This is a genomic window from Nostoc sp. UCD121, assembly GCF_014222285.1.
GTDB lineage: Bacteria > Cyanobacteriota > Cyanobacteriia > Cyanobacteriales > Nostocaceae > Nostoc.
In genome coordinates, this window is sequence record NZ_JACKZS010000025.1 from 1 (window position 1) to 57,671 (window position 57,671).

Sequence of the window (57,671 nt, forward strand, 5' to 3'; positions counted from 1 at the left end):
CCGTATTACTGCTTTCTTTCTATCTGTAGGTTATTTATCAAGTTCTGATGCAGATTGTATATCTGTGAGACTAACCAATAAAAAGCCTGCCGTTTTTCTTAGGTTAAGAACAAACTGCGGTAGGTTTAGTTGGTCTAGAACTGTTTCAGTAGACTAACAGCTGATACTATAGGACTCATATTTGATTATTGAAAAAAATCAGTATAGCTTCAAAGAACCTTCTTGACTATTGCCTGCCTATCGCGCTTCGTTTCTCTGCGAGACGCTTCTCTAAGAGAGGCTTGCCTGCGACACGCTCCGCGAACGCGCACCACGCAAATAATTATAGCTACGCCACGCTGCGCGAACAGAAATCAAATTGGATTGCTATATTTCTTTTTGAAGATGCACCTATAAAACTTACACAAAATTAAATATAGAGGTAATTCATGAATTACCCCTATATGTAGTTTTTCCTATTTTTGAATTTTGTTGTCAACGATGGTTTGTCAAAATAAGTATTTTTGAATTAACTATTTTTACCCGCTTTTAATAGCACACCCAGTATGATGAACCGGGTATTTCGGCTGCGATAATAATAATGAACACAAACGCTACTTTATTTTTTGTTTAATAAAGGTAACAACTTGAGTTAGCTGTTTCTTCAAGCCATCGATTTCAGCTTGCATTTTGACAATTTTCTCGTTCAACGCATTAATTTCTGCCTCAGAGACTCCTCGGTCAGTAGGGGTTGCGTTGCTTGCCGCCGTAGGCATCGTAATATTGGCAGCAGTAGGAGTTGCTACGGTAGCAGTATTTGCAACGCTAGGGGCTGCTACCGTAGTAGTAGCAACACTAGAAGTAGCAACTGTGCTATTTTTAACAGCAACCCCTGCTCCTACTGCGACTAATTCTGGGCGCGGCTGTTTCGCCTTACTCATGGCTAACTTAATTGCGTTAATTAGTTGCTTCTGATCAAAAGGCTTGCCCAGAAATTCAAAGTATTCAAAGGGTTCTGTGATTTTCTCGGTTACTTCTTCCTTGCGACCAGACATGATCACCAAAGGAATTTTTCTTAATTCCGGATCGGCTTGAACTTTCTGGAAAACCTCCCAGCCACTCATTTTAGGCAACAGAAAATCCAGCATAATCAAGCTGAGTTTTTCCTGAAGAATGAAATTTAGTCCTTCCAAACCGTCTTTTGCTTCCAGTACCTCAAAATTGCCCGGAGGCAACATTTCTCGTACTTTTACCCTGACAACTGTAGTGTCATCGATAACTAAAATCTTGTTGCTTGCCACGACTGTTTGCTCTAACAGAAACTTTAAGTGTAAATAGCGGCTTTGCCGATTGTCCTTGAGAATCCTCCCACTATATACAAAATTTCTAGCAATTGGGGGATAGTATATTTCGGTATAAATGACATTGCTAGAGGTGTTTTGTAAAACTTTTGCTGGCGCTCTTTTCAATTTATGTCATGGTGATATTTAAGGCTTTAGCTTTGTTCTAAGGCATAAAGCATATAAGGACACGGAGACACGGAGATATTAAGACCGTCTTCTACGTCTATTCTTGTCCATTGAAAGACCACTACTTTATATCCGTATCTTGCTTGGATGTCTATGATTTCGTCACAACAAGCCGAACTAAAGTCTGAAATTGCGGCAATGCCTAGCTGGTTACGTCGCCCTATCGGTAAAGCCAGTGAAATCTCTACCGTACAACGCATTATTAAGCAGCGCCAAATTCACACAATTTGCGAAGAAGGCCGCTGTCCCAACCGGGGAGAGTGCTATGCCCAAAAAACTGCAACTTTCTTGCTAATGGGGCCTACCTGCACACGCTCTTGTGCTTTTTGCCAAGTAGATAAAGGTCATGCACCGATGCCTCTTGATTTAGAGGAACCCCAAAAGGTTGCACAGGCAGTACAGCTTTTGGGATTGCGTTATGTGGTGCTGACTTCTGTCGCCCGTGATGACTTGCCCGATCAGGGCGCAGGTCACTTTGTAAAGACGCTCGCTACTATCCGTCAGTTAAACCCAGAGACTCAAATTGAAGTGCTGACCCCAGATTTTTGGGGCGGTGCAGGTGTAGGAGAATCAGGTCAACGCCAACGCATAGCGATAATTGTAGAAGCCAAACCAGCTTGTTTCAATCACAATATCGAGACAGTGCGGCGGTTAACTGGGCCAGTGCGCCGGGGAGCCAAATACGATCGCTCGCTTTTGGTACTTGCTATGGTTAAAGAAATCGATTCGGCAATCCCTACCAAATCAGGTTTGATGCTGGGACATGGCGAAACTCTTGATGAAGTCGTCGAAGCAATGGCTGATTTAAGGGCTGTGGGGTGCGATCGCTTGACTATCGGGCAGTATATGCGTCCTTCTTTAGAACATCTCCCAGTCCAAAAATATTGGACTCCAGAGGAATTCGATCAACTCGGCAGATTAGCATGGAAAATGGGATTCAACCATGTCCGTTCTGGGCCTCTAGTTCGCAGTTCCTATCATGCTGGAGAGGAGTGAAGAAGGGAATAGGGTACAGATTATTCCCTGTCACCTGTCACCTGTCACCTCTCCCCCTAATCCAATTTCCCAAATTCACACAAATATTCTTAAAGAATTTGGGTATTTGGTACGCCAGTTTGGTATTTCTTAAAAAGTCATGACATTAGGAGAATCGCATTATGACTGCTAAAACAACGAAGAATCCTGCAAATTCCCCAGTTGCAGACAGTGGAGCAAAACCTCCCTACGCCTTTCGTACAGGCTGGGCACTGTTATTGTTAGCTATCAATTTTTTGGTGGCTGCCTACTATTTCCACATTATTGAGTAGTTAGAAGGGGAATGGTGCTGCTCAAATCGTTCCTTTGAATAAACCTTTGGGACGAATGAGCAGCACCAAAATCATGATTAATAGTGCTACACCCTGTTTATACTGTGAACCCAGCCAGGGGGTGCTAATTTCTTGGACGATGCCAATGATAAAAGCTGCTGCGATCGCACCATAAGGGTTGCCAATCCCCCCAAGAATAACTGAGGCAAATAACGGTAAAATTAAGAACCATCCCATATTTGGACGCACGGCTGTAATCAACCCATACATGCTGCCTCCCAATGAAGTCAGAGTGCCAGCAATTAGCCAAGTCCAGAAAATTACTCGGTCAACATTAATACCTGAAACCCTGGCTAAGTCCAGATCGTCAGCAACTGCTCGCATCGCCTTACCAATTTTGGTATTTTGCAGCAGGTAATGCAGTGCAAAAATTGCTAGTATCGCTAACCCCAATACCAATAATTGATTTTGCGGTACTTTTAAACCAAAAATATCTAAAGCTGTGGTGACAGGTAAATTATAGTTTTGGTTCTTGCCACCCCAGATAAAAATAATTCCATTACGAAGAAATAAGGCAAGCCCGATAGAAATAATAATCAGCGTAGTGGAAGTAGCACGGATAGAGCGCATCTTTGACCACAATAACTTTTCCGATAACAGCATTGCTGCTACTGTTCCCGCCGCCGCCAAGATCATTGACAGCCAAATATTAACTCCAATACTATTGATCAGCCAAGTGAGATAGGCTCCTAAAGTTAAAAAGTCACCATGAGCAAAGTTAGATAACCGTAAAATTCCATAAGTAAGAGTCAGTCCGACTGCGGCTAGAGCAATAATGCTCCCTACCGCAATCCCATTGACGATTAGTTGCGCGAATTGTGTATCCATAAGTCTTAAGTTGCTTTAACAAATTTTAGGTCAGTGGTTCAGATAATAATTTTTTTGGACTAGCTGCTAAATTCGACATCATAAGTTATGGTTTATAACAACATAAGTTATGGTTTATAAATAAAAAAGAATTGTCCGCTAATATACATAAAATCCTTTTCGGATTTTTATGTGAAGCTAAATTTGTTAAGCGGTCTAGTTGACCATGCAGCAGTACTCAAGCTTACCAGACCAAAACTCACAGATAGATGCAACGCCAAAACTTTTGACAACAATTCAGCAACTTCGCGCCAAGTTGTGGCTGGAGAGCAGCTTGAACCAGTTGCAAAGTCGCCTAAATCATTATCTGCTTTCTGCTTGTAACAATGTCCTACAGGCAGAATTCGCAGAATCAGAAGTTCTCCAAGCTGTGGTTAACGAGATTAACAGTGTAATGAACAGCACTAATCTGGCACTTACAGATTATGCCGTAGGCATTGCTATGTTTCAACCACAAGAAACTGTAGCCACAGTTTGCTATGTTTCTCGTTCTCCATCTCAAAACTCACAACCTTTATTTGTAGATGTGCTGACAGCAGAAAAAAAGCTGCTGTTGAGATTGCAAGAGGTTATAGAATTCAAAGATTTACAGCAACTTGAGAATCAACAGCCACCAAGCGCTTGGCGGTTAGCTGATGATTCTGGCAGCATTATGGGCTGGCTAATTATCGCCGCAGCGCCCCTAAGTTCCGATCGTGAGTCGCTCATAGAATCAAAAGCCCAACTCAGATCGCAATTGATGTCCAGGTTTGCCAACTACTGTACAACAGCTTTGGTACAACTGAGGCACATCTTATGTTGGCAGCAACAATATCAACAGTTAAGTAACTCCAATCAAGAATTGGAGCGCACCAATCAACTGAAAAACCAGTTTCTGGCAAACACCAGCCACGAAATTCGCACACCGCTTAGTTCTATTATTGGCTTTACCAATCTGCTTTTAGCTCCAGGGTACGAACCAACTATAGAACGTCAACGGGAGTATTTAAATATCATTCAGTCTAGCGGTAAGCACTTGCTAGCCCTGATTAATGATATTTTGGATCTTTCAAAAATTGAAGCAAACCAGCTAGAGGTGCAGTGGGAATGTGTAGATGTGCCACTGCTATGTAGCAATGTTTTAGCACTGGTGAAAGAGAAAGCCGCTAATAAGGATTTAAGACTTTGCCTAGAAATTGACCCTAATATCAGAACCCTAGTAGCCGACTCTTTGCGACTCAAGCAAATGCTGTTGAATTTACTCTTCAATGCCTTAAAGTTCACCAGCAAAGGAAGTGTTGGCTTACAGGTTGTTGCCAAAGGTATATCTGTACATTTTACAGTTTGGGATACTGGCAGTGGCATCTCTCAAGAAGACCAGACTCAATTATTTGAACCCTATTTCCAAATTGCTAAGGCTATTGCTGGTGGTGCTGAGGGGACTGGTTTGGGTTTAGCAGTGACTCGGAAACTCGCCCAAATTCACGGTGGTTCTGTGAAAGTGGAATCTGAAGTAGATAGCGGCTCCCGTTTTACCCTTATACTTCCCCTTCAGCAAGAGGCGGGAGCGGGAATCGATAAGAGAGATGAGGGAGATGAGGAAGCAAAATATTCCTCATCTCTTCTGCCTTTCCCCCCTAGTTCTTCTGTAGATGTTTTGCTGGTAGAAAATGACTTACCCAACGCTGATTTGATGCAAATTTATCTACGGAAATTAGGATATCAGGTGACTTGGGTTAAGAATGCTGCCGAGATGTGGGAAGCTCTAACACAGCTAGACCCAGCAGTGATTTTAATGGATGTTTATCTGCCAGATGGAAATGGTCTTAACTTGATACGACAACTGCGAGAACACGAGCAATATAAGACGATTCCGGTAATTGTTCAAACAGCAATGGCGATGAAAGGCGATCGCGAAACCTGTCTAAATGCTGGAGTAAATGACTATATTTCTAAACCGATTGATTTACCACTTTTAGCCAGTCTGGTAGCCAAGTACAGCAAACTGGCAATATAGAGAGGCAGGGAGCAGGGGGGCAGAGGGAGACAAGGGGGACAAGGAACAGGAAAATGATAAATAACCATACCCAATTCCCAATGCCCAATGCCCCATAACATAACAAATGACTACAATAAAAATGGTTGGGTGCTATAGGCTTTGAGTAGGATTGGGAAATGATGCTGACGGAAAAATTTGAGCAATTAAAAGCCTTATTTGAAGAGATGGATCAGGCATTGATTGCCTACTCTGGGGGCGTTGATAGCACTTTGGTTGCCAAAATTGCTTATGATGCGTTGGGCGATCGCGCTCTGGCTGTCACGGCTGTTTCTCCTTCGCTGTTGCCAGAAGAGTTGGAAGATGCCAAAATTCAAGCCGCAACTATTGGGATTGCTCATAAAATCGTCCAGACTCACGAGATGGAAAATCCCAATTACACTTCTAACCCGGTTAATCGCTGTTATTTTTGCAAAAGTGAGTTGCACGACACTCTCAAACCTTTAGCTTTGCAGTTGGGTTATCCCTACGTAGTGGATGGGGTAAATGCCGATGATTTGCATGATTATCGTCCAGGAATTCAAGCAGCAAAAGAAAGAGGGGCGCGATCGCCTTTAGCTGAAGTGGGTGTCACCAAAGTTGAAGTTCGCCAACTTTCGCAACAACTCGGTTTACCTTGGTGGGATAAACCGGCTCAACCTTGCCTAAGTTCTCGATTTCCTTATGGTGAAGAGATTACTGTTGCTAAGTTACAACGAGTTGGTAGAGCAGAAATTTTCTTAAGAAAGCTGGGTTGGCAAAATTTGCGTGTGCGATCGGAAGGGGATACAGCACGCATTGAATTATCACCAGAACAGATTAAAGAGTTTGTGTTAACGACAGATTTGCAAAAAGTAGTTTCTGTATTTCAGGATTTTGGATTTCTTTACGTAACTCTGGATTTGGAAGGTTATCGCAGTGGTAAGTTAAATCAGGTTTTGAATAATCGGGAAGCCTTAGGCGTTAAATTATAAAATTTTGGTTTTATAGAGATCCAGTTTATATTTCTTTACTTTCTACAGAAACTAGAAAGCAGCCGTTAATCCTCCAGGCATTATCCGGCTGTTTTTCCATGAGATATAAAGCTCTCAAGGGAACTCCATCAGGAGCAAGTAGTAGCACTGGCTGAGTTATGTTTTCCTGGATGGTTGTTATCTTCTCAAAAAAGACAGAGCGAGGACAGTATACAGATGGGTAACTTATCTTCACCATCTGCATAAAATTTTCTGGGGTACCAAATTGCGCCTGAATTCCTGGACTGGCGAAGGCAAAAGCGCCCTGGGCATCATCCTTTTTAAAGGCTGCCAATTGGTTTTCAATTAGAGAGCGTATGGTGATGGCATCGTTGTCGGTAATTTCCATAAATCTAAAATTGCGTAGGCGCAGCCCGTCATAGACATCGCTTCAAGGGTCGAGCGATCGCTCAATCTTCACGCTGAGTTACCTTGTACTCTATCTGCTGTAATGCCGAGCGCCATACATCATAACCCTCTTGTGACAGGTGCAAACCATCTGTGGTCAACTCTGGGCGCATATTGCCTTCCATATCGGTAAACCAGCTATAAATATTTAGATAATTAGCGCCTTCTTTTTTAGCAATTTGGGTTAGTTCGGTGTTGATGTGACGAATGCGGCTATTGGAAAGTTTTGCTAGGCGAGTAGGCAAAATTGATTGGACAATGATTTGAGCTTTTGGGTGAGAATCCCGTAAACGACGAACAATCCGGCGATAATTACGCAAAATTGTGTCATCACTAGCGCCTTTTCGTAAGTCGTTAATCCCAGCCATGACATAAATCACATCCGGTCGGGTTGCCGAAAATGCCCCTAACCTTTTTAAAACCCCACTGGAAGTATCTCCAGAGATGCCTTGATTGAGCCACAATTTCCCAGTAGGCAGTTTTTCTCTAGGAAACCACATGCTCAAAGAATCACCAACTAAGATGCTTAGATGATTTGCACCTTGACCTTGAGCGATCGCTCTAGCTTCTAAAGCTAATAAACTTTTCCAGTCATCATAAGTTAGTTGACGCTTTCTGATCGACTCCCACAAAGATTGCAAATTATCACTATCTACGCGCGTATAAATCTGACCTGTTTTCAGAGCCGCCAATCTTTGGTAGTAAAGTTGATTACCAGATGTCAAAGAAATACCAGTTGCTTGGGCACTGGGTTTGACTAATGATTCTGTTGAGGCTGGTAATCCTTCACTACTGAGTTCGGGTACGCTAGAGACGTTTTTCTCGTCTACCGTCGGCTGTGAATTTTTTAGGGGTTGGAACGCTTGCCCACTGAGTTCTGGTAAGGAGAGATCAACGCTGGGGATGATTTGTCTACTTACTATTGTCTGCGAGCCTTGTTTTAAATCCCACAGGAATCTAGAACTTTCTGGCAGGACAATCGACAAATGTGGAAGAGCCGATGCTGGTATTGCTAATCCTGTTAACAAGCCTGCTGCCAACAGATAAGGGTCCCTCATCGCTTTCTCTCTCCTCTACTCACTGCTTTTCCCTATCACATCATTAATTGCCTGTATTCAGGAAAATTTTACTTCGGTTAAGTTATTATTCTTATTTACACTGTATAGTTCTGTAAAGCGTGTTGAGTAGATTATCTTAGACAATTTACGATCTCTTTAAAGTACGGTTTTTTCGGTGGTATACAAGTCTGATTTGCAAAAATACTGGTACTTAAAGCATTTTTTTCATAAAACGGCCATTTTTTATAACTCAGTGTCTACAAATATTGTAAGTGTATATAAGTTTGCGATTAGTTGATATCATAGGATTATCTACTGTTTTTGAGCAAGAGAAAGGTTATCATTGTTGATGTTTAAGAACTTGCTCTAAAAAACTTAGGCGCTCAAACTGGTTTGGGATAATTCTAAAATCATCTATAGTGCAGTCAAAAATTATACAGATTACGTCGATATAACAAAAGTTAAATTTATTTTCATCCAAAAGTTAGCTCTTAGGTTTGATGGCATGATTTAGGCTTTGATACAGATTGCCCAGTATTAAAGCAATTCTCTGTACTTGTGTTGTAGTTATGTATATATAATTTTAAGTTGATCTTTGCCTGTAGAAGTATGAGTTGAAACACCTTTAAATTAAGTTTTAACTATAGAAAATAACTTCATAGGAAGTGCTAAGATTTAGGCTTAATCATTAGTTTTTGTTCTTCCGTGGCTAGAGCTAGTACAGCGATTGGTGTCAGTCCAATTATTAAGGAGATTGTGCAAAAACAGGTACATTCGACACGTTTAACACTGAAAGAAGTGATTCTTATGGGAATGTTAGCTATTGATAAACTAGACGATCAAGGTCGTCAAGAGCTAGCCGATCGAGTTCACCAAATGCAGGTGAATGGAGAAATTTAAGTGAGTAGTTATGAGTTAGGAGTTATAAATTTTAACTCCTCAGTCCTGACTCTTTACTTAATTTGATTATTGACTAAAACGTATAACGACTTCCCATTACATAATCTTCGTTAATTTCAAAACAAATCTATTGGTGTTGCAGAGTCTGTGCAACAAAACCAGTTGTGTTAGAACCTGCAAATGGATATAAAACCATATTCCCTTCATCAGTTAACAATTTGATGAAGAATTTAGCAAACCCTTGAGGAAAACGAGCTGATAGGGTCTAATTTTTGCTGCTTTGCAGTGTCGTAAATAAGTACTATTCGATTCAGTATTAGCAATTCTAGCAAATTTGGTGGGATTGCACCCTGATTATCCTTTTGGGATTTATGAGAAATATTATGTCTAACAAGACATAACACATTTAAGATTATGTCAGTTTCAGCGCTTGAAGAATCACTGTATTAAACTGCTGAATTTGACTTTCTCCTAATTTACCTATCCTTCTGGGGATTAGTCTACGCTCTATGGTAGTTATTCGAGTAACCCTAACTTTAGAAGCAACCCGTAATCCAGTACTAGTAAAATCTGGATCTAAAGGTTCTAAGATGAACTCTTCTGGACTCAAACTACTTATATTTTGAGATGAAATAAAACATAAAGTGACATCATCGCCTATAGTGCCTATCTATAAAACTAAACCAGTTTTCTATACTTTAGAGTTCCCAAAAAAGTATAAAAAGTAATCAAAAATGAAAAAATCCCCCACCTTGCAGCAGGGGATTTAAATTACTTATCTACAAAACTAGCAGCCGAATTAACCGAACTTACCAGCAGTAGAAGCAATCAAGAATGCAGCGTAAGTCAAGACATAGCCAACAGTGAAGTGAGCTAGACCAACTACACGACCTTGAACGATAGAGAGAGCAACGGGCTTGTCTTTCCAGCGAACTAGGTTAGCTAGAGGAGTGCGTTCGTGTGCCCAAACAAGGGTTTCAATCAACTCTTGCCAGTAACCTCTCCAGGAGATTAAGAACATGAAGCCAGTAGCCCAAACTAGGTGTCCAAACAAGAACATCCAAGCCCAGACAGACAGGTTATTCACGCCGTAAGGGTTGTAACCGTTAATCAACTGAGCAGAGTTAGCCCAGAGGTAATCGCGGAACCAGCCCATGAGATATGTAGAGTTCTCATTAAACTGAGCTACGTTGCCTTGCCAAATACCTAGATGTTTCCAATGCCAGTAGAACGTAACCCAACCAAGGGTGTTAAGCATCCAGAATGTAGCGAGGTAGAAGGAATCCCATGCTGAGATATCGCAAGTACCGCCACGACCGGGACCGTCACAAGGGAAGGCATAGCCGAAGTCCTTTTTATCGGGCATCAGCTTAGAACCACGGGCATCCAAAGCACCTTTGACCAAGATCAAGGTGGTGGTGTGCAGACCCAAAGCGATCGCATGGTGTACCAAGAAGTCGCCAGGGCCAATTGTCAAGAATAAGGAGTTAGTACCAGCATTGATGGCATCTAACCAGCCTGGTAACCAGACGTTAGCGTAGTTGGGCCATGCTGTATTGGCAATACTATCTGGGTTAGACAACAAAGTATCTAAGCCGTACAGTACTTTACCATGAGCAGCTTGGACGAACTGGGCAAACACTGGCTCAATCAGGATTTGCTTTTCAGGAGTACCGAAAGCAACGACTACGTCGTTGTGGACGTACAAGCTGAGGGTATGGAAGCCTAAGAAAAGAGATACCCAGCTAAGGTGGGAGATAATCGCTTCTTTGTGCTTCAATACGCGCTCAAGGACGTTGCCCTTGTTTTGTTCTGGATCGTAATCACGTACCCAGAATATAGCTCCGTGAGCAAAAGCACCAAGGATCAGGAAACCAGCAATGTATTGATGGTGCGTGTACAGCGCTGCCTGAGTTGTGTAGTCCTTAGCAATAAATGCATAAGGAGGCATGGCGTACATGTGCTGTGCCACCAAAGAGGTGATGGTTCCTAGAGCAGCTAGGTGAATACCTAACTGGAAGTGCAGTGAATTGTTATAGGTGTCGTACAACCCTTGGTGAGGCAGGTTGAACTGACCTTCGCTCTTGCTACCAGGTACTAAACCGGATTTGGAGTTCAGCATTTCTTTGATGCTGTGACCAATTCCGAAGTTAGTCCGGTACTGGTGTCCGGCAACTATAAAGATAACTGCGATCGCTAAGTGGTGATGAGCTATGTCAGTCAGCCACAAAGCTTCTGTCTGAGGATGGAAACCACCCAAGAAAGTCAGAATTGCAGTTCCTGCACCTTGAGATGTGCTGAATATATGCCCAGGAGTGTCAGGGTTTTGAGCGTAAACGCCCCAGTTACCGGTGAAGAATGGTGTCAAACCTGCTGGGTGGGGTGGTGTGTTGAGGAAGTTATCCCAACCTACGTGCTGCCCGCGAGCTTCGGGGATAGCAACGTGAATTAAGTGACCAGCCCAAGCCAAAGAACTAACACCAAACAAACCTGCTAAGTGGTGGTTTAGGCGATGTTCAGCACTCTTAAACCATGCCAAGCTAGGACGGTACTTGGGTTGCAAGTGCAGCCAGCCAGCAAATAAGAGGACAGCCGCGAACAATAACAGACCAACTGAACCGGTGTACAGTTCACTGTTTGTCCGCATACCGATGGTGTACCACCAGTGGTAAACACCAGAGTAAGCAATATTTACCGGATTACTAGCGCCAGCTTGGGTAAAAGCTTCGATCGCTGGTTTACCAAAGTGGGGATCCCAAATCGCATGGGCGATGGGACGGATATGAAGGGGATCTTTAATCCACTGTTCAAAGTTACCTTGCCAGGCTACGTGGAACAGGAGGCTGGATGCCCACAGGAAGATGATTGCCAAGTGACCGAAGTGAGTTGCGAAAATCTTTTGGTAAAGATTTTCTTCCGTCATGCCATCATGGGTTTCAAAATCGTTGCCTGTAGCGATCGCATACCATATCCGACGAGTCGTCGGGTCCTGTGCGAGATCCTGGCTAAATTTCGGAAATTTCGTCGCCATAGGTTTAATAAATCCTCTGACCTTTAGCCATCAAGTATCAGTTCAATTTTGGATTCTAGATTTTGGATTTTGGATTGAATCTAAAATCTAAAATCCAAAATCCAAAATTTTGCTGATTGCTACCCTACTGAAAGGATGTGTGCATGGAAGAACGCCCAAGTTGTGGCAATTCCTCCCAAGAGGTAGTGAGCTACCCCTACAGCCCGACCCTGAATAATACTCAGAGCGCGAGGCTGAATTGCTGGAGCTACCTTCAGTTTGTTATGCGCCCAAACAATGGACTCAATCAGTTCTTGCCAGTAGCCGCGACCACTGAACAGGAACATCAAGCTGAATGCCCAAACAAAGTGAGCGCCTAAGAAGAGTAGACCATAAGCAGATAGCGCGCTGCCATAGGAATTGATGACTTGTGTAGCTTGTGCCCACAAGAAGTCTCGCAACCAACCGTTAATGGTGATGGCGCTTTGGGCAAAGTTACCACCAGTGATGTGAGTCACAGCACCATCTGCATCTACGGTTCCCCAGACATCTGATTGCATCTTCCAGCTGAAGTGGAAAATTGCAATGGATATTGTGTTGTACATCCAGAAAAGTCCGAGGAACACATGATCCCAACCAGATACTTGACAAGTACCGCCACGACCAGGACCATCGCAGGGGAAGCGGAAGCCCAGGTTTGCTTTGTCTGGAATCAGACGAGAGCTACGGGCAAACAGCACACCTTTGAGCAGAATTAGGACAGTAACGTGGATTTGGAATGCGTGAATATGGTGGATTAAGAAGTCCGCCGTACCCAAAGCAATAGGCATCATCGCTACTTTACCGCCTACAGCCAAAATCCCACCACCGAAAGCATAGCTAACGGGTTCTAGAGCGTTGGGGGCAGTGCCACCAGGAGCTAGGGTGTGGATGTTTTGTACCCACTGGGCAAACACTGGCTGCAATTGAATTGCAGTATCAGAGAACATGTCTTGGGGACGGCCCAAGGCACGCATTGTATCGTTGTGGATGTAAAGTCCAAAGCTATGGAAGCCGAGGAAGATACACACCCAGTTAAGGTGAGAAATAATCGCATCTCGGTGACGAAGCACCCGATCCAGTAAGTTGTTTTGGTTCACAACCGGATCGTAATCCCGCACCATGAAGATGGCAGCGTGAGCCGCACCGCCGACTATACAGAATGCACCAATCCACATGTGGTGGGTGAAAATGCACAACTGTGTAGCATAATCAGTTGCCAAATATGGATAGGGAGGCATCGCGTACATGTGATGCGCGACGATGATGGTCAGCGAACCCAAGAAGGCTAGGTTAGTAGCCAACTGAGCGTGCCAAGATGTGGTCAGGTTTTCGTAGAGACCTTTGTGACCTTCACCAGTGAAAGGACCTTTATGGTTTTCCAGGATCTCTTTAATGCTGTGACCAATACCCCAGTTGGTACGGTACTGATGACCAGCAATGATAAAGACAACTGCGATCGCTAAGTGGTGATGAGCAATGTCAGTCATCCACAAGCCGCCTGTTACTGGGTTTAGACCGCCCTTGAAGGTCAGGAAGTCAGCATACTGACCCCAGTTCAAGGTGAAGAAAGGTGCTAAACCAGCAGCAAAGCTGGGATACAGCTCGGTCAACAAGTCTTTGTTCAAGATGAACTCGTGGGGCAAGGGTATGTCTTTAAGAGCAACGCCTGCATCCAAAAGCTTGTTGGTCGGTGCGGATACGTGGATTATGTGACCTGCCCATCCCAAGGAACCACAACCTAGCAATATTTGCAAGTGGTGATTCAGCATTGACTCCACATTCTGGAACCATTCCAGTTTAGGAGCGCGTTTGTGGTAATGGAACCAGCCGGCAAATAGTAATAAGCCTGCTAATACCAAGCCACCGATCGCAGTAACGTAAAGCTGGAAGGAGTTTGTGATCCCCCAACCACGCCATACTTGGAACAAACCGGAGGTGATTTGAATACCGTGGAAACCACCGCCAACATCACCGTTTAAAATGTCTTGCCCGACAATGGGCCAAACGACTTGAGCACTAGGCTTAACGTTTAACGGGTCACTTAGCCAAGCTTCGTAGTTAGAGAACTTCGCGCCGTGGAAAATCATCCCGCTCAACCAAACCATCACTACGGCTAGGTGGCCGAAGTGGGCTGAGAATATCTTGCGGGATATGTCTTCTAAATCGCTTGTATGTGTATCAAAATCATGGGCGAGTGCGTGCAGGTTCCAAATCCATGTGGTGGTTTTGGGACCTCTGGCTAAGGATCTGTCAAAGTGTCCAGGTTTCGCCCATTTCTCGAATGAGGTTGGAACTGGATCGTTATCGACGATGATTCTTGCCTTCTTTTCCTCTCGCTCCGGAGGACTTATTGTCATTTGACCTCCTCTCTTGATAAGGAATGAGGAATCATGAATACCACAAAGTGAACCATTACCGCATACTCAGAATTTTACTGAAGCCGCGATGAAGACCCTATGTGGAGAGTTGTTTCTCGTTGAATTATAGAGTCTTCACCTGCACTTTGTTGGAGATATTTTAACAATAATTCAAACTTGGTGGAATATTGCTGAAATTACCGTCTTATCTGCCTTTTAACTTCAAACTATTTGTCTAAAAGTCAATAGATTAACCATTTTAATTTACAAAGAATAACAATTCGTAAGTTTTATGATTTTGCTGTATACACTCGATTTCCAGCTTTTAATGCTATTGCTCATGAACATTTGTGTCATATTTCCATTGTTGTAAGTAAAAAGCTGTAAAAAGTATGACTCGTTTTAACATTTACTGAAATAGACACAGAAAAGCTTAGGGAATGGAAGGTAGATTTACCTTTTGGGCTATAGTGCCAGATGGACAGTTTGAGCGAAAATAATCTGTGCAATTGTCGAAGACTATCACTGGGTGCAACGCATGAACTCGTGGCAGAAAAGGGTGTTAGAGAAGCTCCTCCCTGAGAGGTTCCCGATTCTTAGGTGGATAATGACATTGGTACTGGTATTAAGCTTGACCAGTTGCGGCGAGAAGGCTGATAGCCAGGAAGTATCTACTGGTTATAGAGAAAACCCTCCACAGATTTCTCAAATTTCAAAGCAATTTTCGGAAGTTTCTCCGCCATCTGTTATCCAAGCACTGCGTCCAAGTTTGGAGGTGTATCAGCCACAAGTGGCAATTCTGACTCCAAGACCTGATGAAGTTTTCCAAAATAATAAAGTTACAGCCAGTTTTCAGGTTAAGGATCTACCAATATTTAAAGACCCACAATTACAACTGGGGCCACATCTCCACGTAATTCTGGATAATCAACCTTATATTCCTGTTTACGACCTGAATCAACCTTTGGTTTTACCAGAGTTGTCTCCAGGTACTCATACTCTGCGCGTCTTTGCCTCTCGTCCTTGGCATGAAAGCTTTAAGAATGAAGGGGCTTATGCCCAGACAACATTTCACGTTTTTACCAAAACAGACGACAATAACCCAGATTCCAAATTACCTCTGCTAACTTACAGCCGTCCTCAAAGTAGCTATGGGGCAGAGCCAATCTTACTGGACTTTTATCTCACTAACGCTCCCCTGCACCTCGTTGACAAGGAAAACACTAACGAAGGATTTAGTGATTGGCGCATCCGCGTCACAATTAATGGTGAAAGCTTTGTTTTCGATCGCTGGCAAGCAGTTTATCTTAAAGGCTTCCAAACTGGTAAAAACTGGATAAAGCTAGAATTTCTCGATAATCAGGGAAATCCTCTCAAAAATGTCTTCAACACCACAGTCAGAGTCATTGACTACCAGCCTAAGGGTAAAGATACTTTGTCGAAAATCGTGAGGGGAGAACTCACAGCAGATGAGGTACGTGGCATTGTAGACCCGAATTATAAACTTACACCTACGCCTTCTGTTGAAAAAACACCTCAAATCCAACCGAAGCTAGAAAAGCAGCCCCTTCCTGAAACTGAAGCTCCGAAAGAATCTGAAACACAGCCAGAAGAACCAAAATTGGAAGTTCCAACGGTTGTACCATCTCCTACCTTATCCCCGACACCATCAGAAGTACAGCCAACGGTAACGCCGACTCCAGAATCAACGCCGCTACCTGAAAAAGTTGCGCCTCAGCCAACTAAACCTAAAGTTGACGGATTTTTTAACCGTCGGGCGGGTAAGATACCTACTCCAGAAGTAACAGTTGAGCCATCTCCGAGTTTGCCACCTGCATTGCCAGAGATTATTGAGTCTCCAGCACCAGAAATAATTACGCCAACACCAGAACCACAGCCAGAGGTAACGCCAACTCCTGAATCAACGCCGTCACCCGAAAAAGTTGTGCCTCAGACAACAAAATCTAGATTTAGCGGATATTTTAAGCGTCGAACGAGCAAGACACCTACCCCAGAAGTAACAGTTACGCCATCTCCGAGTTTGCCACCCACGCTGCCAGAGATTATTGAGTCTCCTGTACCAGAACCACAGCCAGAGGTAATACCAACTCCTGAATCAACGCCGTTACCTAAAATAAGCGCTCCCGAAGCAGAAAAACCAGAATTAAGCAAAGACACTCAACTGTAAATCTTGCGCTAAACCCTCAACAAATGCGATCGCACCTACAGGATTTCCTATATCATCCAACCCAGGACTGTAGCAAGCGATCGCTCCCTCACCTGGGACTATTGCGACAAGTCCACCACCAATCCCTGATTTCATCGGTAAACCAATTCTGACTGCAAACTCGGCAGAAGCTTCATAAAGTCCACAACTTGACATCACAGCATTGACAGTTTGGCGATTTTGTGGATTAACTAACCCACTTTCACAAGCTAGAAGTTTTCCTAACAGGGCTAAATCTTCAACCTGCCCAGAGATACAGCATATTTGTTCGTAAGTGTCAAGTGCTGTTTCAAGATTTTCTAAATAACCTGTTTCGGTAAGATAGTTTGCGATCGCTTCATTGGCTGTTGCACGTGTTAATCGCACTGAAGCCAGCATGACTTCATCTAAACTGAGTTGGCAACCTGCTAATTGGTTGAGCCATTGACAAAATAAAAAAGTGCGTTGGGTAGCATCCTTTCCTGGTAACTTATCAGCGAGGGTGATTGCCCCACTATTAATCATCGGGTTACGGGGGCGGCCGCGATCGCTAACTAATTGTTCTAAAGAATTGAAGGGTGCATCCGATGGTTCCACCCCAACCCAGCCAAAAACTGTTTCTGCGCCAAAATGTTCCAGCAGATAAAGTAGAGAGAATGTCTTAATAACGCTCATTAGCGGGAAGACACAAGCGGTATCTCCGAAGCTGATATTTTTCCCCGATTCACAGCAGACGTGAACTGCAAACCAACCAGGATTAGCTTTTACTAATTGCGGAATGCGATCGATAACTCGTCCCTGTTTAGCCTGGATTTTAGCTTGTTCTACCCAAGCTGATAACTCCGTAGTAGTTAATTTTTCAAGTCCTTTCACAACAGATACACCCAGGTTCAATTACGAATTACGAATTACAAATTACGAATTACGAATTACGTTAGCGTAGCGTTAGCGACGTAGGAGCGTCATTACGAACTATTATGCTTCCCCGTGTTAGAGCGCCAGAATTACCACAAAATTACTCTTGGCTTAATACCGATAAACCTTTGTCTCTTAAACAACTCAAGGGTAGAGTCATAATTTTAGACTTTTGGACATACTGCTGTATAAATTGTCTGCATATTCTGCCAAACCTGAAATATTTAGAGCAGAAATATAAAGATATTCTTACCGTTATCGGTGTTCATTCTGCCAAATTTGACAACGAAAAAGAAACAGAAAATATTCGCCAAGCTATCCTGCGCTACGACGTTGAACACCCAGTTATAGTTGACAGCAATTTTCGACTTTGGGAAGAATATGCTGTACGTGCTTGGCCTACCTTAATAATTATTGATCCAGAAGGTTACGTGATTGCTCAGATTTCTGGCGAAGGGAACCGTGACACTTTAGACGAGTTGATTCACAAGTTAATTCAGCAACACCAGGATAAAGGCACGATTAATTTTCAAGAACTTAGTTTGATATTAGAAAAACAGCGCCAGCCATTAATTACTCCCCTAGCTTTTCCTGGTAAAGTTTTAGCTACCGAAGCGGGTTTGTTCATCGCTGATTCTGGACATCATCGCCTGATTATGAGTAGCTTCGACGGCGAAATTCTGCATTTAATTGGTACTGGAAAATCTGGCTTAACCGATGGTGCTTTTAACGAAGCGCAGTTTTTTGCACCACAAGGAATGGCTTATGATGCAGAAAATCAAATTCTTTATGTTGCTGATACAGAAAATCATACCCTTCGGCGAGTTGACTTGAAGCGTCAAGTTGTAAGTGCGATCGCAGGAACTGGTGAACAAAGCCGGAATATTCATCCTCATAGCGGTGCTGGTTTAGAAACCCCGCTAAATTCTCCTTGGGATTTAGTGAAAGTGGGAAATACCTTATTTATTGCAATGGCTGGGCCGCATCAAATCTGGGAAATGGATTTAGAAACTAGCATGATTAAAACTTATGCTGGTACTGGTGCAGAAGCTTGCGTTGATGGTTCACTTACCGAATCTGCCTTTGCTCAACCCAGTGGTATTAGCACCGATGGAAAAGAATTATATATCGCTGACAGTGAAGTTAGTTCAATTCGTGGTGTGGGAATTGTAGAACCTTATCAAGTGCGAACCGTTTGCGGTAGTGGGGGTTTATTTGGTTTTGGTGACGTTGATGGACAAGGTGAAGATGTCCGTTTACAACATTGTTTAGGAGTGGAATTTGCTCAAAATTTTTTGTGGGTAGCAGATACCTACAATCACAAAATTAAATTAGTTAGTCCTAGTGGCAATTGTCAAACAGTTTTGGGAGATGGTACTGCTGGTTTACAGGATGGACAAGGTAAAAATACTCGTTTTTTTGAACCTTCGGGATTGACTGCTAGCGGTTCATATCTATATATTGCTGATACTAATAACCACTCTATCCGCCACGTAGATTTGAATACCTTTGAGGTAACAACGTTAGAATTTATTGGGTTGTGCGCGCCAGATGTTTGTATTCCGTCAAATTTGTAGAATGATCATTTTACCCAAAAACGTAAAGAAAAACTTTGTATTTGCGTGTCTGGGTATGATATTTTAAACAATAATTTTTTAGAGCGATCGCTTATATGCAATTAGTAATTTTTGATGTTGATAGTACACTAACAAATACATACAAAATTGATGAAAATTGTTTTGTACGCGCTCTTGCATTAGAATTTGGTATTTTTGGTATAAATACAAATTGGACTGAATACAGATACACCACAGATTCTGGAATTACCCAGCAAATTTTCCAAGAAAAATTAGAACGTCTTCCTTTAAGTGAAGAGTTAGTAAGACTAAAGGCACGTTTTGTTAGTCTACTTCAGGAAGCTTTTATTAACAACCAAGATTTATTCAATGAAATTCCTGGTGCTGCAAATATATTAGCTAGTTTACAGCTAAACCCTGATTGGGGTGTTGCGATCGCAACTGGTGGGTGGCGTGAGTCTGCTAAACTAAAACTTCAAAAAGCTAACTTAGAAATAGAAGGTATCCCCTTGGCTTCAGCTAATGATGCACTTTCACGAGAAGATATTATTAAAACAGCTATTATCAAAGCAGAGAAGTTTTATCAAGTTGAAAAATTTCAGAAAGTCGTTTTTGTCGGTGATGGTGTTTGGGATGTAAAAGCAGCCTATGGCTTGAGTATTGCTTTTATTGGGATAGGTGATAAAAAATTAACAAGTGTAGGCGCTACAAGAGTAATTAAAGACTTTACAAATTTCGAGGATTTTCTGAAAATATTACAAGATGCAGCAATTCCTAGATTATCTATGAACACCATTCTCCACATTACCAAACGCCAACAATGGGAACAAGCAAAAAATCTCGGCACATATCGCGCTGATTCATTAGAGAGTGAAGGTTTTATACATTGTTCCAAATCAACGCAAATACTCAAAGTTGCAAAGAGATTTTTTAATAGTCAAAAAGATTTAGTACTACTTTTTATTGATTCTGAGAAAGCAGAAGCTGAAATTCGTTATGAAGAGGCTGAAATTGGCGAATTATTTCCTCACATTTATGGTGAGTTAAATATTGATGCTGTGTATCAGGTGGTTGATTTTGAAGCTGCGGAAGATGGTTTGTTTGAGTTGCCGCAAGAAGTTATAGATTTAGAAGAATAACGAACCGCAGAGGCGCGGAGAACACGGAGGAGAGATGGAGAGAATTTACCTCTGTACAAACAAAATTTCAGTCCAAATTAAGGTTTTAAAACCCACCTCTTTCGGTTTTGCTTGTGTAGACTAGGTTTCTAACCACCCAAATAAAGAGATTCCGCGCTTTACTTAAAGAACGGGGAATTAATAATCCAGAGCAATTGTGACCGAATTTAATTTACAAATCCAAGAAAATAGCAATGGCTGCGCCAACGCCAAGGGCGAATGCTTGTCTTCTCATATAGAGGATGCAGCACCTAGCTTACTTCCCTCCAGTAATACGATACACTGCACCGACACTAAAGGCGATCGCATTGACCGTTTCCTTTCCCAAGAATTACCAGATTTATCCCGTTCGCGCATCCAACAGTTAATCGAACAGGGTAACGTCCAACTTAATGACAAAGTTTGCACATCTAAGAAGATTAATATCAAGCTAGGCGATCGCATCACTCTAGAAATACCAGAAGCACAACCCCTAGAACTGCTAGCAGAAGATATCCCTTTAGATATCCTCTACGAAGATGACCAATTACTTATTCTCAACAAACCCGCAGGCTTAGTTGTCCATCCCGCACCCGGTCATCCAGATGGCACGCTGGTAAATGCTTTATTGGCTCACTGTCCCAATTTACCAGGGATTGGCGGAGTCCAACGTCCGGGAATTGTGCATCGATTGGATAAGGATACTACGGGAGCAATTGCGATCGCAAAAACAGAAGTTGCCCATCATCACCTACAAGCTCAACTCAAAGCTAAAACCGCACGCAGAGAATACTTAGGCGTGGTTTACGGTGCGCCAAAAGTTGAGAGTGGCACAATTGACTTACCCATTGGTCGCCATCCACAAGACCGCAAGAAAATGGCTATTATGCCTATTGAACAAGGCGGACGATCTGCCGTCACTCATTGGCAAGTATTAGAACGCCTCGGTAATTTCACTTTAATTCGTTTCCAACTAGAAACTGGACGCACCCATCAAATTCGTGTGCATAGCGCCAAAATGGGTAATCCCATTGTCGGCGACCCAGTTTATAGTTCTGGTCATTCAGTGGGCGTAAATTTGTCCGGTCAAGCACTACACGCTTGGCGGCTAAGATTACAGCATCCCCTATCCGGCGAGATGATTGAGGTGACAGCTACCCCTCCCCCCCAATTTACAAAACTTTTAGAGATGCTAAAAAGACGAACTACACTTTAGCTCATCCCAGGCATACAAAGCACACTATTTTACAAACATTGGGCATTAACAAAAAACCATACCCAATTCCCAATTCCCAATTCCCAATTCCCATTAACAACTAGCGTGCATTAGACATGGGATAGAGTCTGTTTCACTAGTTATACCTAAATGAAACTCCTACATAACCCAAGACTCATGCACGCTATAAAATGATCAAAGCGATGTACGAGACAGCCGCCGACCAAAAATCGTTACTTAATTCCAGCTAACTGGCGATAAGGTACAGACTTTTCGATATCGATGTTGAATGACGAGATTCTTTGTGGCGTGTTGCCAGTCGCATTGACACTTTGTGCCATAGTCAAGAATAGAGCTGGATCGCCAGCTTTTGGCTTTTGCTCTTGTGGAAGGAATCTGCGTACTTCGACCTGCCAAATGATTTGGGGGAAACCCAGTTTGGCACGGTGGTAATCTTCGTATCGCGGAGATTTGATGTTAAATGGTAACTCACCTGTAGATTGAGATGGTAGTATCCGACGGCGCTGATAGGGCACTGTGGAATATCCAAAATTGCTCAGGTACTCTTCAGTGTTGAGAACTTCATCAACAAAGCCTACAATACCCTTGGTAGCGACCACAATAGACCAAGCGATTTTTTCCCGCTCGTTATATGGGTCGCGTCCTAGAACGCGCTGAATTACTTGCTCAACAAAGCGGTAATTATTATTGAGGTCGTAGAAGCTTCTCTTAAAGGTATCGGAAAGCACCAATCCACGAACAAAGTCCCGTACTGTAATTTGTCCATTACGGAGTTGGGACTCTAAATATGTTTCGCGATCGGCAGCAAAAGCATAAAAGAAAAGTTGACGATATGCTGCTTCAATCAGATCGCCTAAATCTGATGGAGACAGGATATTGTCTGTAGTAAAAATCCTGGGCTGTTCATCACCCGGTACTTCATATCCAGCAACACGCTGGTTTTGACTTGAAGGTTGATATTCTAACAGAGGAATTGCCATTCTAAAGCCTCCATGTTCTTAATTAAAGTTAACAACTTTAAATCACATATTAAGGGAGTAGTTGTATCAGAACCTCAGATTCTGATAAATTTTCACGAAACTTAACTAAGGGTGATTTTAAGTATTGGTATGAAAAACGATTAGCACACTGGATTTAACTCATAGCTAATCAATAAAAAAAAGTAGTGCAACTTCCAGCTTAATAGTTACTGTAAATGACTAAAAAATTTTATTCGCATATTTCAGATTAGAAGATTGAGTTTCACTTTTTTTAATTGAAGCAATAAAATTTAACATTTTGCAAAAGAAATTAATCAAGGATTGGGAATTGGGAATTGGGCAATAGGCATTGATTATTCCCTATCCCCCTGCCCCCTGCCCCCTTCAACCACCTATCCAAAATTCCAGGGGATCTATGGTTGACTTACAGTAAGGCCAGCTACGCAAAGTTGTTTCCATTCCTTCCTCCCAGTAGGGTGGTTCTAATCCCAGTCCTAAACATAGATGAGATAGGATGCTAGCAAACTGCTGATTGTGACCAAAGTCTCCTAGATGGGCATGAGCATATTCGTGGACGACTACACCAAACCAGTCTTTAGGTGCAACTCGACCAACATCTACCAAAATAGTGATTGGATTTGTGAGAATATTGCACAGCCCGTCTATACCAAAAGATTGAGCTATGGGCACTGCAAAAATTTGGATATGGCGACGCTCTTGCGGATGAAAACACTCATGACAAACTTCTAAATAAGCGTTGATCTGAGCGTTTACGGTGTTAATATTTTCGCCAATCCAAGTACAAATGGGGATGCGATCGCGCAGGTTATCGAACACATCCACCATCCCCGGCTCTAGGGCAAGTCTCTGCACCCGATGCAGATAATCTTGCCCACGAATAAAAGCATCACTCTGCTTGAGATAATTCACCAGCCCAAAACTGAATAAAATTGTCTTTTTTCTACATCCTGTCCTTGTGCGGATGTCACCTGTTCTGTATTGGGAACCTCAATAGAACCTTCAATGCGGCTTTCGGTACAAAATGATGCCGTGCTGAAGCCACCAAAGCGTTTTACTGTACTGGTTCGCAGTCGCATATTTGGGCTGGCAAACCAGAATCTTTCAATGGAACTCATTGTTTCATATTCGGTTGTCAATACTAATCCATCTTCATCATCCATGTGAAAAAGACCAACTACAGGCACTATTTCGGCATAACCTCTTTCGCGCAGTAATTTGCCAGCCCTGGGGTTATCCTCATCAGGCACGATCGCAAATATAGTTTTCCCCTGATGGTTCTCTTCATTCTCTCTATCCCAAGCCATTGTGCCTAGCCAACGCACACGTGACCCTCCTACTGAAAGGCTGGGGTCAATTTCGTGATACTGGCACAGTTCAATGATTTCTGGATGATTGGCTTCCAGAGTTTCTACCTGTATATCCGATTCTCCCGTCTCTGAGCGCTTGAACGCCAGATGATGAGTTGCTCGTTGCGATCGCCACTTACCAGCACTTAGCTGAAAAAATTCCATTGCGTCTATCAATCTTCTGACTCCTACTTATGACTCCTGCGGATGATGTTATACGTGTTTTTTATTTTTACAGTTATTGGTATATAAACATTCTAAACATTACAGCGATTAGCGATCAGCTTCAACAAACTTCCTATGAAGGGTTAGATAGAGATGTTGTTACACTATTGTAAATTTTTATGGTGGTGATTACTTATAGCTTGACAATATAGACAGTTTAATATCTAAGTGCTAAAATATTTGAAAGCGATCGTCTTCACATTACTAGTAACAACCGATACCTTCGATTCAGTCAATCAGAGGAGTGTAATGATGGATTTTCCAGTCGAATTAACATTAGAGCAACAGTTTCGCTTACAAAACTTGAAAGACCAAGTAAAGAATTTGAGTCAACAAGAAGCTCAAGAATTTTTATTAGAAGTTTTACGGCAGATGATGGTAAAAGATAATTTGGTCAAACATCTTTTAAAACAAGCTTGATCGAATAAAAAAAGAATATTTTTTCCTTAAGACTTACGCAGTGGCAGAGTTCCGTTGAAATGCGTAAGTCTTAATTATTTGGGAATTGCGAAGAGGCACGTAGCAGTGAGCAGAAAAGAATAGGGAATAATCATTCCCCATTCCCAATTCCCAAATTAAATATTACAGATTATTACTTTGTCTCTCATAGTAAAGACTAGGGCACTATTGATCCCCTATGTTTTTGTTTGGCTACTCGCAGTTAATTCTGATCGAGAACACGCCAGAAATAATATCCGCCATTTGTGAATATTAAGGAGAACTCATGGTTCTTGATGCTTTTTCCAGAGCTGTAATTGCGGCTGATGCCAAAACCGCTCCTATTGGTGGTGCTGACTTAGCAGCGCTTAAGTCTTTCATTGCTGAAGGCAACAAGCGCCTTGATGCTGTGAATGCGATCGCCAGCAACGCTAGCTGTGCAGTTTCTGATGCCATTGCTGGCATTGCTTGTGAAAACACAGGTTTGCTTCAAGCTGGTGGTAACTTATACCCCACTCGTCGGATGGCTGCTTGCCTACGTGATGCTGAAATCGTTCTGCGCTATGTAACCTATGCGTTGTTAGCTGGCGATTCTTCTGTATTAGACGATCGCGCTTTGAACGGTCTGAAAGAAACCTACACAGCTTTGGGCGTACCTACTGGATCTTCTGTACGTGCTTTCCAAATCCTGAAGGCTATCAGCGTCGCTCACATCACCAACACCAACACTGAAGCTAACGCTGGCAAAAAATTCCGCAAGATTGACACTCCTCAAGGCGACTGCTCTGCTCTAGCTGCTGAAGCTGCTAGCTACTTCGATCGCGTTATTTCTGCTCTGAGCTAATTGCTAATCGCTAATGTCTTAAGCCTATTAGTCAAGCCAACTGAAATACAAAACCCGATCACATCTAATCTGGAGTATAAAAAGCAATGAAATCAGTTATCACTACGGTTATTGGATCTGCTGATGCAGCAGGTCGTTTTCCAACCACCTCTGATCTAGAATCCGTTCAAGGTAGTATTCAACGTGCTAGCGCTCGTTTAGAAGCTGCTGAAAAGTTGGCTGCTGGTATTGATGCAGTCGCTAAAGAAGCTTATGATGCTGCTTTTAAGAAATATCCTTACTTGACCCAAGAAGGTGAAGCTGGCGACACTCAAGTTAAGAAAGACAAGTGCTTCCGCGACATCAAGCACTACCTACGCTTGATCAACTACAGCTTAGTTGTGGGCGGTACTGGCCCTCTGGATGAGTGGGGTATTGCAGGCGCTCGTGAAGTTTACCGCTCTTTGGGTCTGCCTACTGCTCCCTACGTTACCGCATTGACCTACACTCGCGATCGCGCTTGTTCTCCTCGTGATATGTCTCCTCAAGCATTAGGTGAGTTCCGCGCTCTTCTCGACTACGTAATCAACTCCCTTTCATAGTAATAGGGATTGACTAGACGTAGACGAGCGATCGTTATACTCTAAAACTCAGGGACTCTCAGTCTGTTGCTTTGCCTCTATCTGGTTGAGTGATTGATCAAGAGTCCCTCAGTTGTAACTAATTCGTAATACTTCTCTACGAGAGGCTGCACCCTAAGCGTAGCTATGCCGCAGGCTTTACGGCTACGCTCAGTACAAGTTCGTAGTTTGTAATTCGTAATTCGTAATTAATGATTGAACTTGGGGGATTTCAACAGGAAAATTTTCTTTTATGACAATAGATTCATTATTTGAACAGTTGAAACACCCCAACCCTAATCTGCGGGAACGAGCCATGTGGGAACTGGCTGAGGTTCGGGATGAAAATACTATTTCTCGCCTGATGGGTATTTTGGATGAAGAAGATGTGACTTACCGTCGTGCTGCTGTTAAGGCACTGGGTGCTATTGGTACAGATGCTGTCCCATCATTGGTAGATTCATTAGTAAATAGCGAGAATGCAACCATTCGGGGCAGTTGTGCTAAGGCTCTGGCACAGGTTGCTGCGAACCATCCCGATGTTCCTTTCCCGGATGAGGGCTTACAGGGATTAAAAACAGCGCTCAACGATCCAAATGCGGTTGTCTATATTGCATCTGTAATGGCACTGGGTGAAATTGGTTCTCCTGCCTTTGAGATTTTGACTGAGGCTCTGAAAACAATAGATAATGTTGCGCTGGCTGTGGCAATTGTTAATGCACTGGGTTCGATGGGTGATATGCGGGCAGTGGAAGTGTTGACAGCATTAACTAATGATGAATCTGCCGATACGTATGTTCGTGAATCAGCAGTGAGTGCTTTGCCCCGATTAGATCAGGTGATTAATTATAAAAGAGGATAGCGATCGCACTCTTCTTCTGTCTAAATTATCTTGGGAGCAATTTCAGCCAGTAGACTGCTATAAGCAAATTGGTCAAAAGTACTGGTCATTACCAAGCATTTTCCTCTAACTGTCTCTCAATTTGAGAAATCGCCAACTCGATCACCACCTGAACTCCTGCTTCCTGTTCTTGGGTTAATGCAACTTGTAAGGGTTCTAAAGCAGTGCGATCGCCAATTTTCATTAATGCCAGAGCCGCCGCTTTTCGAGTTTCCCAATCGGGATGAAGCAGTAACTCAACTAGATTAGGAATCGCTGGTTGATAAGCCAGACTGCCCAAAGCAGATGCCGCTTCACACCGCACCATTAGGGATGAATCAGTGAGAGCGTTCACCAGAATGTGAAATGCTCCTTCTTCAGTACCTTCTTCAGCAATTTTAGCGATCGCACCCACCACCGCAGCGCGAACATCAGCCGAGTCTGAGTTAATTTCTCGATATAAATGCTCCTTCGCCTCTGCTCCAATAAATCCCAGCGCCCACACAGCATGTCCTTTAGCACTTTCTGGATACTCAGTTGACGCTAAAATTTTCAGCAATGCTGGCACAGCTGCCTCACCGATTTTGGCAAGTCCTCCTACCGCAGAGGTTTTGACCACTGTATCTTCATCATTTAGGAGAGCATTAACCAAAGTGGGAACTGCGATCGGATCGGCAATCAGTGTCAGGGTTTTGGCACTGGCTCTGCGTACAACTGGGTTGGGGTGATTTGCCACAGCTTCCATTAACAAAGGGGTCGCTGGTTTACCGACTTTACCCAACGCCTCTGCAAAACTCAACCTAACCATCCCCCGTGAGTCTCCCATACTCTCAATCATCTGCTTGAGTAGCTCTTGGTCATCAGGGTTGAAGGAGTTTAAGGCTAATTGCTCATTAACTGCTGCTAGTATTGCATCAGTTTCTGCCTGGGAAAGATGTAACGAATCTTCTCCGGATTGAGTTTTCGATTCGAGCATTATGACTTATAGCTAAATGGATTACTAGTTATTGACACTCAGAGCAGCTTGCTGATTACGGAGTTCTTGTAGGGCAGAATCAATTTTGGCAAGTTCAGGCTCTAGTTGTGCCATAACATTTACCCTCATCAACTTCGCCCGTTTTGCTGTTTCTGTAGTTTCTTGAACTAGACGTTCCCGATATAGCTCAAGTTCTGCAATCACTTCGGCGACATCTTGAGGGGTTATGTTATCAGTTGTTGTGAGTTCTGAGGTTTCATCCATAACTTTTGTTTCCTAAATGCGTGTTTATATAAATGATCTGTAGTCAGTGTTCAACTATCGTTTGTATTGGGTTACTCGCTAAAGATCAGCACTTAGCAGATACATAAAATTGCATAATTGGCAAGAGGTAACTAACAAGTCGCTGACAAACGCATATATTCCGATCTTCTCAGATTGCGTTACCACTGGTAAAGCTTTTTGATAGAAATCTTCAAAAGTCGGACTCAATTAGAGCTTTTGATCTAAGTTTCGCACAATTCCCAATTCTCCATTCTCAATACTTCGACTTCGCTCAGTACAAGTTCCCAATTTCCAATTATTTTAAGATGTTTCCTTGAGTGGGAAAATATCTCCTCGCAAGTAGGATTCAAAATTTTTCTTAAAGTATTGAATGCTCGTCACATTGGGCTCATCACTTTCTGTTGGCGTGAACTCATAAATTGGTACTTTTTTCCTTACCAACTCGACCAAGCTAGGATGAAGCTGCTCAAAAGAATCTACTCTAAATATTGTTGTTTCAAATCTTAATTTAGCTGGATGAGCATATCCTAACTTCATCCAGGGCAACCAAGGACAGTCTCTCGCCCATTTTGCCGGAGGGACTTCAGTGGCATCAGGTCGGCAAGTATTTGATATAAAGTACTCAACTCCCTTAAACTTTTCTCCAGGGCAATAATCTGAATATTTACTATCTCCTGCTAAAGGATGTGGGTATTCTAAAGGAATTTCCATAACCGAGGTAATATATCCCTTACCTTTGGGTATAACAGATTTCTTTGGTTTGACTGAGCCTTGGACAATGCGGTTAGCAATGTGAACTACTGGTACTGGTTGACTTGCTGTTGGTGACTGCCAAAAGTGCAGAATTTCTTGAGTATCTGGATCACAAAATAAACCCAACTCTCTATTGATGCGATACCCGACTTCGCCATGTTCAGGATCGGGTTTGAGAAATACTTTGGTAGCATTCATCCCAATAATAGAGAATAATTTTTCTTTTGCCTTGTCTGGTGTTTCTTGCCACCAAATTTCCCCAGACCAGTTGTAATAAAGCTGTAACCCATGATTTTTTCTGTAAAAATCGAGGTTATTAAATTCGTAATCATCTAAATAATCATTCATATATAGGTATCCGCTTTTATTGGGGATTTAGTTTAGCCTAAAAAGCAATAAGCAAGAGTAAAAAGTCAATAGGCAACGGTGAAGAAGACTTTTTTTGTCCCTAGTAGTCTGTCCCATTAATTCTGATAGGTGAATCAAATTTCAATTTCTCTTCTTTCCTTCTTCCTCTGCGCTCTTTGCGTCCTTTGCGGTTCGTTCTCTTATCCCTCAAATTTAAGGCGATAGAACACTAGCTTTGCAAAAATCAAATATGAGTATTATCGGACTTCTATCATTTTAAGATAGCTACGAAGACGGAAAGCGGCTTGTCGTTAGACATAGCAACTTTCATCTAACAGAGCTTACACAAAAAAATTTTGCAGTCCCCAGTCCCTAGTACGATAGTAAACGTGACCTCTGAGCAATTATCCACGAGCCATTTATAGATCAATGGATAAACGTTTTTTTAAAATGTTTGGGCTAACAGAAGAACAAGCGATCGCAATTATCGATACACCATTAGAACAACTCGAAGACGCTTCTGATAAGTATATTGCTGTTTCCCATCTGATTAATTATCCCACTGAACAGTCGATCGCGGCTTTGGTACGAGCGATTGAAACTAGTAACCCTGATGAGTTAGACCATCGCATTGTCCGACGCAAGGCTGTGGAAAGCTTGGGGCGATTGCAGGCGGAATCAGCTTTACCTGTAATTCGGCAATGTCTTAAAGATAATGATATTTATACTGTTGAAAATACCGTGTGGGCGATCGGGGAAATCGGGACTAAAGATCCAGATATTCTCGAAGAAGTGGCGCAATTGCTTGATAAACCAGGTCAAATTTATCGAGTTATTATTCACACTTTAGCTAATGCTGATTATCAGCCGTCTTTGGAACGTGTAAATAAATTTACTGAAGCTGAAGATGAACCTACGCGCAGTGCTGCGATCGCTACAGTTTGTCGTTTTAGCGGTGACTATTCCCAAATAACTGAGGTGATGGCGCTGCTGCAAAGTTCTAGCGTCAATGCACGGCGGGGTTGCATTCAAGACTTGATTGATGCACGCTACTACAAAGCCATCCCAGAAATTGCCCGTTGTCCTGTATCTTTGGTGTTTCGCTTGCGAGGATTGCGAATGCTTTTGGATGCAGGCGTTCCCAGTGGTAAAATTACCTTTACAGAAATTCAACCTTACTTAGAACAAGTACTTTCCGATCATCCTAACGACCTTGATTTAGTACATGAGTATGACGCTACCCCTGTATTAGATTTTGTCATTAATGAACTCTACGAAACCGATTTTGGACGCTGCTATTTAGCGACAAAAACTTTATTAGATATCTATCCCCAAGAAGCACCTCAAGCACTTTTAACAACTTATGGGGATAAAGCATATAACGATTATGGCGCTCATTATCATGTCATGAAACTTTTCGGCTGGCTGAAATATGCTCCCGCCTACAATTTGTTAATAGAAAACCTCCACAACCGCGAACCCCAATTTCAGAAATCTCGCGCGGCATGTGCGATCGCTCTTGGTGAATTGGGTGATTCACGAGCAATTCCTGAAATCAAAATTTGCCTCAATACGCCAATTTGGGATTTGAAATATGCTTGTTTATTGGCGCTAGACCGTTTAGGAGACTCATCTGGTCGAAAAATTTGCGCTAATGATGCTGATTGGTTAATTAGGGCAAAAGCGACGATTGACAATACGTGAATTTGAAGGTTCATATAGTGTCTGCCTAAGTAACTGCAAAAAAATCTTTCCCTGGCTTTACTACGTAAAAGCTGCTCTCTCGCAGTGGGCTACGAGGTAATGCACCTTTGATGCATCGACTTGCACCTTTGATGCATCGACTTGCACCTTTGATGCATCGACTTGTACTTTTGTTGCATTGACTTGTAAAAATTAATCTACTCTACGTTACGCAGTAATTCTAAAAGATTTGTGTGTACACGGTAGCTTTGAGTTGAAGAGAAACCAATATTGTTTGGTTAAGGCAATAGACGCGATAAATCGCCGTCTCTACAATAGTTTTGGCGGCGATTTATCACATTGTTGCGATCAAGATTTTTCATTAAAGAACCTGAACCGAACTTGTATTGGGAGGGGAACTTGAACTTTAGTTCAAGGCAGGGAGAGGTTCGCAGAACTCACTAGTCATAAACGCTAGGGACGTAGAAATGTACGCCCCTGACACTTTAGGATTTACTAGTGGTAACTGCTTCGTTTAACACTAACTCTGGTTGTGGTGTTTCCTCTTCTTCTGGCAAACCATAGATTGATTTGTACAACTTGACGTACTCTTTAGCAGATTTATACCAACTAAAATCTTCATTCATGCCCCGTTTTTGTAGTTCTTGCCATTGCGGTTTGAAACGGAAGCCTTCCCAAGCTCGGATCATACAAGTGAAAAGGTCTAGCGGTTCATAGCGGTCAAAGCAATAACCAGTGCCTGCGGCATTTTCAGGGTCATGATGGGTTACGGTGTCAACTAATCCACCTGTGCGGCGGACAATGGGCACAGAACCGTAGCGCAAAGACATCATTTGGCTAATACCGCATGGTTCAAAACGACTAGGCATTAAAAAGGCATCAGTACCAGCATAAATTCGGCGAGACAGAGCATCGTTATACAGTAAGTAAGTTGCCATCCGTCCGGGAAAACGAGATGCTAATTGCCACATCTGAGTTTCATAGTAGCGATCGCCTGTTCCCAACAAAACAAATTGTGCATCTGTATAAGATAGGAAGCGATCGAGGATTTGCAATATCAAATCAATGCCTTTTTGTTCCACTAATCGGGTAACAATCCCAATTAAAAAGGCTTTGGAGTTGACTTCTAATCCCACTTCTTCTTGCAAAGCAATTTTGTTAGCCTTGCGTTTATCTAAAGTCTCAGTAGTGAAGGTTTGAGCAATATATTTGTCATTTTCGGGATTATAAACTTCGGTATCAATACCGTTGATAATCCCAGATAACTTACCGCTAATAAAAGACAACAAACCTTCTAAGGTTTCACCATAAGCAGCTGTCTTTATTTGCTCGGCATAAGTGGGCGAAACTGTATTTACCTTATTGGCAAATTGTACTGCTGCGGCCATTGTGTTGTGTCCTTGCATATACCAAGGACACCAAGTAATTTTCTCTAAATACCAACGCCACGGCCCTTGATAAGCCAGGTTATGAATGGTAAACACTGTGGTGATATCAGGATCTTGGTGCATCCACACGGGAATCATCCCCGTATGCCAGTCATGACAATGGATAATGTCTGGTTTCCAGTAATTCCAGGCAAACTCGGCTGCACCATTGGAAAAGAAAGTGAACCGCCAGTCTTCATCATCTCCAGAATAAATGCGGCGAGGTAAGAAGACGGGATGTCCAAATAAGTACAAGGGAACATCAGTACCAGGCAGAACGCTTTCATAAACAGCAAATTCCTGGAACATGGCAGACCCCCGCCAAATGGGTTCTTTGGGAATTTCCATTTTGTCTGGCAGGAAGCCATAGTAAGGCAAGAATATCCGCACATCATGCCCCATTTCTCTCAGAAATTTGGGTAATGCCCCAACAACATCACCCATTCCTCCTACTTTGGCAATGGGTGCTGCTTCTGCTGCAACAAATAGAATCCGCATGGTAATTTTTGCTTCCCCGATTCTGTCTATAATTGTCAAATTAACTCGATGATCGCGACCAACGCAATTTGTCGCGTCTTTGGTACAACGACGATCAATTCTTATCTAATCACATCGGCTTGCCCAATTGCTTAGGAACCGCGTTGAATGACCGCAAAAATTTCTGATAAAATTTCTTGCGCTCCCTGTTGCCGTAATAATTCTGCTAGTTCTATGCCTAACGCTTCGGCATTGTTGGCAATCCCTGTGACACTATCTTTTACCAACTTTTGACCATCTATACTGGCAACTATGCCTGTTAAGGTCAAATTCTCACCAGAGATTTCTGTATTTACACCAATAGGTACTTGACATCCGCCCTCTAAAGAGCGTAAAAAAGAACGTTCGGCGAGACAGCGATCGCGTGTTGCAGGATGTTCGATTGCTTTGAGTAGAGTTAGCAATTCACTATCATCAGCACGGCATTCTATCCCTAAAGCACCTTGTCCAACTGCGTGGAGGGAGATTTCTTTGGGGATAATTTGATGAACGCGATCGCTCATTTCCAATCTTTCTAATCCTGCGGCTGCCAAAATTAAGGCATCGTATTCGCCTGCATCCAGTTTTGCCAATCGTGTAATCAAATTTCCCCGCACGTCTTTAAAAGTAAAGTGGGGGAAGTGGTGACGTAACTGTGCTAACCGCCGCAGCGAAGATGTCCCAATTACAGCACCTTCGGGTAATGTATCGATTTGTTTATCTTTGTGCTTTTCATGCACCACTAAGGCATCGGCTGGATTTTCCCGTTCCGTAATTGCTGCCAGTGTCAACCCTTCTGGTAAGTTAGTCGGCAAATCCTTGAGGGAATGAACCGCAAAGTCAATCTCTTGATTGAGCATTCCAACTTCAAGTTCTTTAGTAAAAAGTCCTTTATCGCCAATCTTAGCTAATGCTACATCAAGGATTTTATCGCCTTGAGTAGACATGGTGTGGACTTCAAAAGTGATATCAGGAAAGCTTTTCTGGAGTTGCGCTTGTACCCAATAGGTTTGAACCAGAGCCAGTTGGCTTTTGCGCGAACCGATGCGAATAGTGCGTGGGGGACTAGAAACAACTGAAGTCATAAAACTATATATCAAAGGAGGCGATAAATTCACTCTCATCTAGACTACCGTAGTCAGGGACTCATCAGAATTTTGGGGTTTGGATTTTGGATTTTGGATTACAATTCTTTACCAAAAACTGGTTTGAGGAATCTCGAACAATACTAATTAGACTTAATCTTTTAATGAGAGAGCGATCGCACAAGTTGTACCTATTCCTATTTCACTGGTGATGTTATATGACCCTAGTGTAAATCTATACACTTTTTCACCACTACCAAGCCTAGTGCAGTACCAGGAATGCTTTTGGTATTTTTGCCACGATAAAACGCCTCAAACAGCTGCTTTTGATCCGCTAACGGAATCCCAATACCCTTAAAAATATTATTTTTTCAACGCAGAGTAGCGCAGAGGCTCGCAGAGGTTTCACTTTTTTCGCTACTAATTTGTGAAATACTCTATTTAGACTACTTAAGGGTCAGATTTAAAATATTCTTGTAATTCTTGGGTACGCAGTTTGGTGATATTTTCTAGACACCCAGCATAAATGGTAGGGGCAATACTCCCTCCCTCATATTTGCTTCTTTCAAACTCACAATTGGTATCTCGGAACTTTACCCATGCAAGTTGTGCAGCAATTAATTTCTGTTTCCTAGATTTTTCTAAGGTAGGTAGCAATTGTTGATAAGCTCGATTCAATTTTTTATCTGCATTCTGATAAGATAACTTCGCGCATTCATTAATTGCTGCTTGAGTCTGAGGATTATTACAGTTAAATTTTTGAGCTAGGCGAATCTGGGGCAAATCAGGCGTTGTGCCTGCCATTGTCATCGAAGGGGTATCTAAACTGCTAAGAGTTAGCATACTTGCCAAAACTAGTAATAATTGACGCATGGCAAAAATTTTATTGTTTAGGCAAGTATAGACAAAAGATACCAAAATGTGCAGTATTAATATGTTTCAACGTCGAAGACTTATAAACTTGTTACAAAAGATAAACCAGCCATCAGATGGAAGGCAAAATCTCACAAGAATGCTAAAAATAATTTGGTATTTTAGTGATCTAAAGTTTAGCTTTTATATTTTATGAATCGTTCCGCCTGTCTTATTTTTAATCCAGTTGCGGGTCAGGGAGACCCAGATATAGAACTGGCAGAAATTCGAGCAATATTAGAGCCAGATATTGATCTAGATATTCATCTCACAACTCAAGAAATTGATGCAGATCAACTAGCTTATGCAGCCGTAGAGCGAGGGGTAGATACAATCATTGCTTCGGGGGGAGATGGGACTCTCTCAGCAGCTGCGGCGGCTTTAGTGGGTACTGATATTGCATTTGGCATCATTTCCAGAGGGACAGCAAACGCTTTTGCTACAGCTTTAGGGATTCCCGACACGATCGCAGGTGCGTGTGAAACAATTTTGCAGGGAGGAACCCGTAATGTAGACGTAGCCTATTGTAACGATCGCCCAATGGTACTCTTGGCAGGTATTGGCTTTGAAGCCGAAACTGTAGAATTGGCAGACCGAGATGCCAAAAATCGCTTTGGAATGATGGCCTACGTTTTCGCTGGAATTCAGCAACTGAGAAACTTACATAAATTTGATGTTGAAATTGAAACAGAAGACAGGATTATTAAAACTAGTGCCTGTGCAGTCACAGTTGCAAATGCTGCGCCTCCCACTTCCGTTTTAGCTCAGGGGCCAGCAGGTTTGGTTTATGATGATGGCTTACTAGATTTAACGATTGTAGCTCCAGCCAACAAAGCAGGAGCGATCGCAGCTACATTCCATTTATTCCAAACGGCTTCTACAGGTAACGCCGTAGATCGTGATGATATTGGCTTTCTGCGAGCCAAACAATTTAAAATTACAACTGAGCCACCGCAAAAAGTTGTTCTAGATGGTGAAATAGTCGGCACAACACCAGTAGAAATTAAGTGTATACCAGGTGGGTTGAAGATTTTTGTGCCATTAGTAGAAGAAGTTGAGCCTACCGAAAAACTAGAAGGACTCCCTAATTTGACTATTGAGATGAAAGATACGGTAGAAGAATAAGGGAATGGGGAATTGGGAATTGGGCAATAGGCAATAGGCAATGGGCAATAGGCGATAGGCATTGATTATTCTCTATTCTCTTCTGCCCCCTGCCCCCTTCCCCCTGCCCTGTCCCTGCAATTCAAGATTCAGGAGTATGTTGCATTGAAACTTGTATCAGATCCAGCGATCGCTAACAAAATTCGTAAAATGAATCAGCGAGTCAAATGGCAAGATCCGTTAATTGTGGAACGGAACATCGACCAAACTCGCCTGGTGTTGGAGGATGGTCAAGGAGATAATCCTGATTTTTCATTTTTAGTTGTGGGTGATAGTGGTTCTGGTAAGCATCGGGGACACAATCCCCAACGACAGATAGCTGAACTGATGTTGCCCCATCACGATGAATCCCGTTTTATGCTGCATACCGGGGATGTGATTTACTTAGTGGGTTCGAGTGAATACTACCAGCAAAACTTCATCGAGCCTTACCGAGAGTTTATCTTAGGCGGAGAGCATCCGAGACTGATTGCTTATGACCAGATGACTTTTAAGCTCCCCATTTTACCAGTACCGGGAAATCACGATTATTATAACTTGCCGATTTTATTGAGCTTGGCCTCTCTCACAACATTACCCATTCGTCGCTTGTTGCGATCGCGCTTAGACCTAGATGTGGGTTTGCATGGCTCAGGAACCGGTGAAGCTTACGCACACGCATTTATAGACTATCTGAAAGCGTTGCAACTTCCCGGAGAGTTAAGCAGCCATTTAGATCAGCACTACACAGGTAAGACAGATACAGGTCTTTGTCTTAAGTATGAACCTGGGCATTTTACCCGCCTTCCCAATCGTTACTACACTTTTCGCTATGGCGGAATTGATTTCTTCGCCTTGGATTCTAATACATTTAACGATCCACCACCTCTACCTAAAACAAAACAAGGTGATGCCGATCGCAAAATCTTAGAAAAGCGCCGTGAAGATTTAGAACAAGAAAAGCAGCAAATCATTGAAACCTCAGCCAAGCTTCGTCCTGAAAACCCCATTGAAGCCGACCAATTAGACGACTTTCACGCCAAGCTGTCACAAATTGAAGAAATTATTGTTGATATCGATAAACAACTAGCCGCTAATAAAACAACGCTGACTGATATTGAACAACTAGACTGGCTCAAAAAGAGATTAATTGAATCTTGGAATAATTCAGAAGTTCGGGGAAGAGTGATTTATTTCCATCATCCTCCTTATGTAACTGAGGCCACAAAGTGGCAACAAGCACAAACTTTGATCATTCGCGATCGCTTCCGTGGGGTGCTGGATGCAGTAGCGAAAGAAATAGGTTCTCTAAATCAGGGTCGTCCTTTGGTTGATTTGGTATTAAACGGTCACGCCCACTGCTTAGAACATCTTGAGACAATGGATACAGGACACGCTGATTCTCATATCCACTGGCTTGTTTGTGGTGGTAGCGGGTTTAGTTTACGTCGCCAAAGAATTGAGGGAGCAGATTTAATGGAGGAAAATAAATTAGTGGCGCGATCACATCTCTTTATTGGTCGCAACGGTCAAGGTTCTCAGAAGCGACGGCCTTATTCAGGTTTACGCATTGACGTTAAAGGCGATGGACAGCCTAAGTTTATTGTCCGTCCTTTGGTTGCCGAATGGCATCAGCGACAATGGCATAATCGTGAACTTGAGCCACTGATCATCTAAAGGTAAAATATCCTTGAGCGTAGGCGTTCGCGTAGCGTCTCGTAGAGAAGCCCGCCGCAGGCATCGCCATTCAACTTTCAAATCACGTTATCATCGGATATTGTGGAATTTCCGTGCGTAACTCGATAGCATCTATGACCGCCTCTCACTCTGAAACTCCATCTAGCAAACCCGATGCAAGTACTTTTATTTCTGACCATCAACAGGTGGATCGCAGTAAGCTAAGTCAAATGTACTTGCACTATGTCGAGACGAAGGATAAATATCCTCACGCGGTATTGTTGTATCGGGTAGGAGATTTCTTTGAATGCTATTTCCAAGATGCTGTAAAACTAGCGCAAGAATTAGAATTAGTCCTCACTAGCAAGCAAGCTGGCGAACAGGGAAGAGTGGCGATGTCTGGTGTTCCGCATCACGCTTGGGAACGCTACGCGACGATGCTAGTAGAAAAAGGTTATGCAGTCGTAATTTGCGACCAAGTAGAAGATGCCTCGGAAGCTGCTGGTAGATTGGTGCGGCGGGAAGTAACGCGCATTCTTACCCCAGGCACTTTGCTGGAAGAAGGAATGCTGAAATCAAGTCGCAATAATTACCTTGCAGCAGTAGTAATTGCCGCGAATCATTGGGGTTTAGCTTATGCAGACATCTCCACGGGGGAATTTCTGACAACTCAAGGTAGTGATTTAGAACATTTGACACAGGAATTAATGCGCTTGCAACCTTCAGAGGTGCTAGTTCCAACAAATGCGCCTGATTTGGGTAGCTTGCTACGTCCGGGAGAAACTTCGCCTCATCTACCGGAGTGTTTGCCACCATCATTTTGCTATAGTTTGCGATCGCAAGTTCCATTTTCTCAAGGCGAAGCTAGACCTAGATTATTGCAGAAATTTAAAGTGCGATCGCTCGAAGGACTCGGTTGCGATCATCTTCCCCTCGCTGTTCGTGCGGCTGGTGGCCTTTTAGAATACTTGGAAGATACTCAAAAAGAAAACCCAGTTCCCCTTCAGAGACTCCGCACCTACACTGTCACCGACTACTTAATTGTTGATAGTCAAACCCGCCGTAACCTAGAAATTACCCAAACCGTCCGGGATGGCACTTTTCACGGTTCCCTACTCTGGTCATTGGATAGAACTAGTACAGCGATGGGTGGGCGGGCTTTACGGCGGTGGTTATTGCAACCACTACTCGATATTAAAGGCATTCGGGCGCGGCAAGAGACCATCCAAGAATTGATGGAAAATACGCCTCTGCGTCAAGATTTGCGGCAGTTATTACGCCAAATTTATGACCTAGAACGCCTCACCGGAAGGGCGGGTTCTGGTACAGCTAACGCTAGAGATTTAGTAGCTTTGGCAGATTCTCTCTCGCGTTTACCAGAATTATCGCACTTAGTAACTGAATCGCATTCTCCATTCCTCAAAGCTTTGCAGAAAGTCCCAAGTGTGTTGGAAGAATTAGCACAAAAGTTACACGCGCATCTTGTGGAGTCGCCACCCATACTAATCAAAGAAGGTGGATTAATTCGCCCTAGCGTCAATCCTCTTTTAGATGAAAGAAAAGCGACTGTAGAAGCAGACCAGCAATGGATTGCCAACTTAGAAGTTGAGGAGAGGGCTAAGACGGGAATTTCGACCTTGAAGGTAGGATTTAATAAAACTTTTGGTTATTACATCAGTATTTCCCGCACCAAAGCTGACCAAGTACCTGCTAATTACATCCGCAAGCAAACCCTGACCAATGAGGAACGTTATATCACCCCAGATTTGAAAGAACGAGAAGCCCGGATTCTCTCGGCGCGGGATGATTTAAATCAGTTGGAATATGAGATTTTTACGGCGTTGCGGGAAGAGGTAGCAAAAGAGGCGGAGGTGATTCGCAATCTATCTCGTGCAGTCGCGGCGGCAGATGTATTGTGTGGTTTGGCTGAGTTGGCAGTGCATCAAGGTTATTGTCGTCCAGAAATGTTGTCGGGAAGGGAAATAAACATTGTTGATGGTCGTCATCCGGTGGTGGAACAGTCTTTACCTGCGGGTTTCTTTGTGCCGAATTCGACGCAATTGGGTCAAGAGTCATTAGTCATTAGTCATCTGTCATTAGCAGATGACCAAGGACAAATGACAAATGACAATCCCGATTTGATTATCCTCACCGGGCCAAATGCTAGCGGCAAAAGTTGTTATTTGCGTCAGGTGGGATTGATTCAGTTAATGGCGCAGATTGGTAGTTTTGTACCAGCTAGATTGGCCAAATTGGGAATATGCGATCGCATTTTCACCCGTGTAGGGGCAGTAGACGATCTTGCAACTGGTCAATCTACCTTCATGGTGGAAATGAATGAAACGGCGAATATTCTCAACCATGCCACATCTAGGTCGCTGGTATTATTGGATGAAATTGGCCGGGGAACAGCAACATTTGATGGTCTTTCTATCGCTTGGGCTGTGGCGGAATATATCGCAGTGGATATTCGGGCGCGAACAATTTTTGCGACTCATTACCATGAATTGAATGAGCTAGCTAGCATTGTACCGAATGTGGCTAATTATCAAGTGACGGTGAAAGAATTACCCGACCAAATTATCTTTTTGCACCAAGTCCAACCGGGAGGCGCAGATAAGTCTTACGGTATTGAGGCGGGAAGATTGGCGGGTTTACCAGCAGTGGTGATTCAACGAGCCAAACAAGTAATGGGGCAAATTGAGAAACATAGTAAGATTGCGATGGGGCTGCAAAATCTGGATTGATATCTTAACTGACTGCATTTACTTAACTTGGTAAGAAGAGTTGCCAACTAGTTGAAATCTTGTTGACCTTTATGCTTAAAATTGCACAAGAGGTTTTTTTAGCATCTACTAAAAGCTAAAGTTGACCCTTTGCAGGACTCCCATAAGCAATGCTGACTGAAATTTTGCCTTTTTCTTTTGAGTTAGACACGATCGCGATCGCCGGAGCGAGTTTGTGGTCATTGGCGCTATATCTAGGTTTTTCCCCTGTCAATCAATGGGTAATCGAACAACTCAACCGTTGGTTTAACTTTGCCGAGCGATCGCTTTATACCAGCCAAACAGAGTTTGAAAAGACTCGCAAAGGCAGAGAATCCCAAAATGCTTTCTACGCCTCATTATTTAGCATCACGCCTTTTTTGATAGTTGGTGCTTTATGTAACTGGGGTTTAGAAATTAGTTTAGGTGAGAGTTGGGGAATTAGTACAGGAATATTAGCTTGTATGGGTGCCGGCATTTATGAGCTTGGGCGCAGGGATGGAGAATCTTCCGATTAGCAACAGATCCAATGAAGTAAGCTGTAGTGTCTACAAAATAGGCTTTAGGTGAGGTCAAAGTTTGATGATGGCTTTGACCTCACCTAAATTTATCACCTTTTTTCGATTGCTTATTGACAAAAGTGCAATTGTATTAAGCTGTCACTAAATTATCCTTGTGAATTGCTAAAATATTTCCTGTTATGCCTTCAGGAGATTCAAAGTTGAGCAGTTCACCTGTATTTTTAACCTTGAAAAACTGATAACCAATTCCCTTAAGAAAATTGAAGGCTCCATCATATGACAAATTAAGTCTTCCGCTTGTTTTAGAGCTGATCTCAAATATTACTTTAGGTTTCATGTGGCTAAATAATGAAGTTGCACCCCGAAAGACAAGTTCCTCTGCTCCCTCTACATCTATTTTAATAAAATCTACTCGCTCAATCCCTTCATGAGCCAACACATGATCGATAGTGGTGGTAGGAACCTCTTCAAAACTTGTCTCCTCACTTTCCTCCGAACCCAAAGAATAACTAGTAGGAGCATTCTCAATATGATACAACTTAGCTGTACCTTCTTGTTCAGACAGTGCTACTTTGAATAACTTGACGTTAGTCACTGCGTTTATTTCTAGATTACGCTCAATATTTTTGATAGATTCAATTCCTGGTTCAAAAGAAAGAACTTTTCCAGAATCTCCTACTAATTTGCTAGCCAACAAGGTATAAATACCACAGTTGGCTCCTGCATCTATAAACACTTCGCCTGATGAGAGACTGCGCTTAATATAATCTAATTCAGGCTCATAACTTTCACGGAAAACAAAAAGACTAGTATTCCCTGTTCTATAAAAACCAGGCGGTACAAAAAAGCGAACATTCCACTTTTTAAATGAAATAGTTTGTGGAATAGAAAGTTGACAAACTATCCACCAATATATTAAACGGTAAGTAACTTTCAGAGGAGACTCTTTAAAAGCTTTATGATTTATGAAATAATGAAATTTATTTCGTAAACTTGCTATCATGGTAAATCTATCCTTCCTTATACATTCAAAAACTTTGTGTAAAAGCGGTGGTAAAATTTACTCCATTGTGGGCAACGAGAAAAGACCCACTGCCGCTTGGGGCATAGGTTATAGGCATTGGTAACATACTCCATGCCTTTTTACTGCATTCTGAGTTTCAGGAAATGGTGTGATTCAGAAAATTTAGCAAGTAAATGCTCAGTGATTAAAGTAACTTACTGCTAAATATTTTGATGCTAGTATACTACCTTTTGCACATTAGAACTCAACATTGCACTAGCACTTTTTATTTATTATTTTTATCGTGCTAATCACCACCACTTGTTTATTTCCAAACTAGGTCTTTTAAAAACGACACCTGTGAAGCCAGCCTTTAGTGCCCCTTCATCTTTCACCCTTTTCTTGTATTCAAACATCCGCACTTTCCAATCTCCTCGCAAACAATCTGTGCTATCTTCAGGGCTGCACCGCTTTCGCCACGAATATTACGGAGTTTAGCGCGGATATCATCCAATTTTTCTGGATGGGCTAATAAGTCTACAAGCATTTCCCCAATTTCTGCCGGTTGAATTTTACCCATAAGTTCTGGCACTATCTCTTCCTGTGCCCAGATATTTGGCCATGCTAATAAACCTTTGCGTCTTACGAATCTTAGGAATAACCAATTGATTACGTTAGCAAAGAGTGTACCTACGCCTGGCAGATTTGCTAGCAACCCAGGTAAACCATCCCAAGCACGCATGGCATCAAGTTGCTGGGTTGGTAGTAAAACAATCATTGGCACTGCTAAAGCACCGAGTTCGGCAGTGTTTGCTCCCACTGTAGTTAAGCAGATGCAACACTGAGATAATAAGTGATATGCGGGGTTTTCTTGCCACAGTTCCACAGTTACACCCGTTGCTGTTTTGAGCAATGGTTTGCCTTTATCGTCCTCTGGGACAATTAAGGAAGCACCACCAAAGCCAAAGATTTCAGCAATAGAGTTCCTTTGAGGATCGGCAAAACTAGCTAAAGTTTGTAAATCCAAAGTTGGGGCTACAGGAACTACAAATTTAGTTTGCGGTCTTTTCGCGTGAACATATTCGGCAATACTTAAAATTAATGGTACTCCTTGGGCTAATTTTGCTGCTTTTGATCCAGGAAGTAGACCAATCAATTCAGTCTTTTGTCCTACACTGTGGGAAGTCGCTGACGCGTCTATGTCATTAGTGATTTGTCCTTTGTCGTTGGACGAATGACTACTAGCTTCTACCATCAAATCACCTACAACGGTAAATTTGTGAGCATATTTTTGGGGGACGCGGGCAGCAACTTCAGGTTTCATCACACCAAAACGATTAATCCAGTTATGCCACCTGGCTGACCATTCAGCGTAAACTACTGTGCGATATCCGAGCTTTCTACCTATAACTACAGGGAAAATTTGATCGCCACCGAGAAAAACAACTACACCGCGACTTCTCCAGTCCCAATTGTCAATAGTTTTACCCCAGAGCAAAAATTGCCAAAAATGCTCTGCGGACTGTACTCTATCTACTTCTGGATAAGAAAGTGCGATCGCAGCTTCTTTACCACTAGCATTTGAGCAAGGTGATAAGATTACACTGATCCTCACTTGATTTCGGTCATCGCCGAATTGTTGCCGCAATGCCCTTACTACTGGGCGCACCCAGGTTGTTACCTCACCAGGGCCATTTGATAGGATGAGAATATCTACTTGATTCATTAGTTAATGGTCAAGAGTTAGGGGTCATTAGTCAAGAGGCAAATATTAATTAATTCGTTCCTAAGTTATGAGCGATACTCTCATTTCCCAGTAATATTTAATATTTGTATCTAAATTACAGTAAAAATAGAGCGTAGGCGTAGCTCGTTGTAGATATTGCCTGGCCCTTTTGAGATCAAAACTCAAAATTTGAGGTTAAAAGGCTCAATCTTCACTCTCAGAAGCTCAAGTGAAGATTCCTAACCATAAGCCACTGCTTTGAAATCTTTATATGCAAATAGGATTTCTACCCCCAAGAGAGGAGATTTCCAAATGCAGACGAAGTAGAATCTAAAATAAACTTGACAAAGTGTTTATGCAATGGGCTAATTTTCTAGCCAATGAAGCTGCTACCCATAGCTTATCCCTACAGCAAACAGCAGCTTTTGTAGAGTATTTTCAGACTGAACACTTAGATAAAAGTGAAGCGAAACTTGCTAGCGAATTAAACGTTGATATTGCTGTTTTCAAAAAGTTGCTAGATGAAATATATAACAAGTTTGTCCAAAATTATCCTGAGTTAACAATTTCCAACAGTCGGGACAAACTACAAAAGTTACAATTTTATCTGACAGCAAAATATAATAGCGAATTGAATATCCTCAATCCATTAGCGGCGATGAAATTATTAAAAACGCTAGTGGGTCGGGAAAGACTGCAAAAAGAACCTTGGATTGCGAGAAGAATTTGTAAATTTTTAGGATATTTACCTTTAGCGTTAGAGTTAGTAGGACAATATCTGGATAAGATGCCAGATTTGCCTCTTGAAACACTACTGAAGCGGCTAGAGAAAAAGCGAGTGGAACATGAAAATGTGGTCAATGAGAATTCATTGATGCCTGATAAAGACGGTATAGCGGAAGCTTTTGAGTTGAGTTGGGAACAGCTGGATGAAAATGCAAAAAGCTTTGGCTGTTTGCTTAGTTTGTGTGCCTTAGCTGACATTCCATTATCTATTGGGACGGTAGAAGATGACAAAAAACAAGAACTTTGGGAGAAAGCTATAGCCGACTTACTGGAATTACATTTACTACAACAGGAAAGTCAAGAAATTTATCGTCTAAATCCAATGATTCGGCAACTTTTCCAAATGAAGTTGGAGGAGTCAGGTGAGGCGGATGAAGCAAAAACTAAATTTGCAGCGATGATGTTAGAGGTAGCAAAGCTAATTCCGCAACAGCTTACCCCTGAAGATATTGTCAATTTCACTCCACATATCCCGCACATAACAGAAGTTGCAACCCACTTATCCCAGTATGTGAGCGATGAAAATCTCATTACTCTATTTACCAAATTAGCCTGGTTTTATCAAGGTCAAGGACTTTATCAGCAAGCAGAACCTTGGTTGCAGCAGTGTGTAGAACTAACTAAAAATCGTCTTGGTCTAGAACATCTCGATGTCGCCACTAGCCTGAACAATTTAGCTCAACTTTACGATTTTACAGGACGTTACAGCGAAGCTGAACCACTTTATCAGCAAGCTTTAGAGCTGAGAAAACGCCTGTTGGGAGAACATACCGATGTTGCCACTACCTTGAGCTATTTAGCATTACTCTATGAATCTACAGAACGCTACAAAGAAGCTGAACCTTTGTATCAGCAAGCTTTAAAACTGTGGAAACACTTAGTGGGAGAAGAACATCCCCATGTTGCCACTACCCTGAACAATTTAGCAGCATTGTACTGTTATACAGGACGCTATAGTAAAGCCGAACCCTTACTGAAGAAATCTTTAGAACTGAGAAAACGCCTCCTAGGAGACAACCATCTTGATGTCGCCACTAGCCTGAATAATTTAGCGCAACTCTATGAATCGACAAGACGCTACAGCAAAGCTGAACCTTTGTATCAGCAAGCTTTAGAACTGAGTAAACGCCTACTGGGAGAGGAACATCCCGATGTTGCAATTAGCCTGAACAATATCGCATCACTCTACCGTCAGACAAGACGCTATAAGAAAGCTAAACCCTTATTTGAGCAAGCTTTGAAAATTTGTGAACGAACTTTAGGTGTAGGTCATCCTACTACTATGACGATTCGGGCAAATTATGCCAGCTTTTTAAGAGAAGCATATCACTAGCGTAGACGCAAGGCGGCTTGTTGTTAGACATCGCTGTGCGTAATTCGTAATTCGTAATTCGTAATTAAAGACTGTTTCAGACTCTTAGTTAGACCACAATACTTTCTGAGTCTGTCGTACCCTATTAGTTAAAATAATATCCCCCTCTCCACCAGCAAAGAAGAGGGGTTATATTTTACTTACATCCTAAAGACTGGCGAGTATCTACACCAGTTTTAGAATTTACCCCACTTGCTTTAACACAAAGCTTTTTCACTTGCGTCCCATCTAAAATTGCATTCGTAAAATCAGCGCCTGTGACATTTACATCGTCAAAAGTAGAACGCAGCATCATTGCATCGGTCAACACCGCATCACTTAAATCAGCATCCTTAAACCTTGTTAGATAAGCTATGCCTTCACTAAAATCAACACCATGCAGATTTGCTCCATCCAATAGGGTACCGTTAAACACGCCACCACGTAAGTCAGCATTGCTAAAATTAGCATTCTCTAATTTGAGATTGGTAAACTCAGTACCAACTAAACTTTGTCCAGAGTAATCTTTACCCTTAAGTTCATCATTACCCACAGAACGGGTAATACTAGAAGAACTTGCAGCTTCCGCCGATAGAGGAAACAAAAAAAGAACCATAGCTAAGACAAAGCTAGCTAACAGCCGCCAATATTTCATAATCTCTTCTTAATAAATCTCAACACTTTTACTATTAACTATTAAACCTCACAGGAGGGGACAAGGAGACAAGGAGAATAACTCTTCAGTCAACAGTCAACGCTTCCAATGCCCAATGCCCCATTCCCAAATTCGATACACAAGACTGTAAAACCAGAAAGCATCTCGTAGGATGATATATGTTGAGGTGCGATGCCTAACGGCAAGTTGCTCCGCATCTACGCAATAATTACCTGTGGCTAATCAAGAAGACAACGCCCAATCTCTGGCGCGAACCCCATTATATGAACTGGGTGTAGGACTCAAAGCCCGCTTTACCAGCTTTGGTGGTTGGGAAATGCCCGTGCAATTTAGTGGCATTAGCCGCGAACACGAGGCTGTAAGAAATACAGCCGGAATGTTCGATATTTCCCACATGGGTAAATTTACTCTCCAAGGTAAAAATCTCATTTCCCAACTCCAGCCTCTAGTGCCTTCAGACTTGAGTCGATTGCAACCCGGTCAAGCACAATACACCGTATTGTTAAATCCCCAAGCGGGAATTATTGACGACATCATTGTTTATTACCAAGGTGAAGACACAACTGGTATACAAAAGGCATTTATGATCGTCAATGCAGCAACCTCTGGTAAAGATAAAGTATGGATTTTGCAACATCTTGACCTGGATAAAGTGCAATTCCAAGACCTTTCACCAGATAAAGTCTTAATTGCCGTGCAAGGGCCAAAAGCGATTAAATATCTCCAGCCTTTAGTGCAAGAAGACTTACAACCAATCAAAGCTTTCGGACATTTAGAAGCAACCCTATTAGGTAAACCTGCCTTCCTGGCCCGCACAGGTTACACCGGAGAAGATGGCTTTGAGGTGATGGTAGACCCAGATGTGGGAGTAGAATTGTGGCGAAGTCTCCATAAAAGTGGTGTTATCCCCTGTGGACTTGGTGCGAGAGACACTCTGCGCCTAGAAGCAGCGATGGCACTTTACGGACAAGATATAGATGACACCACCACACCCTTAGAAGCAGGTTTGGGGTGGCTAGTCCACTTAGATACCAAAGGTGATTTTATTGGGCGAGAAGTTTTAGCAGAGCAAAAATCCAAGGGAGTGAAGCGTCGATTGGTAGGTTTACAAACTCAAGGACGTAACATTGCCCGTCATGGCTACCAAGTGTTATCCACAGGTAAAGTTGTGGGAGAAGTTTCTAGTGGTACTCTGTCGCCTACACTGGGTTATCCCATTGCTTTAGCTTACGTTCCTACCCAATTAGCAACCGTTGGTCAGCAGCTAGAAGTCGAAATTCGCGGCAAAGCTTACCCAGCAGTTGTAGTTAAACGTCCCTTTTATCGGTCAAAAAATCGTGCTGCTAACTAACAAGCGCCAAGGTTTTTGAGGAATAATGTGTTGTGAGTTACTCAATCTACAGTAAGGTTCATTACCATATATGGCTTGGATGACTGTTGGGGCAATAATTTTTTTGATAAGGGAGAGGAAGTGATATGTCTTTTGAATATCCTCAAGATTTCAGATACTTGGATTCTCATGAATACGTGCGAATAGATGGCGAAATTGCCACCATTGGCATTACTGAGTTTGCCGTACATGAATTGGGTGATATCGTCTTTTTGGAACTACCAGAAATTGGCGACGCTCTTACCAGGGGAGAAAACTTTGGCACAATTGAATCAGTGAAAGCCGTTGAAGAGCTTAATTCACCAGTCACCGGTACTGTTATAGAACGCAATGAAGCCTTAATTAATTCTCCTGAAGAAGTGTCAGAAGACCCCTATGGAGAAGGGTGGTTTTTGAAAGTGCGCGTCAATGACCCTGGTGAAGTTGAAGATGCTTTAACAGCAGATGAGTATCGCGCCCAGGTGGAAGGGGAGTAGGAAAGAGGCGAAGAGGCAGAGGGGATAGGGGGTAGAGGGGAAAGACTTGCAGCAAATTCCCTTCTACTCACCTGCCCTTTTCCATTCCACTCGAAAATAAGTCATGAAATTTAGATAAATTGAAAAGTTACACCTACTTCTCATCAGTATTTATTGCAAAATATGAAATAGTACCATCTGGAGAGTAATTTGTGGTATTGAACGCCCCTATTCTCAAGTCTAATGAGCAGCAAGTGCTGGACGAAAAAAGTCAAAAGTTGAGTAGTTTTGCGCCAAGACATATTGGCCCTAACTCAGACGACATCCAGCTTATGCTTAAGGTTTTGGGATTTCCCAGCCTGGATGCCCTAATTGACCAAACAGTTCCTCAGACAATCAGGCTGAAGCAACCCCTAAAGTTACCAGAAGCCGAAAGTGAGTATGCAGCACTGACATCCTTAAAAAAAATTGCTGCCAAAAATCAGGTTTTCCGTTCATACATTGGTATGGGATATTACGACACTATTACCCCACCTGTAATTGGGCGTAATATCTTGGAAAACCCTGGTTGGTATACTGCTTACACTCCTTATCAGCCAGAAATTGCCCAAGGACGACTTGAAGCGCTGCTGAATTTTCAAACCTTGATTATCGACCTCACAGGTTTGGAAATTGCCAATGCTTCGTTGCTGGATGAAGCCACAGCCGCAGCTGAAGCAATGAGCCTAAGCTATGGTGTTTGTAAAAATCAGGCAAATGCTTATTTCGTCTCTGGTGACTGCCATCCCCAAACTATCGACGTGTTACAAACACGGGCTAAACCATTAGGAATTAAGATCATTATCGGCGATCATCAAACATTTGATTTTGATCAACCAATTTTTGGGGCTGTTTTGCAATACCCGGCAAGTGATGGCACCATTTACGACTACCGCGCTTTTATAGAAAAAGCCCATGCTAAGGGTGCATTGGTGACGGTAGCAGCAGATCCTTTAAGTTTAACTTTGCTCACCCCTCCTGGGGAATTTGGCGCTGATATTGCTGTTGGTAGCACCCAGCGCTTTGGTATTCCGTTGGGGTTTGGGGGGCCTCACGCGGCATATTTTGCAACGAAGGAAGAGTATAAGCGACTGGTTCCAGGGCGAATTGTAGGAGTATCAAAAGATGCTCAAGGTAAACCTGCATTACGTCTCGCTTTGCAAACCCGCGAACAGCATATCCGCCGTGAAAAAGCTACTAGTAATATCTGTACTGCACAGGTGCTACTGGCGGTAATGGCAAGTATGTACGCTGTCTATCATGGCCCTACTGGACTGAAGCAAATTGCTGAGAATATCCATCAGCTAACTTTAATGTTGGCAGCAGGACTAAAGCATCTAGGTTACAAAATTAGTTCTGAAAATTTCTTTGATACACTGCGGGTAGAATTGGGAACACGCAGCCTGGAACTAATTCTTGAAGCTTGTCAAGCAAGGAATATTAACCTGCGAATTTTTGATGACACTGCTGTTGGTATTTCTCTAGATGAAACAACTACAGTAGATGATTTGGTAGAGGTTTTGGAGATTTTTGCAGCGCCTGATAGTCTATTTCTCGGTTTTAAAGAAATTGGAGACTTAATTTCAGCACAGGGCAAATCACCTCTACAAAACTCAAGCCTTACCCGTACCAGCAACTATCTCACTCACCCAGTTTTTAACCGCTATCACTCAGAAACTGAGTTGTTGCGCTATTTGCACAAGCTAGAAGCTAAAGACTTGTCGCTAACGACATCGATGATTCCTTTGGGTTCTTGCACAATGAAGTTGAATGCAACTGCTGAGATGATTCCGGTAAGTTGGGAAGAATTTGGCAAGATTCATCCATTTGCCCCTGCGTCGCAAACGCAAGGTTATCAAATCTTGTTTGAACAACTTGAAGCATGGTTAGCTGAAATTACTGGGTTTGCGGGAATTTCTCTACAACCAAATGCCGGTTCTCAGGGCGAGTATGCAGGACTTTTAGTAATTCGTCAATATCACGAAAATCGGGGCGAAACACACCGCAATGTTTGTTTGATTCCTACCTCGGCACACGGGACAAATCCAGCTAGTGCGGTGATGTGTGGAATGAAGGTGGTGGCTGTTGCCTGTGACTCACAAGGTAATATTGATGTTGATGACCTGAAGGCAAAGGCAGAAAAACACAGCAATGAATTAGCCGCCTTAATGGTGACATATCCCTCAACTCATGGTGTATTTGAGGAACCAATTCAGGAAATCTGCGCTGTTGTCCATAGTCACGGTGGACAAGTTTACATGGATGGGGCAAATATGAACGCCCAAGTAGGGATTTGCCGTCCTGGAGATATTGGTGCAGATGTCTGTCACTTGAATCTGCACAAAACCTTCTGTATTCCTCATGGTGGTGGTGGCCCTGGTATGGGGCCCATTGGTGTTGCATCTCATCTTGTGCCTTTTCTCCCCGGACATCCTGTTGTTACTATCAACGACTCAACTCAGCACTCACATATTGGTGCTGTTGCGGCTGCGCCTTGGGGTAGTGCAAGTATCTTGGTGATTTCTTGGATGTACATTGCCATGATGGGTGCAGATGGTTTAACCCAAGCAACTAAGGTGGCGATTCTCAACGCTAACTACATTGCCAAGAAACTGGAATCGTACTATCCGGTTTTGTATCAGGGGAAAAATGGTTTAGTTGCCCATGAATGTATTTTAGATTTGCGATCGCTAAAAAAATCAGCTGCGATCGAAATCGATGATGTCGCCAAGCGTCTCATAGATTATGGTTTCCATGCGCCGACTGTCTCCTGGCCTGTAGGGGGTACAATCATGGTGGAACCTACAGAAAGTGAATCTAAGCAAGAGTTAGATCGTTTCTGTGATGCGTTGATTTCTATTCGTCAAGAAATTGCCCAAATAGAAGTTGGCAAGGTGGATATCCAAGATAATGTTTTGAAGAACGCACCCCACACCGCCGAAAGTCTAATTACTGGAGAATGGAATCATCCTTATTCTCGTGAACAAGCTGCTTATCCTGCGCCTTGGACTCGTGAATATAAATTCTGGCCTGCTGTTGGGCGCATTGATGCAGCCTTTGGCGACAGAAATTTTGTTTGTTCTTGTCTGCCAATGGATGCTTATTAACCTGAAGTAAGGAGTTAAGAGTTAGGAATTAAAACTCCTAACTCTTGCAATTCTTCCCTTACAGATAAAGGCTGATACCCCAATGCAAAAGCTTTAGAACTATCCAAAGAAACATCTGCTGGTCTAGGTGCTGCCATTTTCACATCTTGTTGTCGGCAGGATTTCAGACCAGTGGCAGGGAGTTGAAATATTTCCACTAATATTTGTCCAAAATCATAACGCGAAATCCGCTCTTTGCCACCTAAGTGAATGATGCCGTTAACTTTTTCTAATGCTAATAAAAGTCCTTTGGCGGCGGTTGTTCCACTTACTGGGGTGCGAAATTCATCTATAAATAAACTTAGTTCTTTTTCTGCTTGTAAAGTCTCAATAAATGGCTGAATAAAGCTTTTTGCCGTAGGCGTTTCTGCACCAAACATCAACGGCATCCGACACACTGCGGTCATGGGATACCTTTCTAGCATATCTGCTTCTGCGATCGCCTTTTGCTCACCGTAGAGATTGACGGGACACACAGCATCTGTTTCTTGATAGGGGGCATTTAAACCATCAAAAACCAAATCGGTTGAAGTAAAAGCACAAGGAATAGAATTATCTGCACACAGTCCGGCAATATTGCAGGATGCGATGACGTTAATTGCGTGGGATTCTTTGGGGTTGGTTTGACAAAAATTTGGTTGCGAATGTGCAGCAGTATGAATAACTGCTTCTGGTTTGACATCATTAAATATGCGCTTTAATTCCTGAAAATTTGTTAAGTTTGCTTTTAACATTTTCATGTCAGGAATTTCTAAAGGATGGGATAAATAAGTGCCATAAATCTCCCATTCTAGTTTAGCAAGCTGGCAAAGATGCCATCCTAAAAAACCACTTGCTCCAGTGATTAACAATTTTTTCATGTCTAACCGTAAACCGCTCAAGAAAAAATCCTTTCTACAGCAGGCTTATATTCTACACTGAGTGGTAGTGATAAAATACTATTGCACTAATTCCTGAAACTGCTTTTCACTACGCACTTTGCTAAAGTCTGGGTCAGTTTTTGCTAATTTTTTGTATTTATCAGGAACAAGCTTGATTGCTTTGTCTAGGTTCTCAATTGCTAATTCCAGATTGCTTTGTAAAGCATAAGAGCAAGCTTTATTGTAATATGCTTGGTGCAAATCTTGCTTGATGACGATCGCTCTATCGTAAGATGCAATGGCATCTTGGTAGCGGTGTAGCTTTGTCAGTGCAATGCCTCGGTTAATTAAGGCTTGATATTTGTTGGGTTGGATAGCGATCGCTTTGTCGTAAGATGCGATCGCGTCTTTATAGCGCTGCAACGATGTCAAAGCTATGCCACGATTATACCAGGCTTCATATTTATCGGGTTTGATAGCGATCGCTTTGTCGTAAGATGCGAGAGCATCTTTGTAGCGTTGCAACGATGTTAAAGCTATGCCACGGTTAATCCAAGCTTCAGGACTCTCAACTTTGATAGCGATCGCTTTGTCGTATACTTTTATTGCATCTTCATAACGTTGTCCATCTAATAAATTATTACCTTGATGAAAAAAGTCTTCTGCTTTTTGGGTAGCCTTCGCTTCTATGAAAAGCTGGGTTACATTACTTTCTTGAACAACTTGTGTAGTATTTTCTATGGATGAGTTTGCCCCACCACTACAACCAAATGCGAAGAAAGCTATCAAACCAGATGCAACGAAGCAGCGCTGAACAATCATGCTGTACCTACAAAACTTATGAGATGATGTTAAAATTCGTTCTTTTTTTGAGTATTATCAAAATACACTAATTTTTACCCATTAATTCACTTATCTTTTAGAAGAGCTTTGTTGACGACGCATACATAGATGTTTATTAAAATCAAGCGTAGGCTAGATTATCATATTAAATATACATAAAGCAATTACTTAGTACCTACTTCATTCAAAAAACAATTATTTGTGTTGTATATATTGTGTAAATGTCGCCTGTTGTACACATCGCAAGTGTTTAGTAATTTTCTAAGAGTGCAATGGTGTACCACCCGCCATAGGCGATTGTAATAGTTTTTCACTAGACAATGATGTTAGTTGCTTCACTTTTCTAGCACTTATCTAAGCTATAGCAATCCTAAATGAGTTGTGAAAATCGAGAGACTCAGATCCCCAACTTTTCAAAGAAGTCAGGGATCTTATTGTTCACGAATGGTTTAGGACTACTATACTCATCATTCAAATTACGTCTTTGCGTCTTTTTAGCGATTGAAACTATGCAACTTAAAACCGCTAATTAATTCCAAACACTGACTCGACAGTTGACTTAATCGAATCTCTTGCATCCTTCAAGGTTTGGCTAATAGGATGTTTTGCCTGTAAAAAGGCGCGGGCACAATTGCGTCCCGGCATTCCTGAAATAGAACCACCTGGATGAGTCCCAGCACCAGTCAAAAATAGATTATCAATTGGCGTTTTATAGTTGGCTATTTCTGGTAAGGGACGGAAAAATATCATCTGATCTAAAGTCATGTCAACATGGTAATAATTACCTTTGTAAGCACCTAATCTTTCTCCTAGTTCTGCTGGACTTTCAACACGACGGGCGATAGTTGCATTTTTGACATTTGGTGCATAGTCTGCCAACTTATCAACTACTCTATCTGCAACTTTATTTTTCAATTCATCTGTCCAGCCAGTACCTTTTAAACCAGTGCCTTCTGCACCGGCAATTTGATAAGGGGCAAAATACTCAATCCATACAGTGTGCTTACCTGGCGGTGCTAATGTAGGGTCTAAGTAGCTAGGCATCACCACATACATTGATGGGTCAGCATCAGGAATCTCTCCCAAGGTGCATTTACTATGAGCCTGTTCTACATGAGCCACGGAATCGGCAATCAAGATAGAGCCAACAAGATATTCATCTTTGTGAGCGTGGTGTGGAAAATGCAGTGGTTCATCTAAAGCCAAATCTATCTTGAGGATGGTTTCGTTGTTGTTAACGATGCGGCGTTCTAATCTTTCCCATAAATCAGGGTCGGCTCCATCAACATCGCTTTTATCAGTCATTTGTAAGAACAATCGCTTGGCATCAATATTAGAGATAACCCCGTATTTGGCGCGATATTCTTTACCACCAGCAACCCGCACACCAACAGCTTTGCCATCATCAATTAAAACTTTTTCAACATGTTGATCTGTGAGAATAACGCCACCTTTACTTTTGACTAAATTCACCAAAGCTTGCACTAATGCGCCAGTTCCGCCGCGAGGTCTGGCCATGCCAGGGTTATGACGCATCGCCATCATAATTGCACCAATGGCAAGGGTTTTTTGCGATGGTGGCGCACCAAGTTCTGATGCTAATCTGGCTAGTGGCGCTTTTAGAAATTCTTCATCAAACCATTCGTTAAGTAAATCCTCAGCGCTGGTTAACATAGTGCGAATAAAATCCAGCGTTTTGTTTGGCGAACCAATAACCGAAAATAAATCTTTTAATTTTTTGATATCGTAGTTACCAATGATATCTATAATTGACTTTGGCGGTGCATTAAACATAGGAACCATTGCGCCGATCGCTCGTTGCCAATAATCTACAAATTCTGCGTATTTTTTGGCATCACGTTCACTATAACGAGCAATTTCTGCACAAGTTTTTTCTAGCGACTTATGCCCTAAGAAATACTTGCCATCGGGATGAGGACAGAAAACAACTGGATCGCACTCCAAATAATGCAAGCCGTATTTTTCTAGTTCTAATTCTTCAACAACTGGCCCCAAGTGAATAAACTCATGGTCAATAGCACACAAGTTAAATTTAAATCCAGGAGCCTCTTGTGGTAGACATTCTTCAGTTGTTGCTGCACCACCTGGAACAGAACGCTTTTCCAATAACAGGACGCTATAACCAGCTTTCAACAAGTAAGCCGCACAAACTAACCCATTGTGTCCAGCACCGATCAGCACAACATCATACTCTTGCATAGTTGGAATTTAGAAATAAGTAGCTTTCTAAATAGTAGAAACCTTTTATTCGTTTTACATCATCCTTCAGTAACAAAAATTATCTTTAACTAAGATTAATTCTACTAAGTAGATGAGAAATTTGACGATGATGGTATTTGTCTCACTTGAGTTTCTACCATCAATATTAAACTACCAGTTTCCACTTTTATATCTTTAATATGAAACACCATATCTTCCCATTTAAAATATGGTATATTCATCAGTTCTTTTGTTTTCTGCATTAAAGCTGTAACTACTTCTATAGAAATTCCTCCTCCCTCAGTGCAGTTAAAACTCTCCAGAATTGCGGGTTGTGAACTAGTGCGTGGACGTGCGATCGCAGTGTAAGCCAAAGGGCGAGTATTTCCCCTCTCTTTTAACAGCACTCTTCCCTGACATTCTATTTTCCCATCACCAGGTAAAAATACCTCAATTCTTTGTGCCTCAAAACTCACAATTTTGCCATCTACATCCAAATCAAAATCTTGCATCTGGCTGCTAACAAAATCTGATGCCAAAGTGCGGTTAATATCGGTTTCTGTAAGTATAATGCGAGCTATGGTATTGACTGGTTCAGTAAGTTCTATTTGACCCAAAAGAGCGCTGAAAGGATTGATGGCAATACTATCTGTTTGCAGATGTATTTCTTGTACGCGAATATCTTCTTGGATTACTAATCCTTGTCCTACAACCGAAACTCCATCCGCTTGTCCCTGAACTATTTTCAAAAGATCGGTTTGTACATCTATTTCTATTTTTTCCGCGTCATCTAGCTTTTCAGATATTCTTCTTTCAGCTTCCTGGGATAAAAATTTTTCCTCCAACCGATGCTCATCAGGCATGAATTAGTAATCTCCTAAATATCCTCTTACTAGTTACTGTAAATGCTAGATGCTAAGGAGCGGATCTGTATTTAGGTATATGTAAATCGGAAGATTGAGTAATCAACTAGAAAGTATTGTTTGTCTTTTAAATTTAGCCTTTTTAGTAACAACCATTTTTACACCGCCGCTAGGGACAATTGTAATACCACGACGGACTGGATGCACTGGACGTTGATCAGTAAGGCTTAATTCAAAACGGGATAATATTATGGCTGTTACTAATTTTAGTTCATACATAGAAAATGCTGCACCAATGCAACCGCGATAACCTCCACCGAAAGGCAAATATTCGTAAGGTGAAAATTTTTGATTGAGGAATCTTTCTGGACGAAACTGTTCTGGTTCTGGGTAAGTGTCTGTTCGGCGATGTGCTAAATGAATACAGGGAACTAAAACTGTTTCTGATGTAAATTTATGCCCCATAATTTCCACTGGTTCTTTTACCATTCGTGGTGTGCAAATTAAAGCAATAGGATGAATTCGCAGTGTTTCTTGACAGACGGCGGTGAGATAAGGTAATTGTGTAATTGCTTCAGGATTTGTGAGATTCTCCAAGGTATTTAGTTCTTGCATTAGCCGATATTTCACCTTTGGGTGAGAGTGAATTAAATAAAATATCCAGGCTAATACACCAGATGTAGTTTCATAACCTAACAGCAATAATGAAACTAGTTGATCGCGTAATTCCTGATCTGTCATCTGTTGGCCATTTACATCATGTGCTGACATCAGCATACTGAGAATATCTGTACGTGTAGCATCATTTTGCCAACGTCTTTCAGAAATTTCTGCATAGATAAGTTTGTCAATTTGCTCTCGTCTTTTTAAGAAAATTCCCCAAGGACTCCATGCGCCTAAATCTTTTTGCAGCAAAGGAAAGAAAAACAAGCTGGAATACCAAGGTTTAGTTACGTCTTCTAATAAAGAACTCAATTGTTCTTTTAATTGTTGGTAGCGCACACCATGAGTAATCCCAAATACCACTTGTAAGATAATTTCTAAAGTGATATTTGACATTAATTTGTGTATACAAATCTCTGTACCTGATGTCCAAGTTTGTGTAAGTTCTTCAGTAATTTGGCAAATTGTTTGTCCATAAGATTTTAAATTATCGCCATGAAATGCTGGTAACAATAGCTGCCGTTGTTGTTGGTGCGATCGCGCTTCTTGAAATACAATAGAATTCTCTC

At 42.2% G+C, this 57,671-nt stretch carries 48 protein-coding genes and 2 pseudogenes (1 of these 50 running past the window's edge); 23 read left to right on the forward strand and 27 right to left on the reverse strand.

The annotated features are described in order from the left end of the window. Positions 1-593 precede the first annotated feature (593 nt). On the reverse strand, positions 594-1,280 hold the full coding sequence (locus tag GNF10_RS08060; RefSeq protein WP_185581606.1) for a response regulator: 687 nt from the start codon (positions 1,278-1,280) through the stop codon (positions 594-596). A gap of 321 nt (positions 1,281-1,601) precedes the next feature. On the opposite strand from GNF10_RS08060, the gene lipA reads away from it, so the two are divergent. Both lipA and GNF10_RS08070 read left to right on the forward strand, forming a co-directional pair. Then, positions 1,602-2,504, forward strand: a complete 903-nt coding sequence (gene lipA / locus GNF10_RS08065) for a lipoyl synthase (protein ID WP_185581605.1) — start codon at positions 1,602-1,604, stop codon at positions 2,502-2,504. A gap of 161 nt (positions 2,505-2,665) precedes the next feature. Then, positions 2,666-2,815 carry a photosystem I protein PsaX gene (locus GNF10_RS08070; RefSeq protein ID WP_185581604.1) on the forward strand — a complete coding sequence of 50 codons (150 nt, stop codon included), beginning with the start codon at positions 2,666-2,668 and terminating at the stop codon, positions 2,813-2,815. Positions 2,816-2,836: 21 nt separating this feature from the next. On the opposite strand, the gene GNF10_RS08075 is transcribed toward GNF10_RS08070, so the two are convergent. After that, complete coding sequence (locus GNF10_RS08075; protein ID WP_114081184.1) at positions 2,837-3,703, reverse strand: branched-chain amino acid ABC transporter permease; 867 nt, start codon at positions 3,701-3,703, stop codon at positions 2,837-2,839. Between the two features lie 205 nt (positions 3,704-3,908). On the opposite strand from GNF10_RS08075, the gene hrmK reads away from it, so the two are divergent. Together hrmK and larE are read left to right on the forward strand one after the other, a co-directional pair. Continuing rightward, the gene (gene hrmK / locus GNF10_RS08080) at positions 3,909-5,738 is read left to right on the forward strand and encodes a hybrid histidine kinase/response regulator HrmK (protein WP_185581603.1); all 1,830 of its coding nucleotides are present in this window, start codon (positions 3,909-3,911) and stop codon (positions 5,736-5,738) included. A gap of 158 nt (positions 5,739-5,896) precedes the next feature. Further along, positions 5,897-6,730: an ATP-dependent sacrificial sulfur transferase LarE gene (gene larE / locus GNF10_RS08085; protein WP_185581602.1), complete on the forward strand. Its 834-nt coding sequence runs from the start codon at positions 5,897-5,899 to the stop codon at positions 6,728-6,730. Positions 6,731-6,755: 25 nt separating this feature from the next. Here the strand turns inward: larE and GNF10_RS08090 are convergent, their stop codons facing one another. Next, positions 6,756-7,118: a DUF4864 domain-containing protein gene (locus tag GNF10_RS08090; protein ID WP_185581601.1), complete on the reverse strand. Its 363-nt coding sequence runs from the start codon at positions 7,116-7,118 to the stop codon at positions 6,756-6,758. 61 nt (positions 7,119-7,179) lie between these two features. Beyond that, positions 7,180-8,235: an SGNH/GDSL hydrolase family protein gene (locus GNF10_RS08095; RefSeq protein WP_185581600.1), complete on the reverse strand. Its 1,056-nt coding sequence runs from the start codon at positions 8,233-8,235 to the stop codon at positions 7,180-7,182. 705 nt (positions 8,236-8,940) lie between these two features. Here GNF10_RS08095 and GNF10_RS08100 point away from each other — a divergent pair. Next, positions 8,941-9,135 (forward strand): hypothetical protein, encoded by a 195-nt coding sequence (locus GNF10_RS08100; protein WP_185586361.1) that lies wholly within the window; start codon positions 8,941-8,943, stop codon positions 9,133-9,135. A 127-nt stretch (positions 9,136-9,262) separates the two neighbouring features. Here the strand turns inward: GNF10_RS08100 and GNF10_RS08105 are convergent. From GNF10_RS08105 to psaA, 4 genes and pseudogenes are all read right to left on the reverse strand, one after another. Further along, a pseudogene (locus tag GNF10_RS08105) lies at positions 9,263-9,521 on the reverse strand (DNA methyltransferase); the annotation flags it as partial. Positions 9,522-9,547: 26 nt separating this feature from the next. Continuing rightward, positions 9,548-9,805, reverse strand: coding sequence for a type II toxin-antitoxin system PemK/MazF family toxin (locus GNF10_RS37820; RefSeq protein WP_311774136.1), 258 nt, complete (start codon positions 9,803-9,805; stop codon positions 9,548-9,550). 129 nt (positions 9,806-9,934) lie between these two features. Then, on the reverse strand, positions 9,935-12,166 hold the full coding sequence (psaB, locus tag GNF10_RS08115; RefSeq protein ID WP_185586360.1) for a photosystem I core protein PsaB: 2,232 nt from the start codon (positions 12,164-12,166) through the stop codon (positions 9,935-9,937). Positions 12,167-12,285: 119 nt separating this feature from the next. Then, positions 12,286-14,544, reverse strand: coding sequence for a photosystem I core protein PsaA (psaA, locus tag GNF10_RS08120; RefSeq protein WP_185586359.1), 2,259 nt, complete (start codon positions 14,542-14,544; stop codon positions 12,286-12,288). 538 nt (positions 14,545-15,082) lie between these two features. Between psaA and GNF10_RS08125 the strand changes: the two genes are divergently transcribed. Continuing rightward, positions 15,083-16,732, forward strand: coding sequence for a hypothetical protein (locus GNF10_RS08125; RefSeq protein WP_185586358.1), 1,650 nt, complete (start codon positions 15,083-15,085; stop codon positions 16,730-16,732). Here GNF10_RS08125 and GNF10_RS08130 read toward each other — a convergent pair. Continuing rightward, positions 16,709-17,623 carry a glutaminase gene (locus GNF10_RS08130; protein WP_185586357.1) on the reverse strand — a complete coding sequence of 305 codons (915 nt, stop codon included), beginning with the start codon at positions 17,621-17,623 and terminating at the stop codon, positions 16,709-16,711. The genes GNF10_RS08125 and GNF10_RS08130 overlap by 24 nt on opposite strands. A 104-nt stretch (positions 17,624-17,727) precedes the next feature. On the opposite strand from GNF10_RS08130, the gene GNF10_RS08135 reads away from it, so the two are divergent. The 4 genes and pseudogenes from GNF10_RS08135 (at position 17,728) to GNF10_RS08145 (ending at position 21,615) form a co-directional block, all read left to right on the forward strand. Beyond that, positions 17,728-19,242 (forward strand): thioredoxin-like domain-containing protein, encoded by a 1,515-nt coding sequence (locus GNF10_RS08135; RefSeq protein WP_185586356.1) that lies wholly within the window; start codon positions 17,728-17,730, stop codon positions 19,240-19,242. 95 nt (positions 19,243-19,337) lie between these two features. Then, positions 19,338-19,904, forward strand: a pseudogene (locus GNF10_RS38415) (HAD family hydrolase); the annotation flags it as partial. A gap of 123 nt (positions 19,905-20,027) precedes the next feature. Next, positions 20,028-20,381 carry a DUF952 domain-containing protein gene (locus GNF10_RS38420; RefSeq protein ID WP_260445795.1) on the forward strand — a complete coding sequence of 118 codons (354 nt, stop codon included), beginning with the start codon at positions 20,028-20,030 and terminating at the stop codon, positions 20,379-20,381. A 316-nt stretch (positions 20,382-20,697) separates the two neighbouring features. Next, positions 20,698-21,615: an RluA family pseudouridine synthase gene (locus tag GNF10_RS08145; RefSeq protein ID WP_185586362.1), complete on the forward strand. Its 918-nt coding sequence runs from the start codon at positions 20,698-20,700 to the stop codon at positions 21,613-21,615. Between the two features lie 233 nt (positions 21,616-21,848). Here GNF10_RS08145 and GNF10_RS08150 read toward each other — a convergent pair whose 3' ends face one another. The 3 genes from GNF10_RS08150 to GNF10_RS08160 all read right to left on the reverse strand — a co-directional run bounded on the left by GNF10_RS08150 (position 21,849) and on the right by GNF10_RS08160 (position 24,157). Beyond that, positions 21,849-22,616, reverse strand: a complete 768-nt coding sequence (locus tag GNF10_RS08150) for a phycobilisome rod-core linker polypeptide (protein WP_185586354.1) — start codon at positions 22,614-22,616, stop codon at positions 21,849-21,851. Between the two features lie 384 nt (positions 22,617-23,000). Continuing rightward, entirely contained in the window at positions 23,001-23,546 is a 546-nt protein-coding gene (locus tag GNF10_RS08155; protein WP_185583796.1) for a hypothetical protein, read from the reverse strand. Further along, positions 23,543-24,157, reverse strand: coding sequence for a phycobiliprotein lyase (locus GNF10_RS08160; RefSeq protein WP_185583819.1), 615 nt, complete (start codon positions 24,155-24,157; stop codon positions 23,543-23,545). The genes GNF10_RS08155 and GNF10_RS08160 overlap by 4 nt, the downstream gene beginning before the upstream one ends. Before the next feature lie 219 nt (positions 24,158-24,376). Between GNF10_RS08160 and GNF10_RS08165 the strand changes: the two genes are divergently transcribed. From GNF10_RS08165 to GNF10_RS08180, 4 genes are all read left to right on the forward strand, one after another. Then, on the forward strand, positions 24,377-24,628 hold the full coding sequence (locus GNF10_RS08165; RefSeq protein ID WP_311774132.1) for an NblA/ycf18 family protein: 252 nt from the start codon (positions 24,377-24,379) through the stop codon (positions 24,626-24,628). A 304-nt stretch (positions 24,629-24,932) separates the two neighbouring features. Further along, on the forward strand, positions 24,933-25,490 hold the full coding sequence (locus tag GNF10_RS08170) for a bleomycin hydrolase (protein WP_012410162.1): 558 nt from the start codon (positions 24,933-24,935) through the stop codon (positions 25,488-25,490). Positions 25,491-25,576: 86 nt separating this feature from the next. Next, entirely contained in the window at positions 25,577-26,071 is a 495-nt protein-coding gene (locus tag GNF10_RS08175) for a bleomycin hydrolase (protein WP_185583798.1), read from the forward strand. Between the two features lie 271 nt (positions 26,072-26,342). Next, positions 26,343-26,951, forward strand: coding sequence for a HEAT repeat domain-containing protein (locus GNF10_RS08180; RefSeq protein ID WP_185583800.1), 609 nt, complete (start codon positions 26,343-26,345; stop codon positions 26,949-26,951). An 88-nt stretch (positions 26,952-27,039) separates the two neighbouring features. Here the strand turns inward: GNF10_RS08180 and GNF10_RS08185 are convergent, their stop codons facing one another. The 3 genes from GNF10_RS08185 to GNF10_RS08195 all read right to left on the reverse strand — a co-directional run bounded on the left by GNF10_RS08185 (position 27,040) and on the right by GNF10_RS08195 (position 29,331). Next, positions 27,040-27,945: a HEAT repeat domain-containing protein gene (locus GNF10_RS08185; protein WP_185583802.1), complete on the reverse strand. Its 906-nt coding sequence runs from the start codon at positions 27,943-27,945 to the stop codon at positions 27,040-27,042. A gap of 24 nt (positions 27,946-27,969) precedes the next feature. Beyond that, positions 27,970-28,209, reverse strand: coding sequence for a hypothetical protein (locus GNF10_RS08190; RefSeq protein ID WP_185583804.1), 240 nt, complete (start codon positions 28,207-28,209; stop codon positions 27,970-27,972). Between the two features lie 321 nt (positions 28,210-28,530). Then, complete coding sequence (locus tag GNF10_RS08195; protein WP_185583806.1) at positions 28,531-29,331, reverse strand: DUF1838 family protein; 801 nt, start codon at positions 29,329-29,331, stop codon at positions 28,531-28,533. Between the two features lie 429 nt (positions 29,332-29,760). Between GNF10_RS08195 and GNF10_RS08200 the strand changes: the two genes are divergently transcribed. After that, the gene (locus GNF10_RS08200; RefSeq protein ID WP_185583808.1) at positions 29,761-31,035 is read left to right on the forward strand and encodes a HEAT repeat domain-containing protein; all 1,275 of its coding nucleotides are present in this window, start codon (positions 29,761-29,763) and stop codon (positions 31,033-31,035) included. 485 nt (positions 31,036-31,520) lie between these two features. On the opposite strand, the gene glgA is transcribed toward GNF10_RS08200, so the two are convergent. The 4 genes from glgA to GNF10_RS08220 form a co-directional block, all read right to left on the reverse strand. Continuing rightward, complete coding sequence (gene glgA / locus GNF10_RS08205; RefSeq protein WP_185583810.1) at positions 31,521-32,960, reverse strand: glycogen synthase GlgA; 1,440 nt, start codon at positions 32,958-32,960, stop codon at positions 31,521-31,523. Between the two features lie 131 nt (positions 32,961-33,091). Next, the gene (gene hemC / locus GNF10_RS08210) at positions 33,092-34,063 is read right to left on the reverse strand and encodes a hydroxymethylbilane synthase (protein WP_185583812.1); all 972 of its coding nucleotides are present in this window, start codon (positions 34,061-34,063) and stop codon (positions 33,092-33,094) included. Positions 34,064-34,287: 224 nt separating this feature from the next. Further along, positions 34,288-34,425 (reverse strand): sensor histidine kinase, encoded by a 138-nt coding sequence (locus tag GNF10_RS08215; RefSeq protein WP_311774137.1) that lies wholly within the window; start codon positions 34,423-34,425, stop codon positions 34,288-34,290. An 88-nt stretch (positions 34,426-34,513) separates the two neighbouring features. After that, on the reverse strand, positions 34,514-34,936 hold the full coding sequence (locus GNF10_RS08220; RefSeq protein WP_185583815.1) for a lysozyme inhibitor LprI family protein: 423 nt from the start codon (positions 34,934-34,936) through the stop codon (positions 34,514-34,516). Between the two features lie 192 nt (positions 34,937-35,128). Here GNF10_RS08220 and GNF10_RS08225 point away from each other — a divergent pair, with 192 nt between their 5' ends. From GNF10_RS08225 to GNF10_RS08240, 4 genes are all read left to right on the forward strand, one after another. Beyond that, a complete protein-coding gene (locus GNF10_RS08225) occupies positions 35,129-36,100 on the forward strand; it encodes a YegS/Rv2252/BmrU family lipid kinase (RefSeq protein ID WP_185583817.1) in 972 nt (323 codons plus the stop codon). Between the two features lie 144 nt (positions 36,101-36,244). Beyond that, positions 36,245-37,795 (forward strand): metallophosphoesterase, encoded by a 1,551-nt coding sequence (locus GNF10_RS08230; RefSeq protein ID WP_185585455.1) that lies wholly within the window; start codon positions 36,245-36,247, stop codon positions 37,793-37,795. 134 nt (positions 37,796-37,929) lie between these two features. Beyond that, the gene (gene mutS / locus GNF10_RS08235; RefSeq protein ID WP_185585456.1) at positions 37,930-40,542 is read left to right on the forward strand and encodes a DNA mismatch repair protein MutS; all 2,613 of its coding nucleotides are present in this window, start codon (positions 37,930-37,932) and stop codon (positions 40,540-40,542) included. Positions 40,543-40,691: 149 nt separating this feature from the next. Further along, the gene (locus GNF10_RS08240) at positions 40,692-41,078 is read left to right on the forward strand and encodes a hypothetical protein (RefSeq protein WP_185585457.1); all 387 of its coding nucleotides are present in this window, start codon (positions 40,692-40,694) and stop codon (positions 41,076-41,078) included. A 133-nt stretch (positions 41,079-41,211) separates the two neighbouring features. On the opposite strand, the gene GNF10_RS08245 is transcribed toward GNF10_RS08240, so the two are convergent. Then, a complete protein-coding gene (locus tag GNF10_RS08245; protein WP_185585458.1) occupies positions 41,212-42,084 on the reverse strand; it encodes an FkbM family methyltransferase in 873 nt (290 codons plus the stop codon). A gap of 391 nt (positions 42,085-42,475) precedes the next feature. Beyond that, positions 42,476-43,810: a lipid-A-disaccharide synthase gene (locus GNF10_RS08250; protein WP_185585459.1), complete on the reverse strand. Its 1,335-nt coding sequence runs from the start codon at positions 43,808-43,810 to the stop codon at positions 42,476-42,478. 355 nt (positions 43,811-44,165) lie between these two features. Here GNF10_RS08250 and GNF10_RS08255 point away from each other — a divergent pair, with 355 nt between their 5' ends. Next, the gene (locus GNF10_RS08255; protein WP_185585460.1) at positions 44,166-45,929 is read left to right on the forward strand and encodes a tetratricopeptide repeat protein; all 1,764 of its coding nucleotides are present in this window, start codon (positions 44,166-44,168) and stop codon (positions 45,927-45,929) included. Between the two features lie 175 nt (positions 45,930-46,104). Here the strand turns inward: GNF10_RS08255 and GNF10_RS08260 are convergent, their stop codons facing one another. Further along, positions 46,105-46,602 (reverse strand): pentapeptide repeat-containing protein, encoded by a 498-nt coding sequence (locus GNF10_RS08260; protein WP_185585461.1) that lies wholly within the window; start codon positions 46,600-46,602, stop codon positions 46,105-46,107. Positions 46,603-46,837: 235 nt separating this feature from the next. Here GNF10_RS08260 and gcvT point away from each other — a divergent pair, with 235 nt between their 5' ends. From gcvT to gcvP, 3 genes are all read left to right on the forward strand, one after another. After that, positions 46,838-47,974 carry a glycine cleavage system aminomethyltransferase GcvT gene (gcvT, locus tag GNF10_RS08265; protein ID WP_185585462.1) on the forward strand — a complete coding sequence of 379 codons (1,137 nt, stop codon included), beginning with the start codon at positions 46,838-46,840 and terminating at the stop codon, positions 47,972-47,974. Positions 47,975-48,099: 125 nt separating this feature from the next. Next, the gene (gene gcvH / locus GNF10_RS08270) at positions 48,100-48,489 is read left to right on the forward strand and encodes a glycine cleavage system protein GcvH (RefSeq protein WP_069072677.1); all 390 of its coding nucleotides are present in this window, start codon (positions 48,100-48,102) and stop codon (positions 48,487-48,489) included. 191 nt (positions 48,490-48,680) lie between these two features. Further along, positions 48,681-51,614, forward strand: coding sequence for an aminomethyl-transferring glycine dehydrogenase (gene gcvP, locus GNF10_RS08275; RefSeq protein ID WP_185585463.1), 2,934 nt, complete (start codon positions 48,681-48,683; stop codon positions 51,612-51,614). A 14-nt stretch (positions 51,615-51,628) separates the two neighbouring features. Here the strand turns inward: gcvP and GNF10_RS08280 are convergent, their stop codons facing one another. The 5 genes from GNF10_RS08280 to GNF10_RS08300 form a co-directional block, all read right to left on the reverse strand. After that, positions 51,629-52,513, reverse strand: coding sequence for an NAD(P)-dependent oxidoreductase (locus tag GNF10_RS08280; protein ID WP_185585464.1), 885 nt, complete (start codon positions 52,511-52,513; stop codon positions 51,629-51,631). A gap of 78 nt (positions 52,514-52,591) precedes the next feature. After that, positions 52,592-53,335 carry a tetratricopeptide repeat protein gene (locus GNF10_RS08285; RefSeq protein WP_185585465.1) on the reverse strand — a complete coding sequence of 248 codons (744 nt, stop codon included), beginning with the start codon at positions 53,333-53,335 and terminating at the stop codon, positions 52,592-52,594. Positions 53,336-53,881: 546 nt separating this feature from the next. Beyond that, positions 53,882-55,576 (reverse strand): beta-carotene ketolase CrtO, encoded by a 1,695-nt coding sequence (gene crtO, locus GNF10_RS08290; RefSeq protein WP_185581810.1) that lies wholly within the window; start codon positions 55,574-55,576, stop codon positions 53,882-53,884. Between the two features lie 104 nt (positions 55,577-55,680). After that, positions 55,681-56,439, reverse strand: a complete 759-nt coding sequence (locus GNF10_RS08295; protein ID WP_185581809.1) for a DUF2993 domain-containing protein — start codon at positions 56,437-56,439, stop codon at positions 55,681-55,683. A gap of 102 nt (positions 56,440-56,541) precedes the next feature. Beyond that, positions 56,542-57,671, reverse strand: the 3' portion of a protein-coding gene (locus GNF10_RS08300) for a cytochrome P450 (protein WP_185581808.1). The gene runs 247 nt beyond the window's last position; only the last 1,130 of its 1,377 coding nucleotides appear in the window; the start codon falls outside the window, past its right edge — the gene reads right to left on this strand; it ends in the stop codon at positions 56,542-56,544.

What these genes read in the sequence shown, in the direction of transcription:
- lipA (WP_185581605.1), top strand. Translation starts at nt 1,602, where the DNA reads ATGATTTCGTCACAACAAGCCGAACTAAAGTCTGAAATTGCGGCAATG.
- GNF10_RS08070 (WP_185581604.1), top strand. Translation starts at nt 2,666, where the DNA reads ATGACTGCTAAAACAACGAAGAATCCTGCAAATTCCCCAGTTGCAGAC.
- GNF10_RS08075 (WP_114081184.1), bottom strand. Translation starts at nt 3,703, where the DNA reads ATGGATACACAATTCGCGCAACTAATCGTCAATGGGATTGCGGTAGGG.
- hrmK (WP_185581603.1), top strand. Translation starts at nt 3,909, where the DNA reads ATGCAGCAGTACTCAAGCTTACCAGACCAAAACTCACAGATAGATGCA.
- larE (WP_185581602.1), top strand. Translation starts at nt 5,897, where the DNA reads ATGATGCTGACGGAAAAATTTGAGCAATTAAAAGCCTTATTTGAAGAG.
- GNF10_RS08090 (WP_185581601.1), bottom strand. Translation starts at nt 7,118, where the DNA reads ATGGAAATTACCGACAACGATGCCATCACCATACGCTCTCTAATTGAA.
- GNF10_RS08095 (WP_185581600.1), bottom strand. Translation starts at nt 8,235, where the DNA reads ATGAGGGACCCTTATCTGTTGGCAGCAGGCTTGTTAACAGGATTAGCA.
- psaB (WP_185586360.1), bottom strand. Translation starts at nt 12,166, where the DNA reads ATGGCGACGAAATTTCCGAAATTTAGCCAGGATCTCGCACAGGACCCG.
- psaA (WP_185586359.1), bottom strand. Translation starts at nt 14,544, where the DNA reads ATGACAATAAGTCCTCCGGAGCGAGAGGAAAAGAAGGCAAGAATCATC.
- GNF10_RS08125 (WP_185586358.1), top strand. Translation starts at nt 15,083, where the DNA reads ATGAACTCGTGGCAGAAAAGGGTGTTAGAGAAGCTCCTCCCTGAGAGG.
- GNF10_RS08135 (WP_185586356.1), top strand. Translation starts at nt 17,728, where the DNA reads ATGCTTCCCCGTGTTAGAGCGCCAGAATTACCACAAAATTACTCTTGG.
- GNF10_RS38420 (WP_260445795.1), top strand. Translation starts at nt 20,028, where the DNA reads ATGAACACCATTCTCCACATTACCAAACGCCAACAATGGGAACAAGCA.
- GNF10_RS08150 (WP_185586354.1), bottom strand. Translation starts at nt 22,616, where the DNA reads ATGGCAATTCCTCTGTTAGAATATCAACCTTCAAGTCAAAACCAGCGT.
- GNF10_RS08170 (WP_012410162.1), top strand. Translation starts at nt 24,933, where the DNA reads ATGGTTCTTGATGCTTTTTCCAGAGCTGTAATTGCGGCTGATGCCAAA.
- GNF10_RS08175 (WP_185583798.1), top strand. Translation starts at nt 25,577, where the DNA reads ATGAAATCAGTTATCACTACGGTTATTGGATCTGCTGATGCAGCAGGT.
- GNF10_RS08180 (WP_185583800.1), top strand. Translation starts at nt 26,343, where the DNA reads ATGACAATAGATTCATTATTTGAACAGTTGAAACACCCCAACCCTAAT.
- GNF10_RS08185 (WP_185583802.1), bottom strand. Translation starts at nt 27,945, where the DNA reads ATGCTCGAATCGAAAACTCAATCCGGAGAAGATTCGTTACATCTTTCC.
- GNF10_RS08190 (WP_185583804.1), bottom strand. Translation starts at nt 28,209, where the DNA reads ATGGATGAAACCTCAGAACTCACAACAACTGATAACATAACCCCTCAA.
- GNF10_RS08195 (WP_185583806.1), bottom strand. Translation starts at nt 29,331, where the DNA reads ATGAATGATTATTTAGATGATTACGAATTTAATAACCTCGATTTTTAC.
- GNF10_RS08200 (WP_185583808.1), top strand. Translation starts at nt 29,761, where the DNA reads ATGGATAAACGTTTTTTTAAAATGTTTGGGCTAACAGAAGAACAAGCG.
- glgA (WP_185583810.1), bottom strand. Translation starts at nt 32,960, where the DNA reads ATGCGGATTCTATTTGTTGCAGCAGAAGCAGCACCCATTGCCAAAGTA.
- hemC (WP_185583812.1), bottom strand. Translation starts at nt 34,063, where the DNA reads ATGACTTCAGTTGTTTCTAGTCCCCCACGCACTATTCGCATCGGTTCG.
- GNF10_RS08220 (WP_185583815.1), bottom strand. Translation starts at nt 34,936, where the DNA reads ATGCGTCAATTATTACTAGTTTTGGCAAGTATGCTAACTCTTAGCAGT.
- GNF10_RS08225 (WP_185583817.1), top strand. Translation starts at nt 35,129, where the DNA reads ATGAATCGTTCCGCCTGTCTTATTTTTAATCCAGTTGCGGGTCAGGGA.
- mutS (WP_185585456.1), top strand. Translation starts at nt 37,930, where the DNA reads ATGACCGCCTCTCACTCTGAAACTCCATCTAGCAAACCCGATGCAAGT.
- GNF10_RS08240 (WP_185585457.1), top strand. Translation starts at nt 40,692, where the DNA reads ATGCTGACTGAAATTTTGCCTTTTTCTTTTGAGTTAGACACGATCGCG.
- GNF10_RS08245 (WP_185585458.1), bottom strand. Translation starts at nt 42,084, where the DNA reads ATGATAGCAAGTTTACGAAATAAATTTCATTATTTCATAAATCATAAA.
- GNF10_RS08250 (WP_185585459.1), bottom strand. Translation starts at nt 43,810, where the DNA reads ATGAATCAAGTAGATATTCTCATCCTATCAAATGGCCCTGGTGAGGTA.
- GNF10_RS08255 (WP_185585460.1), top strand. Translation starts at nt 44,166, where the DNA reads ATGCAATGGGCTAATTTTCTAGCCAATGAAGCTGCTACCCATAGCTTA.
- GNF10_RS08260 (WP_185585461.1), bottom strand. Translation starts at nt 46,602, where the DNA reads ATGAAATATTGGCGGCTGTTAGCTAGCTTTGTCTTAGCTATGGTTCTT.
- gcvH (WP_069072677.1), top strand. Translation starts at nt 48,100, where the DNA reads ATGTCTTTTGAATATCCTCAAGATTTCAGATACTTGGATTCTCATGAA.
- GNF10_RS08280 (WP_185585464.1), bottom strand. Translation starts at nt 52,513, where the DNA reads ATGAAAAAATTGTTAATCACTGGAGCAAGTGGTTTTTTAGGATGGCAT.
- GNF10_RS08285 (WP_185585465.1), bottom strand. Translation starts at nt 53,335, where the DNA reads ATGATTGTTCAGCGCTGCTTCGTTGCATCTGGTTTGATAGCTTTCTTC.
- crtO (WP_185581810.1), bottom strand. Translation starts at nt 55,576, where the DNA reads ATGCAAGAGTATGATGTTGTGCTGATCGGTGCTGGACACAATGGGTTA.
- GNF10_RS08295 (WP_185581809.1), bottom strand. Translation starts at nt 56,439, where the DNA reads ATGCCTGATGAGCATCGGTTGGAGGAAAAATTTTTATCCCAGGAAGCT.